The sequence below is a fragment of the Acinetobacter yuyunsongii genome, from assembly GCF_041021915.1.
Taxonomy (GTDB): domain Bacteria; phylum Pseudomonadota; class Gammaproteobacteria; order Pseudomonadales; family Moraxellaceae; genus Acinetobacter.
Genome location: NZ_CP157435.1, coordinates 1,384,114 through 1,441,784, shown reverse-complemented (window position 1 = coordinate 1,441,784; position 57,671 = coordinate 1,384,114). Strand labels below are relative to the sequence as shown.

At 38.4% G+C, this 57,671-nt stretch carries 56 protein-coding genes, 3 pseudogenes and 1 riboswitch (1 of these 60 running past the window's edge); of the genes and pseudogenes, 23 read left to right on the top strand and 36 right to left on the bottom strand.

Features of this window, described 5'->3' with window-relative positions; all coding sequences use genetic code 11:
- From bamA to rimO, 8 genes are all read right to left on the bottom strand, one after another.
- Positions 1-712: the start of an outer membrane protein assembly factor BamA gene (gene bamA / locus ABLB98_RS06905; RefSeq protein WP_348882955.1), read on the bottom strand. The gene continues 1,802 nt to the left of window position 1, outside the view; the window shows 712 of its 2,514 coding nt (coding positions 1-712); its start codon is at positions 710-712; its stop codon lies off the left edge, out of view.
- 35 nt (positions 713-747) lie between these two features.
- Positions 748-2,103, bottom strand: a complete 1,356-nt coding sequence (gene rseP, locus ABLB98_RS06900) for an RIP metalloprotease RseP (protein ID WP_046739595.1) — start codon at positions 2,101-2,103, stop codon at positions 748-750.
- Between the two features lie 5 nt (positions 2,104-2,108).
- Entirely contained in the window at positions 2,109-3,305 is a 1,197-nt protein-coding gene (ispC, locus tag ABLB98_RS06895; RefSeq protein WP_005160305.1) for a 1-deoxy-D-xylulose-5-phosphate reductoisomerase, read from the bottom strand.
- On the bottom strand, positions 3,306-4,133 hold the full coding sequence (locus ABLB98_RS06890; RefSeq protein WP_256414916.1) for a phosphatidate cytidylyltransferase: 828 nt from the start codon (positions 4,131-4,133) through the stop codon (positions 3,306-3,308).
- 2 nt (positions 4,134-4,135) lie between these two features.
- The gene (uppS, locus tag ABLB98_RS06885; protein ID WP_348882956.1) at positions 4,136-4,885 is read right to left on the bottom strand and encodes a polyprenyl diphosphate synthase; all 750 of its coding nucleotides are present in this window, start codon (positions 4,883-4,885) and stop codon (positions 4,136-4,138) included.
- A gap of 4 nt (positions 4,886-4,889) precedes the next feature.
- Complete coding sequence (gene frr / locus ABLB98_RS06880) at positions 4,890-5,444, bottom strand: ribosome recycling factor (protein ID WP_348882957.1); 555 nt, start codon at positions 5,442-5,444, stop codon at positions 4,890-4,892.
- Positions 5,445-5,520: 76 nt separating this feature from the next.
- A complete protein-coding gene (pyrH, locus tag ABLB98_RS06875) occupies positions 5,521-6,249 on the bottom strand; it encodes a UMP kinase (RefSeq protein ID WP_004662027.1) in 729 nt (242 codons plus the stop codon).
- 51 nt (positions 6,250-6,300) lie between these two features.
- Positions 6,301-7,644 carry a 30S ribosomal protein S12 methylthiotransferase RimO gene (gene rimO, locus ABLB98_RS06870; RefSeq protein ID WP_348882958.1) on the bottom strand — a complete coding sequence of 448 codons (1,344 nt, stop codon included), beginning with the start codon at positions 7,642-7,644 and terminating at the stop codon, positions 6,301-6,303.
- A gap of 328 nt (positions 7,645-7,972) precedes the next feature.
- Between rimO and glnL the strand changes: the two genes are divergently transcribed.
- The 5 genes from glnL (at position 7,973) to ABLB98_RS06845 (ending at position 13,321) form a co-directional block, all read left to right on the top strand.
- Positions 7,973-9,082, top strand: coding sequence for a nitrogen regulation protein NR(II) (gene glnL, locus ABLB98_RS06865; RefSeq protein ID WP_348882959.1), 1,110 nt, complete (start codon positions 7,973-7,975; stop codon positions 9,080-9,082).
- Positions 9,069-10,556 (top strand): nitrogen regulation protein NR(I), encoded by a 1,488-nt coding sequence (gene glnG, locus ABLB98_RS06860; protein ID WP_087545073.1) that lies wholly within the window; start codon positions 9,069-9,071, stop codon positions 10,554-10,556. The genes glnL and glnG overlap by 14 nt, the downstream gene beginning before the upstream one ends.
- 147 nt (positions 10,557-10,703) lie before the next feature.
- Positions 10,704-11,363, top strand: a complete 660-nt coding sequence (locus ABLB98_RS06855) for a TetR/AcrR family transcriptional regulator (protein ID WP_348882960.1) — start codon at positions 10,704-10,706, stop codon at positions 11,361-11,363.
- A gap of 361 nt (positions 11,364-11,724) precedes the next feature.
- Positions 11,725-12,645, top strand: a complete 921-nt coding sequence (gene argF, locus ABLB98_RS06850) for an ornithine carbamoyltransferase (RefSeq protein ID WP_004662017.1) — start codon at positions 11,725-11,727, stop codon at positions 12,643-12,645.
- Positions 12,646-12,796: 151 nt separating this feature from the next.
- A complete protein-coding gene (locus tag ABLB98_RS06845; protein ID WP_348882961.1) occupies positions 12,797-13,321 on the top strand; it encodes a protein tyrosine phosphatase family protein in 525 nt (174 codons plus the stop codon).
- Here ABLB98_RS06845 and ispF read toward each other — a convergent pair.
- Positions 13,309-13,800 (bottom strand): 2-C-methyl-D-erythritol 2,4-cyclodiphosphate synthase, encoded by a 492-nt coding sequence (ispF, locus tag ABLB98_RS06840; RefSeq protein WP_348882962.1) that lies wholly within the window; start codon positions 13,798-13,800, stop codon positions 13,309-13,311. The two genes, ABLB98_RS06845 and ispF, sit on opposite strands and share 13 nt — an antisense overlap.
- Positions 13,801-13,898: 98 nt before the next feature.
- Here ispF and ABLB98_RS06835 point away from each other — a divergent pair, with 98 nt between their 5' ends.
- Positions 13,899-14,546: a hypothetical protein gene (locus tag ABLB98_RS06835; protein ID WP_005160326.1), complete on the top strand. Its 648-nt coding sequence runs from the start codon at positions 13,899-13,901 to the stop codon at positions 14,544-14,546.
- Positions 14,547-14,593: 47 nt separating this feature from the next.
- Here ABLB98_RS06835 and ABLB98_RS06830 read toward each other — a convergent pair whose 3' ends face one another.
- From ABLB98_RS06830 to ABLB98_RS06815, 4 genes are all read right to left on the bottom strand, one after another.
- Positions 14,594-15,838 carry a D-amino acid dehydrogenase gene (locus ABLB98_RS06830; protein ID WP_348882963.1) on the bottom strand — a complete coding sequence of 415 codons (1,245 nt, stop codon included), beginning with the start codon at positions 15,836-15,838 and terminating at the stop codon, positions 14,594-14,596.
- A 180-nt stretch (positions 15,839-16,018) separates the two neighbouring features.
- A riboswitch (glycine riboswitch) is annotated at positions 16,019-16,108 on the bottom strand.
- Between the two features lie 136 nt (positions 16,109-16,244).
- The gene (locus ABLB98_RS06825; RefSeq protein ID WP_348882996.1) at positions 16,245-16,736 is read right to left on the bottom strand and encodes a hypothetical protein; all 492 of its coding nucleotides are present in this window, start codon (positions 16,734-16,736) and stop codon (positions 16,245-16,247) included.
- A gap of 116 nt (positions 16,737-16,852) precedes the next feature.
- On the bottom strand, positions 16,853-18,247 hold the full coding sequence (gene fumC, locus ABLB98_RS06820) for a class II fumarate hydratase (protein WP_348882964.1): 1,395 nt from the start codon (positions 18,245-18,247) through the stop codon (positions 16,853-16,855).
- Between the two features lie 152 nt (positions 18,248-18,399).
- A complete protein-coding gene (locus tag ABLB98_RS06815) occupies positions 18,400-19,407 on the bottom strand; it encodes an SDR family NAD(P)-dependent oxidoreductase (protein WP_348882965.1) in 1,008 nt (335 codons plus the stop codon).
- 63 nt (positions 19,408-19,470) lie between these two features.
- On the opposite strand from ABLB98_RS06815, the gene tusD reads away from it, so the two are divergent.
- The 4 genes from tusD to ABLB98_RS06795 are packed head-to-tail and all read left to right on the top strand — an operon-like array spanning position 19,471 to position 20,868.
- Complete coding sequence (tusD, locus tag ABLB98_RS06810; RefSeq protein ID WP_005160335.1) at positions 19,471-19,839, top strand: sulfurtransferase complex subunit TusD; 369 nt, start codon at positions 19,471-19,473, stop codon at positions 19,837-19,839.
- Between the two features lie 43 nt (positions 19,840-19,882).
- Positions 19,883-20,233: a hypothetical protein gene (locus tag ABLB98_RS06805; protein WP_348882966.1), complete on the top strand. Its 351-nt coding sequence runs from the start codon at positions 19,883-19,885 to the stop codon at positions 20,231-20,233.
- Between the two features lie 11 nt (positions 20,234-20,244).
- On the top strand, positions 20,245-20,529 hold the full coding sequence (locus ABLB98_RS06800) for a hypothetical protein (protein WP_348882967.1): 285 nt from the start codon (positions 20,245-20,247) through the stop codon (positions 20,527-20,529).
- 27 nt (positions 20,530-20,556) lie between these two features.
- Positions 20,557-20,868, top strand: a complete 312-nt coding sequence (locus ABLB98_RS06795; protein ID WP_005216019.1) for a TusE/DsrC/DsvC family sulfur relay protein — start codon at positions 20,557-20,559, stop codon at positions 20,866-20,868.
- Between the two features lie 18 nt (positions 20,869-20,886).
- On the opposite strand, the gene ABLB98_RS06790 is transcribed toward ABLB98_RS06795, so the two are convergent.
- The 11 genes from ABLB98_RS06790 to ABLB98_RS06740 form a co-directional block, all read right to left on the bottom strand.
- Positions 20,887-21,369, bottom strand: coding sequence for a helix-turn-helix domain-containing protein (locus ABLB98_RS06790; protein WP_348882968.1), 483 nt, complete (start codon positions 21,367-21,369; stop codon positions 20,887-20,889).
- A gap of 179 nt (positions 21,370-21,548) precedes the next feature.
- A complete protein-coding gene (locus ABLB98_RS06785) occupies positions 21,549-22,775 on the bottom strand; it encodes a molybdopterin molybdotransferase MoeA (RefSeq protein WP_348882969.1) in 1,227 nt (408 codons plus the stop codon).
- Positions 22,775-23,698, bottom strand: coding sequence for a bifunctional molybdenum cofactor biosynthesis protein MoaC/MoaB (gene moaCB, locus ABLB98_RS06780; RefSeq protein WP_348882970.1), 924 nt, complete (start codon positions 23,696-23,698; stop codon positions 22,775-22,777). Before moaCB ends, ABLB98_RS06785 begins: the two co-directional genes overlap by 1 nt.
- Before the next feature lie 17 nt (positions 23,699-23,715).
- Positions 23,716-24,237, bottom strand: a complete 522-nt coding sequence (locus ABLB98_RS06775) for a molybdenum cofactor biosynthesis protein MoaE (RefSeq protein WP_249570743.1) — start codon at positions 24,235-24,237, stop codon at positions 23,716-23,718.
- A 1-nt stretch (position 24,238) separates the two neighbouring features.
- Positions 24,239-24,490, bottom strand: coding sequence for a MoaD/ThiS family protein (locus ABLB98_RS06770; RefSeq protein ID WP_087536153.1), 252 nt, complete (start codon positions 24,488-24,490; stop codon positions 24,239-24,241).
- Positions 24,491-24,517: 27 nt separating this feature from the next.
- On the bottom strand, positions 24,518-25,546 hold the full coding sequence (gene moaA / locus ABLB98_RS06765) for a GTP 3',8-cyclase MoaA (RefSeq protein WP_249570744.1): 1,029 nt from the start codon (positions 25,544-25,546) through the stop codon (positions 24,518-24,520).
- Between the two features lie 280 nt (positions 25,547-25,826).
- The gene (locus ABLB98_RS06760) at positions 25,827-26,450 is read right to left on the bottom strand and encodes a molybdenum cofactor guanylyltransferase (protein ID WP_249570745.1); all 624 of its coding nucleotides are present in this window, start codon (positions 26,448-26,450) and stop codon (positions 25,827-25,829) included.
- Entirely contained in the window at positions 26,447-29,227 is a 2,781-nt protein-coding gene (locus ABLB98_RS06755) for a molybdopterin-dependent oxidoreductase (RefSeq protein WP_348882971.1), read from the bottom strand. Before ABLB98_RS06755 ends, ABLB98_RS06760 begins: the two co-directional genes overlap by 4 nt.
- Positions 29,228-29,419: 192 nt before the next feature.
- Entirely contained in the window at positions 29,420-31,039 is a 1,620-nt protein-coding gene (gene nirD, locus ABLB98_RS06750) for a nitrite reductase small subunit NirD (protein ID WP_348882972.1), read from the bottom strand.
- 11 nt (positions 31,040-31,050) lie between these two features.
- Complete coding sequence (gene nirB, locus ABLB98_RS06745) at positions 31,051-33,597, bottom strand: nitrite reductase large subunit NirB (RefSeq protein ID WP_348882973.1); 2,547 nt, start codon at positions 33,595-33,597, stop codon at positions 31,051-31,053.
- A 28-nt stretch (positions 33,598-33,625) separates the two neighbouring features.
- Entirely contained in the window at positions 33,626-34,984 is a 1,359-nt protein-coding gene (locus ABLB98_RS06740; RefSeq protein WP_348882974.1) for an MFS transporter, read from the bottom strand.
- Positions 34,985-35,504: 520 nt separating this feature from the next.
- Here ABLB98_RS06740 and ABLB98_RS06735 point away from each other — a divergent pair.
- From ABLB98_RS06735 to accC, 5 genes are all read left to right on the top strand, one after another.
- Positions 35,505-36,095: an ANTAR domain-containing protein gene (locus ABLB98_RS06735; RefSeq protein WP_348882975.1), complete on the top strand. Its 591-nt coding sequence runs from the start codon at positions 35,505-35,507 to the stop codon at positions 36,093-36,095.
- The gene (locus tag ABLB98_RS06730; RefSeq protein WP_348882976.1) at positions 36,096-37,106 is read left to right on the top strand and encodes an ABC transporter substrate-binding protein; all 1,011 of its coding nucleotides are present in this window, start codon (positions 36,096-36,098) and stop codon (positions 37,104-37,106) included. It abuts the gene before it with no gap.
- A 747-nt stretch (positions 37,107-37,853) separates the two neighbouring features.
- The gene (gene aroQ, locus ABLB98_RS06725) at positions 37,854-38,303 is read left to right on the top strand and encodes a type II 3-dehydroquinate dehydratase (RefSeq protein WP_348882977.1); all 450 of its coding nucleotides are present in this window, start codon (positions 37,854-37,856) and stop codon (positions 38,301-38,303) included.
- A gap of 26 nt (positions 38,304-38,329) precedes the next feature.
- A complete protein-coding gene (gene accB, locus ABLB98_RS06720; protein ID WP_005160413.1) occupies positions 38,330-38,752 on the top strand; it encodes an acetyl-CoA carboxylase biotin carboxyl carrier protein in 423 nt (140 codons plus the stop codon).
- Between the two features lie 17 nt (positions 38,753-38,769).
- Positions 38,770-40,134, top strand: a complete 1,365-nt coding sequence (gene accC / locus ABLB98_RS06715) for an acetyl-CoA carboxylase biotin carboxylase subunit (protein ID WP_348882978.1) — start codon at positions 38,770-38,772, stop codon at positions 40,132-40,134.
- A 46-nt stretch (positions 40,135-40,180) separates the two neighbouring features.
- Here the strand turns inward: accC and ABLB98_RS06710 are convergent, their stop codons facing one another.
- On the bottom strand, positions 40,181-40,657 hold the full coding sequence (locus tag ABLB98_RS06710) for a hypothetical protein (RefSeq protein WP_348882979.1): 477 nt from the start codon (positions 40,655-40,657) through the stop codon (positions 40,181-40,183).
- Positions 40,658-40,860: 203 nt separating this feature from the next.
- On the opposite strand from ABLB98_RS06710, the gene ABLB98_RS06705 reads away from it, so the two are divergent.
- Positions 40,861-42,351, top strand: coding sequence for an amidase family protein (locus ABLB98_RS06705; RefSeq protein WP_348882980.1), 1,491 nt, complete (start codon positions 40,861-40,863; stop codon positions 42,349-42,351).
- A 1-nt stretch (position 42,352) separates the two neighbouring features.
- On the opposite strand, the gene ABLB98_RS06700 is transcribed toward ABLB98_RS06705, so the two are convergent.
- The 5 genes from ABLB98_RS06700 to ABLB98_RS06680 form a co-directional block, all read right to left on the bottom strand.
- Complete coding sequence (locus ABLB98_RS06700) at positions 42,353-43,525, bottom strand: MFS transporter (protein ID WP_348882981.1); 1,173 nt, start codon at positions 43,523-43,525, stop codon at positions 42,353-42,355.
- A gap of 228 nt (positions 43,526-43,753) precedes the next feature.
- Positions 43,754-44,782, bottom strand: a complete 1,029-nt coding sequence (locus ABLB98_RS06695) for an alpha/beta hydrolase (protein WP_348882982.1) — start codon at positions 44,780-44,782, stop codon at positions 43,754-43,756.
- A gap of 1 nt (position 44,783) precedes the next feature.
- Positions 44,784-45,917: a YdcF family protein gene (locus tag ABLB98_RS06690; RefSeq protein ID WP_348882983.1), complete on the bottom strand. Its 1,134-nt coding sequence runs from the start codon at positions 45,915-45,917 to the stop codon at positions 44,784-44,786.
- Positions 45,918-45,925: 8 nt separating this feature from the next.
- Positions 45,926-46,960 carry a UDP-N-acetylmuramate dehydrogenase gene (murB, locus tag ABLB98_RS06685; RefSeq protein WP_087536163.1) on the bottom strand — a complete coding sequence of 345 codons (1,035 nt, stop codon included), beginning with the start codon at positions 46,958-46,960 and terminating at the stop codon, positions 45,926-45,928.
- 16 nt (positions 46,961-46,976) lie between these two features.
- A complete protein-coding gene (locus tag ABLB98_RS06680) occupies positions 46,977-47,489 on the bottom strand; it encodes a low molecular weight protein-tyrosine-phosphatase (RefSeq protein ID WP_005160449.1) in 513 nt (170 codons plus the stop codon).
- Between the two features lie 181 nt (positions 47,490-47,670).
- Here ABLB98_RS06680 and ABLB98_RS06675 point away from each other — a divergent pair, with 181 nt between their 5' ends.
- Both ABLB98_RS06675 and ABLB98_RS06670 read left to right on the top strand, forming a co-directional pair.
- On the top strand, positions 47,671-48,831 hold the full coding sequence (locus ABLB98_RS06675; protein ID WP_348882984.1) for an iron-containing alcohol dehydrogenase: 1,161 nt from the start codon (positions 47,671-47,673) through the stop codon (positions 48,829-48,831).
- Complete coding sequence (locus ABLB98_RS06670; RefSeq protein WP_348882985.1) at positions 48,828-49,271, top strand: thioesterase family protein; 444 nt, start codon at positions 48,828-48,830, stop codon at positions 49,269-49,271. Before ABLB98_RS06675 ends, ABLB98_RS06670 begins: the two co-directional genes overlap by 4 nt.
- A gap of 46 nt (positions 49,272-49,317) precedes the next feature.
- Here ABLB98_RS06670 and dnaX read toward each other — a convergent pair whose 3' ends face one another.
- Positions 49,318-51,312 (bottom strand): DNA polymerase III subunit gamma/tau, encoded by a 1,995-nt coding sequence (gene dnaX, locus ABLB98_RS06665; RefSeq protein WP_348882986.1) that lies wholly within the window; start codon positions 51,310-51,312, stop codon positions 49,318-49,320.
- 203 nt (positions 51,313-51,515) lie between these two features.
- On the opposite strand from dnaX, the gene ABLB98_RS06660 reads away from it, so the two are divergent.
- Positions 51,516-52,676, top strand: coding sequence for a cupin domain-containing protein (locus tag ABLB98_RS06660; RefSeq protein ID WP_348882987.1), 1,161 nt, complete (start codon positions 51,516-51,518; stop codon positions 52,674-52,676).
- Between the two features lie 109 nt (positions 52,677-52,785).
- Here the strand turns inward: ABLB98_RS06660 and ABLB98_RS06655 are convergent, their stop codons facing one another.
- Both ABLB98_RS06655 and ABLB98_RS06650 read right to left on the bottom strand, forming a co-directional pair.
- On the bottom strand, positions 52,786-53,814 hold the full coding sequence (locus ABLB98_RS06655; RefSeq protein ID WP_348882997.1) for a transposase: 1,029 nt from the start codon (positions 53,812-53,814) through the stop codon (positions 52,786-52,788).
- Between the two features lie 73 nt (positions 53,815-53,887).
- Positions 53,888-54,004: pseudogene (locus tag ABLB98_RS06650) on the bottom strand (IS5/IS1182 family transposase); the annotation flags it as partial.
- Between the two features lie 97 nt (positions 54,005-54,101).
- Between ABLB98_RS06650 and ABLB98_RS06645 the strand changes: the two are divergent.
- A complete protein-coding gene (locus ABLB98_RS06645; RefSeq protein WP_369028932.1) occupies positions 54,102-54,350 on the top strand; it encodes an IS630 transposase-related protein in 249 nt (82 codons plus the stop codon).
- A gap of 47 nt (positions 54,351-54,397) precedes the next feature.
- A complete protein-coding gene (locus ABLB98_RS06640) occupies positions 54,398-54,685 on the top strand; it encodes a transposase (protein WP_369028936.1) in 288 nt (95 codons plus the stop codon).
- Positions 54,686-54,707: 22 nt separating this feature from the next.
- Here the strand turns inward: ABLB98_RS06640 and ABLB98_RS06635 are convergent, their stop codons facing one another.
- A complete protein-coding gene (locus ABLB98_RS06635; protein ID WP_004645384.1) occupies positions 54,708-55,454 on the bottom strand; it encodes an IS5-like element ISAba31 family transposase in 747 nt (248 codons plus the stop codon).
- Between the two features lie 82 nt (positions 55,455-55,536).
- Here ABLB98_RS06635 and ABLB98_RS06630 point away from each other — a divergent pair.
- Positions 55,537-55,644: pseudogene (locus ABLB98_RS06630) on the top strand (transposase); the annotation flags it as partial.
- A 113-nt stretch (positions 55,645-55,757) separates the two neighbouring features.
- Here ABLB98_RS06630 and ABLB98_RS06625 read toward each other — a convergent pair.
- On the bottom strand, positions 55,758-56,021 hold the full coding sequence (locus tag ABLB98_RS06625) for a transposase (RefSeq protein ID WP_348883639.1): 264 nt from the start codon (positions 56,019-56,021) through the stop codon (positions 55,758-55,760).
- 163 nt (positions 56,022-56,184) lie between these two features.
- Positions 56,185-56,352 carry a transposase family protein gene (locus ABLB98_RS06620; RefSeq protein WP_369028935.1) on the bottom strand — a complete coding sequence of 56 codons (168 nt, stop codon included), beginning with the start codon at positions 56,350-56,352 and terminating at the stop codon, positions 56,185-56,187.
- Positions 56,353-56,809: 457 nt separating this feature from the next.
- On the opposite strand from ABLB98_RS06620, the pseudogene ABLB98_RS06615 reads away from it, so the two are divergent.
- Positions 56,810-57,374: pseudogene (locus ABLB98_RS06615) on the top strand (TetR/AcrR family transcriptional regulator).
- Positions 57,375-57,671 lie beyond the last annotated feature (297 nt).

Here is a 57,671-nt window from a genome sequence, read left to right as displayed (position 1 = left end):
TCAGATATAAAGCACGCAATGCTTCTAAGCTTGCTGCCATTTTTTCACGTGCATAACGATCATTACGTGTAACAATTGAAGCCCAACCACTTTCTTTGACTGCAAAAGCCTGCTTAATATCACTATCACTAAATACAGTATTACCAATGATATTAATATCAAATACTTTTGCAGCAGTACCTTCATTAAAATTAAGCTTGAGCTCAACACGGTTATTTGGTCTAGCAACAGTATCAATCGTTACATCTGCATCATAACGACCTTGCTGAGTATATTGCTGCTCAAGCTCAGTCTCAATAATCTGTAATGCAGATTTCTTGAACACTTCGCCTTCAGCAATACCCATTTTTTTTAAGCCCTGTTCTAAGGCTTCTTTAGGGATAAGTTTATTGCCTTTGAATTCCAATTTTGAAATGATTGGACGCTCTACAACTTTAAACACTAATACGTCTTTTTCTTTATAAGCTTTAATGTCATCAAATAAACCTGAAGCATATAAACTACGTATCGCCTCAGCAATCATTGGATCACTTACTCTATCGCCACTATTTATTGGTAACATAGAATAGATACTTGCAGGTGTTAAACGCACGAGGCCATCAATTCGTATATCTTGTGCAAGAAACTCATCTGCTGCGTATGCTTGTTGTACCACTGCCATCGCACTAACCAGTGCCAAAGGCATTAATAAATGTGTGTGACGCATGCCCATATATTTTCCAGTAAGTTAAATTCCGTTTGCGTTTTTTATAAACGCATGAAGTCGTTAAATAAAGCCAAAAGCATCATGCTACCGAGCAGTACCATACCAACTTTTAGACCAAACATCTGTATTTGTTCAGAAACAGGTTTACCACGTATTGCTTCAATAAAGTAATAAACTAAATGACCGCCATCAAGCATCGGTATTGGTAATAAATTTAAAATTCCTAAACTAACACTCATCAATGCCATAAAAGAAATAAAGGTTTGCCACCCCATTTCAGCACTCTGTCCTGCAACTTTAGCAATCGTAATAGGACCTGATAAGTTATCCAATCCAATTAGGCCACGTACCATTTTCGTAATCGAACTAAAAATCATACCTGACAATTGTGTTGTTTTTTCAACAGCAACCCCGAAAGCTTCTACAGGTGAATACTGAATAGTTTGTTTATATTCATTCGGAATTGTGATTTTACCTGCATCACTTTTTACTCCAAGAACACCACTCATATTACCCATATTGTCACGTTGGCCTTGAGGCATCACTTGTAAATGAACCAGTTTGCCTTGACGTAGCACATCAATATTTAAGAGTTTTTCAGGTGAATTTTGTACAACATCAACGACATCAAACCAATCTTTCATTGCAACGTTATTAATCGCAACAATTTTATCTCCGACTTTCATACCTTGACGTATTGCAGCACCATCAGTACTCAGTTCTTTTACGATCGCTGGAATCACAGGACGATAAGGTAAAAACCCTAACTCATCCAAAGGCGATTGGCTCTGATCTTTTAGAAAATCTTTAATCGGTAAACTAAACTGTTTTTCAGTTCCAGTACGCTCAACGACAATTGAAACCTGACCTGTCTCTCCAACACGATTAACTAAAGCGTAGTTTAGTTTTTCCCATGTCGGTGTCGTTTGACCATCAACCATGACTACTTTATCGCCAACATGTAAATTGACTTGAGCAGCAGGTGTATTTGGTACAATCTTACCAATACGTGTATTTAATTGTTCCTGAGCTGGTAAAAACAAAATCCAAAACAATAAAACAGCAAAAATAAGATTAATCAGCGGTCCAGCAGCAACAATTGCAATACGTTTCCAAGGTGACTGACGATTAAACGCATAAGGTAAATCTTGCTCAGCAACATTACCTTCACGCTCATCCAACATTTTGACATAACCACCAAGTGGCAATGCAGAAAGCTGGTATTGTATACCTGATTTTTTCGATTGCCATTTAAGCAAAGTGGGTCCAAAGCCAATAGAATAGACTAAAACTTTAACACCTAATTTACGTGCGACCCAATAATGACCAAACTCATGAATCGCGATCAGTGGGCCTAATAATAAAATCGCCGCAACAATCATAAATAGTGCGCTCATACGATTTAACCCCCTATACCCACGATGTACTTCTCTGCATTACCTCTTGCGATCATATCAGTCTGCAAAATGATGTCTATGCTTTCTGCTTTAGCATTTTGTACAGCTTGTAAAGTATGCTCGACCACTTGCGTAATTTCAGTGAATCGAATTTGCCGATTTAAAAATGCAGCGACCGCGATTTCATTGGCAGCATTCAGAATTGTAGGAGCCAACCCACCCTCACGCATTGCTTGACGAGCTAAATTTAAAGCTGGAAACTTAATATTATCAGGTGCCTGAAAATTTAATTGAGCTGTTTCAAACAGATTTAAAGCAGGAACATCCGTCTTTAATCGTTGCGGCCATGCCAATGCGTGCGCAATTGGCGTACACATGTCTGGGTTACCCATTTGTGCCAAAGTTGATCCATCCACATATTGCACCATGGAATGAATAATACTCTGTGGATGAACAACAACTGTAACAAAATGTTCTGATATTGAAAACAAATGACACGCTTCGATCAATTCCAAACCTTTATTCATTAAAGTCGCTGAATCTACCGAAATTTTTTGCCCCATCGACCAATTTGGATGCTTACACGCCTGTTGAGGCGTTACATCATGTAATTGTTCTAAAGAATGATTAAGAAATGGACCACCAGAAGCTGTTAATAAAACCTGAGACACTCCAAGTTGTGGCTCACCTGTTCTCTCAATCTGTAAATAATTATGTGGTAATGACTGAAAGATCGCATTATGCTCTGAATCGACAGGAAGCAATAAAGCATTATGATCACGTGCTGCCTGCATCATGATGTCACCTGACATCACTAAGGCTTCCTTGTTTGCAAGTAACACTCGTTTTCCCGCTTTGACTGCGGCAAGTGTTGGTAATAAACCAGCAGCACCGACAATTGCAGCCATAACAATATCAACTTCATCGTGTTCAGCAATCGCTATCAAACCCGCTTCATCTGTTAAAATTTCAATATTTTTTAGGTTTTCTTGATTTAAACGTTGCTCTAGTTCTAAAGCTTTTATTTTCGGAACAACCACTATTTTAGGGCTGTATTTTTTACATATTTCTACCAGTTCATCTAAACGACTATATGCAGAAACCGCATAAACAGAGTATTGGTCTGGGTGTCGTGCCAATACTTTTAAGGTACTTTGCCCAATAGAGCCCGTAACACCCAATATACAAACAGCCTGTGTCATTTATAGATCTACACCAATAAGTTTTACCAATACATACATACCAGTTGCAAAAATAGGCGATGCCGCAAGAAGTGAATCAATTCGATCTAATACTCCACCATGCCCAGGAAGTACACGACCTGAGTCTTTAATGCCTGCACGACGTTTGATCATTGACTCAAACAAGTCACCTAATACTGATGCAAAAACGGTAATAATAGAAAGAATCAGGAATAAGATAAGCTGTATTACAGTTAAGTCTAAATAAAAATGTTGTACAACCAACATAATCACAACTGTTGTTGCAATACCACCATACAATCCCTCAACCGATTTATTTGGGCTTACCGTAGGAGCAAGTTTTCTTTTACCCAATTTACGACCAACAAAATATGCACCACTATCTGCCCCCCAAACCAACAAGAACAAATACATCAGCCACCAAGGTGAGCTATGCCAAACTGCATAAAGCGCAGTCACTGCTGCAGAAATTAGAATAAAACCAATTACATATAATGATACATTGTACCAATTATCTGATTCTGGAAAGTTTTTAACCCAGTAAATACTACCTAGCCACGTAAGAATAGATGCTGCCCATAGCAACAATGCAACATCATCAAAAAATAATGCGAGTGTTGAAACCGATGCTACACATATACCATATATCCAAGCCTTAGGTTTTGAAACAATAGCTTCTTTATGAGGCATAAGCTTAAACCACTCATAGCCTGCAACCCCAGCTGCTAAAATCATAAGCACAAACATTGGATAATGTGATTGCGTCGCAAACATGCAACTTAAAACAACAGCAACTAACACCAATGCGGTAATAATCCGCTCTAACATTATTAATTCTCTATTTTCGCTTGTTGAATCTGTTCTGTCGTCTTACCGAAACGTCGTTCACGTCCTGAAAAAACACGAAATGCGTAATCCAATTCTTCGACCTTAAACTCTGGCCATAAAGTTTCTGTAAAATACAATTCTGCATATGCCGCTTGCCAAAGTAAGAAGTTAGATAAACGATAATCTCCACCTGTACGTATTAATAAATCTACGGCAGGTAAGTCATTTAGACTGACATATTTATCAAATAAATCAACATTTATATGATTTGTTTGAACTTTCCCAGCAAGAACATCTTGAGCAATACATTTTGCTGCATGGGCCATGTCCCACATACCACCATAGCTAATCGCAATAGTTAAGGTCATGGAATCAAAGGCGGATGTTTTTTGTTCTGCATATTCCATCAAATCACTTAAATGATCTGAGAGACGTGATCGGTCACCAATAAAGCGTAGAGCAATATTAAACTTTTCCATACGTGGCAATTGCTCATGGATGGTTTCTTCCAACAATTTCATGAGTAAATCGACTTCGTACTGCGGACGATTCCAGTTTTCACTTGAGAACGCAAAAACAGTTAAGGCTTTTACACCCACGTGTTTACAGTGCTCAACAATGGGGTCAAGGATATTTTTACCCTCACGGTGTCCATCGCCTTTTTGCATCTGATTTTTTTGGGCAAAACGATTGTTGCCATCCATAATGATGGCAACATGCTGAGGAAGAAGTTGTTCTTCTTGTGAGGTCATATAATCAGACCTTCATCAATTCTGCTTCTTTGACTGCAAGACGTTTGTCTACTTCCGCAACAAACTTATCTGTGATTTTCTGGATATCATCACCTGCACGGCGCTCATCATCTTCAGAAATTTCTTTTTCCTTCAACAAGGCCTTGATGTCACCCAACACATCACGGCGGATATTACGGATGGCAACCTTAGCATTTTCAGCTTCTGAACGTGCAACTTTCTGCATGTCACGGCGCGTTTCTTCAGTTAAGGCAGCCAATGGCACACGAATCGAGTCAGTGGTAATCGGGTTTAAACCCAAATCACTTTCACGAATGGCCTTATCAATCGCAGACACCATGTTACGTTCAAATGGCTGAACGATTAAGGTACGTGAATCTTCAACACCCACGTTCGCCACCTGATTCAGTGGAACATCCGAACCATAGTAAGGAACCATCACGCCATTTAAGATAGATGGGTGAGCACGTCCAGTACGAACTTTTGCAAAGCCCTGCTCCAAAGATTCAAGGGTTTTCTGCATGCGCTGTTCGCTGTCTTTTTTGAGATCGTTAATCATATGATCTTCCTTACTTATTCCTGATGTATTACAAAATATTAAACATTAGTATAGAGTGCTTTCTAAGGCACGTACATTAATTCGTAACGTGAGTGCCCTCTTTTTCACCCATGACCACAGAAAGTAAAGCACCCGATTTATTCATATCGAATACTTGTAATGGGACATTATGATCACGGCATAAGCAAATTGCTGTAAGATCCATTACACCCAACTTTTCATCAAGTACTTGATCGAAAGTTAAATTATCATACTTAACCGCATCATCATATTTACTTGGATCTTTATTATAAACACCATCAACTTTAGTTGCTTTTAAGATGAGGTTTGCTTCAATTTCAATACCACGTAAGCAAGCAGCTGTATCTGTGGTAAAGAATGGATTACCTGTACCCGCAACAAATACACAAACTTCACCTTGGCTTAGGTGGCGAATTGCATCACGACTTGAGTAAGATTCAACAACCGTGCCAATTGGAAGTGCTGACATTAAACGTGTTTTGATATTACGGCGCACTAATGCATCACGCATTGCCAAACCATTCATTACAGTTGCCAACATCCCCATTTGGTCACCTGTTACGCGACCTACAAGCCCATCTTTTTGCAACTGACTACCACGGTATAAGTTACCACCACCCACAACAATACCAACCTGCACACCCAAACCAACCAAGTGTGCAATTGAAAGTGACATCTGATCTAATACTTGGGCATCAATACCCATATCTTTATTGCCTGCTAAAGCTTCACCAGAAAGCTTTAGCAAGATTCGTGCATAACGTGGATTTTTAGAAGCTGACATACCTTTACTCCAAACCGACCAATCTCAAAATTTCTTCAATTTAATTCAATATCAAGCAGATTTAATCTGAATCAACTTAGCAAATAAATCATATTCATCTGCATCCGTGATTTCGACTTCGAGCAAATCACCCGCTTTAATCACACTCTTATCAATATCTTCAACAAATACGTTGCCATCGATTTCAGGTGCTTCTGCATATGAACGCGCAACAGCAACTGGAAATTCTTCTTCCAAGCTATCAACCAATACCGTCATCGTCTGACCAATACGTTTTTGTAGTTTTGCAGCAGAAATTGCTTGCTGAACTTCCATGAAACGCTCATAACGATCTTGCTTGATCTCTTCTGGCACATGATCAGGAAGATCATTCGCTGTCGCACCCTCTACTGGCGAATAAGTAAAACAGCCCACACGATCTAATTGAGCTTCTTTTAACCATTCTAATAGAATTTGGAAATCTTCTTCAGTTTCACCAGGGAAACCCACAACAAAAGTTGAGCGAATCACCAATTCAGGGCATTTTTCACGCCACAATTTCAGACGCTCTAATGTATTTTCGCTATGGGCTGGTCGCTTCATCAATTTTAAAATGCGCGGACTGGCATGCTGAAAAGGAATATCTAAATATGGCAGAATTTTCCCTTGTGCCATTAGGTTAATAACTGCATCGACATGTGGGTACGGATAAACATAATGTAAACGCACCCAAATACCAAGCTGACCAAGTGCTTCACACATATCATAGAACTTAGTTTTTACAGGTTGACCATTCCAAAAGTCCAACTTGTATTTGGTATCGACACCATAAGCAGAAGTATCTTGAGAAATAACCAATACTTCTTTTACACCAGCACGTTTTAATGCTGCTGCTTCATCTAACACACTACCCACAGGACGAGAAACTAAATCACCACGCATACTTGGGATAATGCAGAAAGTACAACGATGGTTACAGCCTTCTGATATTTTTAAATAAGCATAATGTTTTGGTGTTAGACGCACACCTTGTTCTGGGACTAGATCAATAAATGGGTTATGTTTTGGAGGAGCTGGTACATATTCATGTACAGCTTCCATTACATCTTGATAAGCTGCCGCCCCTGTAACTTTAAGCACATTTGGGTGCATTTGGCGGATTTTATCTTCATCTTTACCTAAGCAACCAGTAACGATCACACGACCGTTTTCGCTCATGGCCTCACCAATCGCATCGAGCGACTCTTGTACCGCAGACTCAATAAAACCACAGGTATTCACAACAACAAGGTCCGCACCGTCATAATCTGATGCCACTTGATAACCTTCAGTTTTTAACTGGGTTAAAATTCGTTCAGAATCTACCAATGCCTTAGGACAACCTAAAGATACAAAACCGACTTTGGGGGTCTTCATGAATCTGCGCTCCACTTGAATCGGCGTATTGTATGACTTTTCGCGCGATAAAAACAGGTGGGGATTGCACAGTTTAATCAATGCACCAAAATACAACCAATATTTTAAATAAAATCCCACACTGCACCAATTTAGAACATTATAGAATCCAGATAAAACTGCATCTGTGTGAAAAATACAGCATAAAAAGCAGATCTTTTAACTAAGTTGTTGAAATTTAGCCCATCAAAAGTTGGCTTATATTTTGCATTACATAAACCTTAGACATGAATGGCTATTCATTTATACATATATTTATTGCGCCATTTTAATACAGGACGATTCACAAATGGATCAACATAACACTATCGACTATCGACTGCTCGTAGATAATCTGACCACTGCCATATTATTGGTCGATAGTAGGCTTAATATTTTTTATTTAAATTCGGCTTGTGAAGCATTATTTGATGTCAGCCTGTTACGCGCATCAGGTCAACCTGTATTAAATTTACTGCATGCCCATGATGATACCTTTAATACCCACGAGGCTTTATTACATACACTAGAAAGTGGACAGCATTACACACGCCGTGAAGCGGTGATTAACGTAAACTTTAAAGCCATTCATGTGGATTATACGGTCTCACAACTAAATGCAGGTAAAAGTTATCACCCACTTTTATTAATCGAACTCAATCCAATTGATCGAATGTTGAAAATTTCTAAAGAAGAAAATTTAGTACAACAACATCAAGTCGCACGCCAACTAGTCCGTGGTGTGGCACATGAAATTAAAAATCCTTTAGCGGGTATTCGTGGTGCAACACAATTACTTGCTCGTAGCTTAAATGATGAAAGCTATCGTGAGTTTACCGACATTATTATTAGTGAAGTCGATCGCTTAACCAATCTCGCAGATACCATGCTTGGTTCACGTCAATTACCAAGCTATGAGCTGGTTAATGTACATGAACCTTTAGAGCGCGTTCGTTCACTTATTGTCAATCAAACGAAGAAAAAAATTAAGATTACTCGTGATTACGACCTGTCGTTACCTGATGTGATGGCTGACCGTGATCAACTGATTCAAGTCATGCTCAATATCAGCGTAAATGCTGTGCAAGCAATGACTGAAAATAAAGATTTTTTTGTCGATTCAGAACCAGAGCTGATTTTAAGAACGCGCATTCAACGCTTAGTCACAATTAACGGTGTTCTGAATCGCTCATCGATAAGAATTGATATTGAAGACAATGGACCAGGTGTTCCAGAAAGCATATTAGAGTCTGTATTTTACCCTCTTGTGACTGGGCGGGCAAAGGGAACAGGGCTTGGCCTCAGTATCGCGCAAAACATCATGCATCAACACAACGGAATGATCGAATGTCAGTCCGTTCCAGGAAAAACCATATTTAGCTTATATTTACCTTGGGAGTCAGACCGTGTCACGAAATAAAATTTGGGTAATTGATGATGATCGTGCCATGCGTTGGGTACTCGAAAAAACTTTTAAAGAAGAAGGTTTTGACGTCACCAACTTTGAAGAAGCACAAACAGCGCTCGAACGTTTGCATGATGCTGCACCCGATGTCATTTTGACAGATATTCGTATGCCTGGAATTGATGGCTTAACTTTCTTGTCTAAAGTTAAAAATACGCATCCAGATCTACCTGTCATCATCATGACAGCACATTCTGATTTAGAATCTGCCGTCTCAAGTTACCAAACTGGTGCATTTGAGTATTTACCAAAACCATTTGATATCGATGAAGCTTTAGCATTAGTGAATCGTGCTATTTTACATATCAATAAATTGCAACAACAAGAAGCAACCAAAGCAACGACACCTTTACAATCAACCGAAATTATTGGTGAATCACCTGCAATGCAGGAGGTGTTTCGTGCCATTGGACGTCTATCTCAATCCCATATCACGGTTCTTATAAATGGTGAATCAGGTACAGGTAAAGAACTTGTCGCACATGCATTACACAAGCATTCCCCTCGTCGTGCCAAACCATTTATTGCACTCAATATGGCTGCCATTCCAAAAGACTTGATCGAAACTGAGTTATTTGGGCATGAAAAAGGTGCATTTACAGGTGCAAATACTCAGCATCAAGGTCGCTTTGAGCAAGCCAACGGCGGTACATTATTTCTTGATGAAATTGGTGATATGCCTTTTGAAACACAAACACGCTTACTCCGTGTGCTTGCTGATGGCGAGTTCTACCGTGTTGGTGGACATATTCCAGTTAAAGTTGATGTCCGAATTGTAGCCGCAACTCACCAAGACTTAGAGAAGTTAGTGAATGAAGGTCGTTTCCGTGAGGACTTGTACCACCGCCTTAATGTGATTCGCATTCATATTCCGAAACTTGCTCATCGTAGTGAAGATATCCCTATGCTTGCGCAACATTTCTTGGCGCGTGCAGGTAAAGAATTAGGTGTTAGTCCTAAAATCTTACGTACAGAAACAACTGACTATATGCAGCAACTCCCTTGGCCAGGTAACGTTCGTCAATTAGAAAATACTTGTCGTTGGTTAACAGTCATGATTACTGGACGTGAAGTCTATCCAGAAGATCTACCTGCTGAGCTAAAACAAGTTGCTATACAGAAGTCGACAAATGATGCATCAGTTACAAGCCCAGCTTTAGTTGAAAGAATTGCTGTACATCATTGGGATGAGCTACTAGCTCAATGGGCGATTCAAAAGTTAAAAAATGGTGAAATGAAAATTTTAGATATCGCAACACCAATGTTTGAGCGCACTTTGATTAATGCAGCCCTACAACAAACACGTGGTCGCAAACGCCATGCAGCAGAGCTTTTAGGTTGGGGCCGTAACACGCTGACTCGCAAACTTAAAGAGCTTGGCATGGATTCAACAGACGATGATGAAGACGATGAAGTGCGTTCAGCATAAATCATAAACAGTCCATAAAAGCGAGTAATGATCACATTACTCGCTTTTTTACATTGAGATGTTTAGATACATGATCTAATGTCATAGCCATACAAGACATATGGTTTTTGCTATAATAAAATATTGCCTCAACACTCATTGAATATAATGACTGATATTTGTTATCCAAGTTGCGAACAACCTCAAACTCGTCGTGGTCAAGAACGTCGCCTTGCCTTATTACTATGTGCAACCGATTTATTTCTTGAAAAAGGTTATGATGCGGTTTCCTTGGATGATATTGTCAATCATGCAGGTGGCTCAAAAGCTTCTATTTATAAATATTTTGGCAACAAAGAAGGTCTCTTTACTGCGATTTGTGATTATCGTCGTGAAGTGTTTTTTAAAGGTGTTTGTTTTCCATACACTTCAGAACAAAATAATTTAAGAACATACCTTGTACAAACATTAAAACGCTTTTATCAACATATTATTCAACCTGAAAATATTGCCTTTATGCGCATGTTCACAGAACAAACTCAAAAAGACATACAATTAGCGCAATATTTTTATGACCAATGTGCTTTAAATATACAGAATACGATTGCATTTGCTTTAGGTCAGGCACACGACCTCAATGAAATATACTGCTCTAACCCTCATTTCTCTGCCATGATGTATTTCGGAATTTTACGTGATGTTGAGTGGCGACTTTTAATGGGTTTAGAAGTATCAGCAAATGACGCTGAAATAACTGATTATATTAATTATTCCGTTGATTTATTCTTAAAGGCTCATCAAAATCTAGGGCCTGTTGCCACTTTATAAATGAGTTGCGTTGTAGGCTAAAAATTCATCAGACAAGGCATGAAATGCAGGCAATGGCTATTCCCTTGCCAAGTTTCATAACGAAGTATGAGGGATTTTTAGCCACAACCCTTTGGGACAGGGACATTCTTTGCCGCTACTGCGTTATGTTTCTCTCATTTAGATCACTAAATTTCGCAAAACATGCCTTGTATCGTCTAAAAAACGTCCTCTGTCGCAACCATAGATAAAATGGCAACAGGCCCTTAATTCTTTTGCATTTTTTTTGGGGTGTAGTATAGTAGTCAATTCCTTTTTTATCACCACCCATTAAATAACAATTAATTATTGTTTTTATTCAATAATTATTGTGGGAGTAACTATGGCGCTTCGGCATTTCCTGACTTTACGAGACCTTTCAACTTTAGAGTTGCAACGTATTTTAGACCGTGCTCAAGAATTGAAACGCATGCAACATGCAAATACGGTTTTTCAACCATTTGTAGGTAAAGTCTTAGGAATGATTTTTGAGAAATCGAGTACACGTACACGTATTTCTTTTGAAGCAGGTATTTGCCAATTTGGTGGTAATGCAATTTTCCTTTCTCCACGAGATACTCAATTAGGTCGTGGTGAGCCAATTGAGGATTCAGCACGTGTCATTTCAAGCATGCTTGATATCGTGATGATTCGTACTTTTGGCCATGATATTGTTGAACGTTTTGCTTCTTATTCGAAAGTTCCTGTCATTAATGGATTAACGGATGACCACCATCCATGTCAATTACTTGCTGACTTGCAAACCTTTCAAGAACACCGTGGAAGCATTAAAGGTAAAACGGTTGCTTGGATTGGCGATGGCAATAATATGTGTAATTCATACATTGAAGCAGCACATATGATGGGTTTTAAACTCAAAATTGCTGCACCTGAAGGTTATGAACCAAAACCTGAGTTTTTGACTGAATTTGCCGATTGTGTGGAAGTGTTCAATAAAGCTGAGGATGCTGCGGTTAATGCTGACCTGATCGTAACTGATGTATGGGCAAGCATGGGGCAAGAAGAAGAACAAAAGCTTCGTGAAAAAGCATTTGCTGATTTCCAAGTGAATGAAAAATTAATGGATCTGGCTCATCCAGATTGTTTATTTATGCATTGCTTACCCGCACACCGTGGCGAAGAAATTTCTGAGCACATGCTGGATCATAAAAATGCTGTTGTTTGGGATGAAGCAGAGAATCGCTTACATGCTCAAAAAGCATTAATGGAATTCTTATTAAATGAGAATTTGAAGAAAGACTAAATAGCTAAAGAAAACAGCATCATCATGATGCTGTTTTTATTTATCCAATCTAAATTGAACACTGAAATAAAAACACTTATAGTAGAAAAATCTTTTATTAGAAGAAGTTTCTCCTCTTGGTTGAAACTTTGATAACTACAAAGCGAACATCATGACTTCACTCGAACAAGCACTTTCTGAAATTCCTAGTTTTTCTTTGGTGCACGAGCATTTATTTAGTTCTGCTCAGCCAAGCGCTGAACAATTACAGCAAATTAAAGAATATGGCTGTAGTACAGTAATCAATCTTGCGACAAGCAAATCAGAAAATCATTTAGCTAAACAAGACCAAATCTGCTTGGATTTAGGCTTAAACTACATTCATATTCCTATTGATTGGGATCTTCCTTGTGCAGAACAATGCTTATTCGTTTTAGATTTAATTGCTCATCTCGTTCAAAATGAAATTGTTTGGCTGCATTGTGCCAAAAACATGCGTGTAAGTAGTTTGATGTATTTATATCGTCAATTTTATATGGATATGGATATGCCCACAGCCCAAGCATTACTTCACGAAATTTGGGAACCGAATGAGACTTGGACAGGTTTAATTCATAGTATTACTTTACAACTGCAAGGTCGTAAAGCAACACTTGAACTTGAACAATCATTAACGAATGTACATCATCTTGTTTGATGTGAAATTAAGATAGTTGCGGTTGCTAAAATACCTTCTTGGCGACCTGTAAATCCTAGTTGTTCCGTTGTCGTTGCTTTGATACTAATTTGAGTGATATCGACTTCAAGTATATCAGCAATACTTTGGCGCATTTCTAAATTATGTTTTGCGAGCTTTGGACGTTCACACGCAACTGTGATATCAGCATTATTTAAATGATAACCACGATCCAGAATCAACTGATACACATGCTTAAGCAATACACGACTATCTGCACCCTTATATTCTGGGTCAGTGTCAGGAAAATGTTGTCCAATATCGCCTAAAGCCAATGCACCCAACAATGCATCACACAGCGCATGCAGCACCACATCACCATCAGAATGGGCTTTTAAACCATGCGTATGCGGAATTTTAATCCCAGCTAAAGTAACGAAATTGCCTTCTTCAAAAGCATGTACATCAATTCCTTGTCCAATACGAATTTGAGCAACCATATGATTTTCCTTTTACAATATACTGAACAAATCTTGTATTCAGGCTTTCTATTTCGCTATAGTACAGTGAGCAAATTAGGCTGAACATATAAGTGATTATGCTGCTGAACACCTTAATAAATCAATTAAAGAAATCTGGTTATATCATCACATTGAGTTGTTTTTGCTCATCATTTGTATTTGCCGCATCAATTAATTGTACAACACAGAATGCTGAGCAAAAAAAAATTTGTTCTAAGCAATATCAAGACCAACGAACTAAGCTGAATAATAAGTTTTTAACCGCTTATCTTGTGACTGATGCTCCAATTCAACTACTACATGACACACAAAAACTTTGGCTTAATCAAATCCAACAGTGCAAATCTAAAAATTGTTATCAGCAACAATTTGATGTTCGTTTAGATGATTTAAACTTTTATACTTCAATGAATCAGACGCTTACACAACACTATTTAAAATTTGAACATGGTGATTTAGCCAAACAACCTGTTCACATTCAGATTCATCAACTGGATAAAGATAAGTTAAAAATCGAAGGAATTGCTTATCGTAATCCCAATAATCGTGTGGAGACTCAAACTTTATCTCTACTTGCCTACACCACTCCCGAACAAAAGAATCTCATTATTGATAATGAAAAAAAGTGCCAGTACCAATTTGACTTTCAAAAAGCCTTATTAATTATAAAAAGTGAACAAAAAGGTTGTGAACGTTTTACAGGAATATATCGTTTGTATGATTAATTAATAAATGCAATATAAGCCGATGTTTTCACATCGGCTTTTTATATTTAACTTGGGAATTTTTGCGCAATTTCCTCGCTAATCAGTAGCGCTGTTGCGGCAGATAAAGTCCAGCCTAAATGCCCATGCCCAGTATTGTAAAATACTCGCGCATGTTTCCCCTGTTTCACCACAGGCAACATATTTGGCATCATCGGACGTAAGCCCGCCCATGGTACAGCGTGCTCAGTTGAAATATCAAAATTTTGGTTAACCCAATTAATCAAAGGTTGGATTCGATCTGCTCGAATATCCCGATTGTAACCATTAAACTCCGCTGTACCAGCTACACGGAAACGATCCACGCCTAATCTTGAGGTTACAATCTTTGCACTTTCATCTAGCAAGCTGACCCAAGGCGCATTTTTTACACTTCGCTCATCTTTAAGCTGAACTGTAATTGAATATCCTTTTACGGGATAGACATTGACAGTATCACCAAGCATATCGGCTAATTGGTAACTTCCAACGCCACCACACACAACGATTAAGTCTGCTTCCATTATGGTCTGCTCATCTGCTTTTGAGTTCATATTCTCAGAACTCTTTTTACAGCTAACAATCACTTTATCTTGCAAACATTTAACATCAACAACATCCAAACCAAAGCGATATTTCACGCCATACGCTTGCGTTCTTTCCGCCAAACCAACAGAGTACTTATGAATATCACCTGTTGCATCGCCTGCTGTGTAATATCCACCATAATAATCACCAGTTAAATTTGGCTCAATTGCCTTCATTTCTTCAGGTGTAATTGCATGACGTTCAAGTTTACCTTCCACTAAAACATCATTCACTTTTTTTGCGACATCAAAGTCTTCTTTGCTGTGGTACATATGCAAAATACCACGCTTTTCTAAATCAAAAGCAATATTCTCTTTTTCTGCAATTTCAAATAATCGTTGTCTTGCTAACAACGCCAAACGAACTGTTTCAATTGTATTTACTTTATAGTCCTTGATGTGAGTCAAAAACTCGACTAGCCAGCGATACTTATGCACACTAAAAGACGGATTGAGCAATAAAGGTGCATCTTTCTTACTCATCCATTTAATGCCTTTCAACACCGTTGCCTTCTGATTCCAGACCTCAGCGTTACAAGCAGACAACTGCCCACCATTGGCAAATGAAGTTTCCATGGCTGGAAATAAATGACGATCAATCACTGTGACTTCATAACCCAATTTAATTAATTCATAAGCAGACGTTACACCCGTAATCCCCGCACCAATAACAACAACATGTGGCATAGCAAACTCCTTGAAATGCATAACATTTCATAATGCTTAGCCCCATCTGTCATGGTACCTGAGAGTTTTGGCAGATGATTACCAATTAATCATTAAGCCTTCCCCTTCGGTGAGTGTTAATCGTAGAAGAAAAATTATCGTATGTTTCTACAAGTTGAGCACTGCTCTCCAGATTGTATTTCTATTATTACAGTCCTTCTGCCTGAGAGTTTCCGGGGTCGTTGCTCCTTCGGCGAGTTCATTGAAGAACTTCTCTCCCGCAATAATATTTATATCCATATAAGCAATATATATGCCGTTTAAAAATACAGACACTAAATTCTTGTAATTGTTTGTAGATTAAGATTTAAGCAATTTAAAATAAATCGAAGTATAAAAAAGCAGACTCGAAGTCTGCTTTTGAAAATTAAAATTTACATTGCAAAACTTTATCTGAAAACTGCCCTTTCCAGAGTTCTCGTAATGTTGGTAAATAGAATTTTTCACCAATCATCACTAATTCAGCATCAATCAGTGCATGAATCTCATGCATCAAAACATAATCCAATGCAATCAAGGAAAGCTGTGCTTGTTTCTGAGAAATCTGCTTACGTTTAACTTGCGCTTTTTTAACTAGCTCGTTGGCAAAGTTTTTATCTTTATAAGCGGTAATGGCGCTTAAACGCAATTCAATGATACCCCAACCTTCCAATAATTTCTTAAATACTTCGAAATCTTTAGACGTTGCTTCCCATGTGACATTTTCCAAATTATTGTCTTCTGGTAATACTGGCAACAATAAATCAGCGGTGCTCGGAAAAATTTTCTTTAAATTCAACAGAAACTTAACAGGATTTTCATTTGGAAGATCAGAAAACTGGATATTGGTTTTGGTATCTGTCAAATAAATATTGAGCATAATGAAGCAACAATCAGGTAAATCAAAAGCATATTGTACGCAGATCGATTTATAAAAACTACTCATAAAAAAATCCCCCTAGGTTAAAGAAGGATTTTTTAAACTACCAATACGATTTACTTACTATTCGGAGAAACCATATTTTCAGGTCTAACCACTTCATCAAATTGCTCAGCAGTCACTAAACCGAGTTCAACCGCAACTTGCTTTAAGGTTTTGTTTTCCTTATAAGCTGTTTTGGCAACTTTGGCAGAATTTTCGTAGCCAATCACTGGATTGAGTGCTGTGACTAACATTAAAGAGTTATGCAAGAAATAATCAATTTTCTCACGATTTGGTTCAATACCTACCGCACAATGATCATTAAAACTATTACAAGCATCGCCTAATAACTGAATTGATTGCAACAAGTTATAAGCAATCACAGGGATAAATACATTCAACTCAAAGTTACCAGAAGCACCCGCCACATTGATGGTAGTGTCATTGCCCAACACTTGAGCCACCACCATGGTCATGGCTTCACTTTGGGTCGGATTCACCTTGCCTGGCATAATACTTGAACCAGGTTCGTTCTCAGGAATACTGATTTCACCAAAACCACAACGTGGGCCACTTGCCAACCAGCGAATGTCATTGGCAATTTTATTTAAGCTCACCGCCAAAGTTTTTAACGCACCTGAAGCAAATACAGCCGCATCACGCCCTGCCAAGGCTTCGAACTTATTCGGTGCTGTCACAAATGGTAAACCTGTAAGTTCAGCCAGTTGTTCTGCTGCTTTCACCGCATAATCTGGATGTGCGTTTAAGCCAGTACCTACCGCCGTTCCCCCTAAAGGCAACTCATAAAGACCTGCAAGTGCTTGCTGCAAACGTTTTAGACCATGCTCTAGTTGCGAAACATAACCACTGAACTCTTGTCCCAAGGTTAAAGGAGTCGCATCTTGCAAATGGGTACGACCAATTTTGACAATATCATCAAATTCTTTGGATTTCAGCTCTAAAGTCGCTTTTAACTTTTCCACTGCAGGAATGAGTAATTCATTGATTTGAATACTTGCAGCCACATGGATTGCAGTTGGGAAAGAATCATTGGTTGATTGTGCACGATTGACATGATCATTTGGATGCACTGGTTTTTGTGCACCTAGTACTTGTCCTAATTTCTGATTGGCAATGTTTGCAATCACTTCATTACAATTCATATTACTTTGCGTACCAGAACCTGTTTGCCAAACGACAAGCGGAAATTGTGCGTCCCATTGACCAGCAATCACTTCTTCAGCAGCATCAACGATATATTGACTTAAATCTTCAGGTAGTTGTTTTAACTCGGCATTGGTGATTGCAGCTGCTTTTTTCACCAAACCCATGGCACGAATCATGGCACGCGGTAAACGTTCTTGACCGATTTTAAAGTTCTGTAAACTTCGTTGCGTTTGTGCACCCCATAAGGCGTCATTTGGAACTTCAACTTCGCCCATAGTGTCATGTTCAATTCGCATTTGCATAAACAACCTCTGCTTTATTTGGTTAAAATGTTCACGGGCTGAAGCAAACTGATGCTTTTGGCTAGCGAAGACTCATTTCATATTGATGTATATTTGATAAGTCTTAATTATCCTAAACAAAGCCATTAAAATTGTAAATAAGAATCATTATCTTAATTGCCTGTTAAGGTATTTCGATAAAAACGCCATTCGTCTTCAATCATTTGTGATAGAGAACGTTTAGGAACCCAATTTAATATTTTTTTTGCTTTATCAATATTTGCACCCAATTGCGCTAACTCTTGGTTTTGATATACAGCAGGTTGCACTTGAATTTCGGTCTGAGTGACTCTCGCAACTTCATCAATCAAATTTTGTATAGATGTAAGTTGATGATGTGCAATGTTGAATGCTTCCAAACAACTGGTTTGTGTTTTTAACCAATTTAATGCGATCAAAACTGCATCACAAGCATCCAAAACATGTAAAAAGCTTCTTTCAACCGTTCCATCTTCTGTCTGTGCTTGATTCTGCAATTCGATACAATCTCGCTGCATCGCTGCAACTTGTAAAGCTAAAGGCACAATATTTTTAGGGAGTTGAGTTATGTATTCTCCTAAAACTCCATGTTCAAAAGCACCAACAATAGTGGATAACCTGAGATTGATAATTTTCCATTCATGATCGACTTTATAAGTATCTGCAATAATATCTTCAACCATTTGCTGAGATCGAATATATGGATTTGGGTAGCGATAATTAAACTCAGTCTCTTCAACTACACTTGGATTAGATTGCCCATATACGGCCAAACTAGAAATATTGATTAACTCTCTAACACCCATCCGCTGCATTGCTCTCAATAAGCTCATAATGCTGCTGACATTATCATTGTAGTATTCAAGTGGCTTTAGAACAGATTCTTCAAGCGATTTAAAACTGGCTGTATGGATAACAGTATGAATTGAATATTGTTCAAATACTTTATTTAAGGCAGGTGTATTTCTCACATCTACTTTAACAAATGGAATATACATTCCTGAGATGTATTCTAAGCGCTCCAAGGTTTGTAAAGTCGAATTGGCCAAATTATCAACAATAACAACTTCTTGCCCACGTGCTAATAAACTCAAAGCAATATGTGAACCGATAAAGCCTAAACCACCTGTCACCAAAATCATTGTATACTTACCTTCTTTTTAATCTGTCCATCATTTTGCTTACGTGACCATAGTGAATGTTCAATGAGTACACTACTGTTAATAACTTCTGCACCTACTTCAATTATGGCTTGGCATGCTTTTGGTTTAGCTCAAGCATTAGGAAATAAGTCCGAAGATTTTCGTGTCTTCTTTTACCAAGATGGAGTTCAGGTTGCGAATGATTTACAGTGGTTTCCTGATGATCAACGCAATCTAAAACAAGAATGGCAAAAGCTTGGCATTCGACTCCCTGTCTGTGTCAGTGCTGCCCTTGCTCGGGGAATCACTGATGCAAGCAATGCCCAACGTCATTCACTTCAACAACACAACTTAGCGCAAGGTTTTGAGCTAGTTGGGCTTGGAGAGCTAGCTGATGCTGTGCAAAGCTGTTCTCGTTTAATTCAATTTTAGTTTAAGTTCATTAATAGAGTGTTGCTTTTAAAAGGTAAATTGTGTGAAATCTGTACTCGTCATCCTAACGCAATCCAATTTAACTAGTTTGCAGATCAACGAAAGCGTGTCTGCAACTATGGTTTTAGCAACCTTTGGTATTTCTGTCAAAGTATTATTAAAAGATGCTGCACTGAGTTTATTGAACAATCAATTAGCGTTCGACCAGTTCACTCAAGCCTTTAAAATTGCTGCCAATATGGTGGAAAGTTTTGAGTTCTATGATCTAACCCCGATTTTAGTTGAAACTAAAAATCAACACTTGGCGATTGCGCAAGATAGTGATCAAGAAATCGAGTTTGTTGAGATTCAGCCTGAATTTATTCAATCCTTCGATCATATTTTGTATTGGTAGAGCTCAGAAACATGGAAAATTCAACTTTATTTTTGATTCAATCCCCTTACTACAACACAGATAAAATCTGGATTGAGTTAGCTCAAATGGCACATCTGCATGATACGATTGTAGTCATGGGGGATGGGCTTTTACTGCTAACTAAAAAGATTGTAGATCTTTATCCAAATCTTTACTGCTTAAGTAATGAGCAAAACTTACTTGGAGATGAAATCAAATCTGAGGTCAAAATTATAGAATACGCTGAATTCGCTGATTTAGTTCTGCAATTCAAACGCTGTATTTCTTTAAAATAAATTATTTTTAGTTAATTAGGCTATTTCATGCAATTAGAGTTAGATCAAGACGGTCATTTGGTCGATTATACAATTTGGAATACTGAAGTTGCCCAGCAACTTGCTCAATCACTTGATCTAGAACTGACCGCGTGGCATTTCGAAATTCTCCACGCCGTACGTCAATTCTATCAACAATTTGGGCATTCCCCAGCAACTCGTCCACTGATTAAATTTTTGATGAAGACGGTTAGTCCTGAAATCAATAATGCTGAATTACAACAAAGATTTAATACAGGGTTGGTTGCACGACATTTAAGCCGTTTGGCTGGCGTGCCTAAACCTGCCAATTGTTTATAGATCATTGAAAATGATCTATCAGGCGCTATTTTGTTTTTGTTGCATAAACGCAAAATAACCTGGGCCAGCAGCGACCTTTACCTCTTTCACATCAATGGGTTCATTACATTCTGAACAAACAACCTTTGAGTTAAATTTATGACCACAGGTTTTATGAGTAAATTCAATCGGTTTTCCCAAACCCATGTCCATCCATTTATCGGCCCATTGCACCATTGCCAGAATAATCGGATACAAGTCCAAACCTTTATCGGTAAGCTGATATTCAAAACGTTCCTGACGTTCCACATAGGGAACTTTGGTTAAAATTCCATGCTCGACCAGACGCTTTAACCGTTCTGAAAGGACATGACGTGTAACTCCCAGACTACGCTGGAAGTCATCAAAACGACGTATTCCCATGAAAGCGTTACGTAAAATTAGCATTGTCCAACGATCACCGAGTACAGAAAGCGTTCTCGCAACTGAACATGGCTGATCGCCAATTTCTTCCCATTTCATTATTATCACCTGATCATTTTTTAGAACTTTGAAGACATCTCATCGATGCCTTGAACCGTCACGTTTAGAAACTAAACACTATAAAATATACACTAAACCACCTGATCAATCAGATGCAATATTGGCACTCAGTTAAATGTCAAAAAAACAGATCATTTCATCTAAATTCATTCGACAACTTAGCTATGAATAAAAACACCTGAAAGTTCTTGTCCAGCATCTAACTGAATATTTGCAGGAATACGCACTAAACAATTGGCCTGCATTAAATTACTCAACATATGTGATTGTTGTTTCGCAAGGCTTTGTAACTTGAGCTTTCCCTGATCAAAATAAGCATGCATTCTTAAAAATCGCTCACGTGCATCAGATTTCAGTCCATGGGTGAGTACTCCACTAAACCATTGCATAGGCTCACGTTGATTTTGCAAAGTATCTAATAAAGCGTTGCCATAAATCTGCATACACACATAAACAGCCGCTGGATTACCCGGTAAACCTAATAAGTAGCAATGATGGTCAGGATCTTCATATTTTGCAAAAAATAATGGCTTACCCGGTTTTTGTTTAACTTTCCAAAAGATCTGTTCAAATCCAGTCTCAAAAGCACATGGACGAACGAAGTCATAATCCCCTACAGAGACACCACCCGTGGTAATAATGACGTCATATAAAGATTTTAATCGCTCGAAACATGCTGTGACTTGTTCAGCAGCATCTGCAATATGTAGAATCTCGACATCGATACCATAAGCTTTGAACCAAGCCTTCAGTAACGGCCCATTGGCATCAAAAACTTTACCAACGTGTAAATCTTCAGGGTGCTCAGCAACCTCATCACCAGTAATAACCACAGCAACCTTAGGCTGTTGAAATACCTCGACAGTTTGCACACCTGCCATACTTAAAGCAGCAAGTGCACCGATATTGATATTCTGACCAACGTCCGCAAGCTGTTGACCTTGTTGTACTTCTTCGCCTGTAAATCGAATATCAGCCTGTGGTTTAAGCTGTTCAATCAGTCGAATCGTCTCCGACTCAACTTTAACAATTTCTTGTCGCGCAACATGTGTGGTGCCTTCAGGAATTTTACCACCTGTAAAAATACGAATGGCTTGCCCATCAAGCAATTGATATTCGAGTTCACTACCCGCTTTAATCTCACCGATTACATCAAAACAAACATCTTGAAGCTGTGTAAGTGAGCTATTAATCGCATAACCATCTACCGCACTTTGAGAAAAGCTAGGTAGATTGACCTCGGAATAGATTGCTTTAGCGAGATAACGATTCAAACCTTGAGCTAAAGCCAAGACCTCAGTCGTCAATGTTTTGGGCTGGGTTCGAATGAGTTCAAGTGCCTCATCAATACTGATTAAACCCTTTTCAGCACCACATCCAGACATTATTCATATCCTCCCGGATGTGGTAAATCTCGGCAAACATCAAAAATATGAACCAGCGCTGGCAGAATAGCTGCCATTGATTCACTCGCACCACCACGACTACCTGGCAAAGTCACCACCAATGAACGATCAATAAAGCCTGCTACACCACGAGACATAGCTGCATAAGGGCTACGTTTTTGGCCAAAAGAACGTGCTGCCTCCATCAAACCGTCCAGCTTTCTTTCCAATAACGGTTCCAATGTATCAACGGTAATATCTCGCTTGCCAATGCCTGTACCACCAACTGTCATGATACATGCATAAGATTTGGTTAGCTCTAAAACTAAATCTTTTAACTGCTCAGATTCATCGGGCAAAATTTGATAATGAATCGGATCAAAACCTGCTTCGGTTAAAGTCTCAACCACGGACTTGCCAGCGGTATCAGGTTTACGTCCTGCTGCAACAGTATCAGAAAGCACAATCACTGCCGCTGAAACAGGTTGACGCAGAGTCCGTTTAAAATGTGACTTACCTCCTTTTTTCTTAAGCAATTTACATTGGTCTAAACATAATTCATCAGGTTCACAATGCGGCTTCAACATGTCATAAATGGTTAATCCTGCCAAACTCGCAGCAGTCAAGGCTTCCATCTCAACCCCTGTAGGCCCAATGGTTTCTACAGTCGTCAGAATCACAACGTGATCATGTTGTAAATCGTATTCAACATCAGCACGATAAATCGGTAAAGGATGGCAAAGAGGAATCAATTCATCAGTCCGTTTTGCCGCCAAGATTCCTGCAATACGAGCTGTTTTTAAAGCATCGCCTTTTTCAGTATTTCCATCACGCAATAGCTGAATGCAATGCGGTGGGGCGTATAAAATCGCTTGTGCTTCTGCAACACGATAACTTTCGGGTTTCATCCCAACATTTTTCATTTTTACTTCCTAACGCTTTATTCGTGTGTATGCTCATGCGCACAATTTTCATGTTCTTGACGGTGGTGATGCTCATGTTTATGGACATGAGCATCAGTTTCCACCATATCTTTACGAATACAGCAACCTTCTACATATTGACTTGTGCCATCCATAAAGAACTCTTCTTTCCAAATTGGTACTTCGTGTTTTACACGTTCAACGGCTTCTTCACAGGCTTGAAATGCTTCATGGCGGTGAGCAGCATACGCAATTGCAATAATTGCTGTTTCACTGACATCTAAATAACCAATTCGATGCATCACACGCACATAAGAAACCTGATGCTTCTCTTTGATTTGCTGTTCGATTTCACGAATCATCTTTTCAGCAACAGGCGTGTACGAAGTATATTTTAATGCTTTAACTGCTTTACCTTCATGATGATTACGTACAGTTCCAATAAAAATATCAATACCACCACATTCAGGAAATGATTGTATAGGATCAAAACTGTCTAAGCTTAGAGCCTGATCTTGAACTCTTGAAAATTCGCGCATTTCATCCTCCTGCAACAGGTGATAACAATACCAAAGTACATGAAGTATTTAATGCTGTTTGGCGTAGCACAATATCTTCACCTATCGCACACGCACATTTATCCATCGCTTTTGTTGCTTCTGGGTAAAGCATTACAATATGACTTAGCACTTCTTCAACCGTTTGATTTTCTGCAAACTCAAATGCAAGCTCTTTTGGCAATAACCGTTCAATAGCACCAAAAGCTTCTATTTTTATGTCAATGGTTTGCATATTCTCTCCAGACCACTTTTTTCCAAACTAACCACCTAACATATGCATACTAATTTTGCGTACTTGTTGGTGTTTTATCGCATGATAACCTTTCGCTTTGTGCCAAATATAAGGTTTAATTTGCTGATCAAGCTCTTGATAATTGATATCTTGAGCTAGTTGTTTCTGTTTAATCACAGCTTGTAAATACGGCTTTATATTCAGACCCTGTTGTGCAAATAAACAATTATATAATTCACCTTGTGCTGTTAATCGAATTCGATCACAATCACTGCAAAATGAATGAGTTATCGTAGAAATAATACCAATACAATATTGCCCATCTAACTGATACTGACGTGCGGGCTCATGCTGCTGTTGCAAAACTTGAATCTGATAAAAAGGCTGAAGTTGCGCTAAAATTTCAGCTTCACTCACAACTGACTGATCTGTCCAATGCTGATCGCCATCTAGAGGCATAAATTCAATAAAACGTAATGGAATACTGTGTTGCTTCGCCCACTTTACCATTGGCAGAATCTGATCATCATTCTGACCTTTCATCAACACACAATTGATTTTGAAAGCAAGCCCCGCTTTTTTTGCCGCCTCTATCCCATTTAATACGGGTGTGAGTTCTTTTTTAGTCAGTTGCTTGAATTGATCTGGGTCTAAACTATCTAGGCTGATATTAAGATCATCTAATCCAGCTTGTTTTAGGGGTTCCGCATATTTAGCTAAATAATGTGCATTGGTAGTGATCGAGATTCGTTTTAAACCCAATACTCGTAAACTCTGTAAATCTCGAATAAAATGAACAACACCCTGACGCATTAAAGGTTCTCCCCCAGTAATGCGAATATTTTCAATCCCTTGCTTCACCATATATTGGCAAAATAGCAGCAACGCTTCAAAACTGAGTAAATCTTGTTTTTTCATCCATTCTGGATGTTCAGGCATACAATAGGTGCATTTGAAATTGCAACGATCTGTCACGGAAATCCGTAACTTACGCTTAATACGACCGTACTGATCTTGCAAGATCGGTAAAGTCGTTTCAGGGCTATCATGCTTCATCTTTTGCACTCATATTGTGAATTTGCTGAACACTTAAGCACAAGTTATGTGCGACGCGGCTTGTATATGTGCAGCATACTGCTCTACTTAAGCAATATTTATTCCAATATTTTACTCTAATCCACCTTGAGAGCATTTATTTATCTAACAAAACAATTTATCGCTTCACAACACACAACTGTTATAAATTTCAATATACAACCGAAAACCATTCGCACCAATTAAAAGCAATTTTGTATTTTTTGAAATATTTTGGTGCGATTAACTTAAAGCTAAAATTTTAAATAAACAATTGTTTAAAAAATTTCATCTGCTGGTACTGCTGCAATTCATCTAGCGAATTGATGCTATGACAAAACAGACTTTGCTTTTGCAAAATAACTTGCTGAGAATTTAGCTGTTTAAAACATTCACGTAGGCTCAACTTACCTGCTAGGATTTGTTGTTCTAGCACAGGCAAACTGTCTCTTTTTAACAAACAAAATGGATATAAAGCATCACCATTAATTGCAACATAAGCCACTAGTGCTTGTGGATTTTTTTGTAGTGCGCGATGCAACTTAATTAAAACTTGATTGGGTATATACGTAACATCGCACGGAATAAACAAAGCATAGTCCGATTGCAGATGGGACCACGCACTTTTCATCCCCATTAATGGACCTAAAAAACCTGTTTGATCATCTGAATAACAATAGATATTCGGTTCAATCTGCTTGTAAATCGAACTATCTCGATGACTGTTTACCCAAATGCTTTGCACTTCTGATTTAAATTTCTGACAAATTTTAGATAGTTGAATTTGATCATCAAATTGTTGAAGTAATTTATTCATGCCATTCATACGGCGTGCTTGTCCTCCCGCCAAGATCACGAGATCTGTAGCGGGAATTTGCATAGTCATGCTTCTGCCTCCAACTGACAAGTCTTAATCAAACCACGAATTTCTGGTAAACATGAACCACAGTTACCGCCCGCTTTTAAACATGCCGTGACTTGCTTTTCATGCGTGATATTTTGCGTTTTGATCGCTTCAATAATCTTGTTTTTTCCTACTTTGAAGCAACTACACACCAATGGCCCATCATTATTCGCCGCTGACATTGGCATACCAGCCAATAACGCTTTACGATGCAAGGCACTTAATCGCTCACGTTTAAATAAACTTGCAACCCAATCACGATCTGGTAATAACTCAGCAGGTGCAATATAAAGACTTGCGATTAAAATTCCATCTTTGAGTACAATACTATGACTGAGTTGCGATGAAATATCCTCAATACTTAACCATTCATATGTTTCATCGACAAAAGGCAAAAAGGTTTTTAAGTTTTTTTGAGTTTGATCAATACTGTGTCGATCGGCAAGCTCATAACGCATTGCTTTTGCAGTTTTGATTTTTGTCCACCAAGCACAAGTCTGTAAAGATGGTTTAATTTGATGTTCGAACCCTTCTCGAACATATAAAACACCCTGCCAAGTTGTATGGAAAGGCTGTATTGATACTGGCGTATGCTTAAACTCAGGTTCACCTGAAATTGCATCTACAACAGGGTTAACTACTTTACCAATCCGAGCATCTGAGGCAACTTGTTCTGTCCAATGAATCGGCGCAAAGATTTGTCCACGACGAACACCTTGAGCCAATGTCACGCGTAATACACAACTTCCCCATACCGAACGAATCTCGACCAATCCTTTATCGCGAATACCAAATTTAAGCGCATCGTTTGGATGAATCTCACAAAATGGTTCAGCACGATGTGTGGTCAAATTTGCTGATAAACCTGTACGTGTCATGGTATGCCATTGATCCCGAATACGCCCCGTATTCAGAATTAACGGATAATCTTCAGAAACTGAGTGTACGGGATCGATTGCGATCGTTGGAATAAGTTTTGCTTTACGAGAAGCATAACTAAACTCGCCTTGACCAAAAAGTTGCTTAACCGATGTCGTCTGACCTTTTTCCCACACAGGCCATTGCGTTGGTTTTAGCTCGTTATATTCTTCAAGGCTTAGATTGGTTAAACCTTTTAAATTAAAATAACGAAAATTTTCTACCTGATCACGTTCAGCTAAACTTGCATTTTGATATGCAGACAATGCAGCATGCTCATTAAAGATGTCACACGCATTGCTAAAATCAAAACCAGAAAAACCAAGTTTTTTTGCAACTTCAGCAACAGCCCACCAATCTGCTTTGGCTTGTTTTGGTGAAGCTAAAAATGCGCGTTGACGTGAAATTCGACGTTCTGAGTTAGTTACCGTTCCATCTTTTTCACCCCAACCTAATGCTGGTAGCAAAATATCAGCATAAGCCGTGGTATCGGTATCGGAACAAATATCTGAAACAACGACAAATTCACATTTATCCAATGCTCGTTTCACTTGATCAGCATCAGGAAGACTTACCACAGGATTGGTCGCCATAATCCAGATTGCTTTAATTTTTCCACTTTCAACCGCTTTAAACAAATCAACTGCTTTAAGTCCAGCTTGTGTCGCAATGGTCGGGCTATTCCAAAAACTTTGCACCAAATTTTGATGCGATGAATTATCGATATCCAAGTGCGCGGCTAACATATTGGCCAGTCCACCAACCTCACGACCACCCATCGCATTGGGTTGTCCAGTCATTGAAAATGGAGCAGCACCCAGTTTACCAATTTTACCCGTCAGTAAATGACAGTTGATAATACTATTGGCTTTATTCACCCCTTGAGATGATTGATTAACTCCCATTGAAAAAAGAGTCACTACTTTTTCAGTTGTGGCAAATTTATCAAAAAACAATTGTAATTTTTCTTCTGAAATACCTGTGCGCTTCACCAATGCATTGAAGTCGGCTTCTGTTTTACTCGCATCTAAAAGTGCGGCCAAACCTTCGGTATAGCTTTCAACAAAGTGATGATCTACACAATTATTTTTATATAAATACTGAAATAAGCCGTTAAACAAAGCGACATCTTGACCTGGCAAGATTGGCAAATGTAAATCTGCTTGCTCACAAGTGCTCGTAAATCGTGGATCGACGACAACCACAAATAAATTAGGATTTTGACTCTTCGCTTGCATAATCCGTTGATACAAAACTGGATGACACCATGCTGTATTTGAACCAACCAATACCACCATATCAGCATGTTCAAAGTCTTCATAACTTGCAGGTACAATATCTTCACCAAAGCTACGTTTATGCGCGGCAACTGCTGAAGACATGCACAGACGTGAATTGGTATCAATATTGGCTGTGCCTAAATAACCCTTTACGAATTTATTCACCACATAATAATCTTCAGTTAATAACTGCCCCGAAACATAAAATGCCACACTTTCGGGTCCATATTGCTCAATACATGCCTGAAATTGAGTTGCAATTTTGTCAATTGCAACATCCCATGTTGTCACATTACGGTGATTTTTGCGTCCCAACATCGGATTTAAAACACGGGTTTCCAACCCTAAGGTATCTGCTAAATTGCTCCCTTTAATACAGAGTCGTCCAAAATTTGCAGGGTGTTCTGTGTCTCCTGCAACTTTAATATTTGAACCTTGTGTTTTATGTTGAACTTCAACATTAACACCACATCCAACGCCACAATATGGACAAGTTGTTTTTGTAATGAGTGTTTGTGCATGATCGGAGCGACTGTGTTCTAAATTTTGAATACTGTTCATGACTGCTCCTTTACCTATTCCATCTTTGCCCTAACTAAAGTTTCGATCGCTTAAAATTGTATGATCCGTGATCAATAGCCAATTTATAATCTACGCCTTAACTTTTATTGTGAATCTTTGGTTGACTACCATAAAGTAGTTAAATGACTGAGTTTTTGGTTTAGGAGAAATTTCTCCTAAACCAAAGTAAGATTAACCTGCTTTTTTCAATGCAAAATCTTTACCAAATAACAATTTATTTCTAAATGTCGAAACAGGTGTTTGATCCGCAATTAACTCGGCATACCACATACCATCTTCGGTATCACCGAATAAAACAGCGCCAATCACTTTATCTTTTTGGATAATAATACGCTTGTAAATATGGCGTTTTTCGTCATTTAGAATGATGTCTTCATAATCTTCTTTAGGCTCAAAATTACCTGCTGAAAAGACATCGACACCACTGACTTTAAGCTGAGTTGGTACCGTTGGAGACTTAAACGTTAAGCTACCATGTTCAGCCAAATGGGTTGCGCAAATAAATGCTTGCCCCCAAAGTGGCTCCACCAATCCAAAGGTTTGGTTACGATGTTCAATACATTCACCCACAGCATAAATACTTGGGTCAAAGGTTTGCATGGTGTCATTCACTAAAATACCACGGTTACAACGTAATCCAGCACTTTGCGCCAAAGCAATATTTGGACGAATACCTACAGCAAATACGACAAGATCAGCATCCAACACTGTTCCATCTTTCAGACGTACTTGGTTAACATGACCATCTTTACCAATCAATGCTTCAGTATTTGCCTCAGTGATAATCTTGATGCCTTTTTCTTCAATGCTATGACGTAGCATACGACTCGCACGTCCATCAAGCTGACGCTCCATAATGCGATCCATCAAATGAAGAACAGTAACATTCATGCCACGTTGCTTGAGACCGTAAGCTGCTTCTAAGCCAAGCAGACCACCACCAATCACCACAGCATTTTTCTTCGTTTCGCAATATTTAATCATGGTATTGACATCATAAATATCACGGAAACTGATTACACCTTTCAAATCAACGCCTTGTACAGGTGGGATAAATGGAGATGAACCTGTTGCAATGATCAAACGATCGTAATCGACACTTTCGCCTTTTTGTGTATGCACTACTTTACGAGTACGATCGATTTTTATAGCAGGATCGTCAGCAATAAATTTGATGCCCTTATCGCTGTACCATGCATGTGGATGCAACATAATATCTTCGATCGTTTTCTCACCAGAAAGCACGGGTGAAAGCATGATACGGTTATAGTTACCCCAAGGCTCTTCACCAATCACCGTTACATCATAACGATCAGGTGCCATGTCGAGTAAATCCTCTAGACAGCGCATTCCAGCCAAACCATTACCGATCAAAACGAGCTTCAGTTTTTCTTGAGAAACACCATTATTGGTAATATAAGTTTTTTGCGGAACAGTACCTACCCAAACTCGACCATTTTCGATTTTGGTTGGAAAAACAGAAAGCTTTTTATCTTTATCTTCTAGGCATCGACCTGTTGCTAAACTGAAGTGTTGTTTGTAAATCGGTGAGGCAATAACACGCTCACCTTGCAAATCACCAATAATACCGCGCGCCATTACATTTGCTTGGCTAAACGGATCTTGATTACTTAATGCGTAAATACGTTTTTCGTTCCCTACGCGGAATAAAGCAACGGATTGACCCGCAATAAGTGCACCTACACCTGTATTTGGCGTGATGTCATCAAGATGACACACATCAATCCATTGATTTTCTGGAAGCATATTCATGTCTTTTAGATTTGTCATTTTGATTCTCCTTATGCTTCTACCATCGGGATACGATCAACTGAACGTTCAGCTTCATTTAATGGACGGATCTGATCACGCACTTCAGTAAATTGAATATATGGATCAGCTTGCTCTTCAGCGCTTGCGTTAATGTAAGTTTGGAAGCGTTTACGAATCTCAGGATTCTCTACCGCAGTACGCCATTCGTCTTGATATGTTCCAATGACATGCGCCATGCGGTTTTCAAGTTCTTCTGCAAGACCAAGCGAATCATCAACAATCACAGCTTTGAGATAATCTAAACCACCTTCCATATTGTCACGCCATACACTGGTACGTTGTAAACGATCAGCGGTTTGGATATAGAACATAAAGAAGCGGTCGATGTAACGAATCAACGTTTCGGTATCAAGATCAGAAGCTAAAAGCTCTGCATGGCGTGGCTTCATTCCGCCATTACCACATACATAGAGATTCCAGCCTTTTTCTGTCGCAATCACACCAACATCTTTACCTTGTGCTTCAGCACACTCACGCGTACAACCCGACACAGCCATTTTGAGTTTATGCGGTGAGCGTAAGCCTTTGTAGCGGTTTTCTAATTCGATTGCTAAACCAACAGAATCATCCACACCGTAGCGGCACCAAGTGCTACCCACACATGATTTCACTGTACGTAATGATTTACCGTAAGCATGCCCTGACTCGAAGCCTGCTGCATTCAACTCTTCCCAAATAAATGGTAGCTCGTGCAGTTGAGCACCAAATAAGTCAACACGTTGACCACCTGTAATTTTTGTATACAGATTATATTTTTTAGCAATTTGACCTACAGCAATCAAACCATCTGGAGTAACTTCACCACCTGCCATACGTGGAACAACCGAGTATGAACCATCTTTTTGGATATTTCCTAGATAGTAGTCATTACTGTCTTGTAGACCAGCGTGCGTTGGTTCCAATACGAAGTCATTCCAGCACGATGCTAAAATGTTTGCTGTCATTGGTTTACAGATATCACAACCTAAACCATGACCATGTTGTTGAATCAAATCATCAAATGTTTTGATTTCATTGACACGTACCAAGTGATAGATCTCTTGACGTGAGTATGGGAAGTGTTCACAGACATGGTTATTGACCGTTACACCTTGACGTTGTAACTCAGACTTTAAAACTTGAGTGACTAATGGTGCACAACCGCCACAAGCCGTTGCTGCTTTGGTACATTTCTTTAAAGCACCTAATGAAGTAGAACCATCACAGATCGCTTGGCAAATATCTGCTTTTGACACGTTATTACATGAACAGATGGTTGCGCTATCAGGCAGTAAATCAACACCACTTCCACCAGCCTTCGCACCTGAGTCAGCAAATCCTGGCATGATTAAACTTTCAGGTGTTTCTGGCAATGCGATACCATTTAACATCATTTGTAAAAGATCGTTATATTCTTTTGCATCACCAACCAGTACTGCACCCAGTAATTTGGTTTTATCTGCATCGACAACGATTTTCTTATAAACCAATGCATCTTCATCAGCATAGAAATAGCTAAGCGAATTCGGTGTCATGCCATGTGCGTCACCAACCGATGCAACATCCACACCCATCAACTTCAGCTTGGTACTCATATCAGCACCAGCAAAGCTATGTGTTTCTTCAACTAGAATATGTTTTGCTGCAATACGTGCCATGTCATAGCCCGGTGCAACTAGACCATAGATCTTATTGTCCCAAAGCGCACATTCACCAATCGCATAAATATCTTCATTTGAAGTTTGGCAATAATCATTAATCTTGATACCCCCACGCTCACCAAGTGCCAACCCGCTGCTGCGTGCAAGTTCATCACGTGGGCGAATACCTGCTGAGAATAGAATAATGTCTGTTTCAAGCTCGCTACCATCCGCAAACTTCATCACATGCGTTGCGCTTTCTCCCGCTTCAATAGATGAAGTTGCTTTTTGAGTATGAACTTTTACACCCAGATTTTCGATTTTACGGCGTAAAACTTTACCGCCTAAGTCATCAATTTGAACCGCCATTAAGCGTGGTGCAAATTCAACAACGTGCGTTTCTAGGTTTAAATCACGTAAAGCTTTTGCAGCCTCTAAGCCTAATAAACCACCACCAATCACTACACCTGACTTTGACTTTAAGCTTGCAGCACGAATCGCATCTAAATCTTCAATGGTTCGATAAACAAAACAGTTCTCACGGTCATTGCCTGAAATTGGTGGAACAAATGCATATGAGCCTGTTGCCAATACCAATTTGTCGTAGCTAATCACATCACCAAAACTTGTTGTCACTGTTTTTTCTACAGCATCGATTGCAATTGCTTTGGTATTCAAGCGTAAGTCAATACCATGTGCATCTGCGAAATCAAAACGTGCAAGTGATAAGTCTTTTGCTGATTTTCCTGAAAAATATTCAGTTAAATGTACACGATCATATGCAATGCGTGGTTCTTCAGCAAGAATCGTAATTTCTAATTCATCATCAGCTTTCTCTAAGATGGCTTCGATGAATTTATGACCCACCATACCGTGACCAATCATCACTAATTTCATTGTGTTTCTCCTAAAATCTAATCTGAGATTAAGCTGCGCTGTTTTGTTCTGAGCCGCGTTCTAAAATTGCTTGTTCAAATAAGCGTTGTTCTTTTTCTTTATGCTCTACTGAAAATCGGATGAGCATTACTGAGCTTGCTGCGATGACAACTAAACCACCTAGAACCATTAAGCAAGTTTGGATATCAACCATGCCTTTCAGTAAGAATCCCGCTGCAACTGCACCTACATTTCCACCTGCACCAATAATGCCCGCAACCCCACCAAGTGCTTCTCGATCGATAAAAGGAACCAATGCATAGGTTGCACCACACGCCATATGAGTAAATAATGCGAACACAGTCATTACTAAAATTGCGAACACAGGACCATTCATTTGTGAGAACAACATTAAGAAAAGCCCTTCGCCAAGAATTAAAGCAAATAGCACTTTAGTACGACCGTCTAAACCTTTTTTGAGTGCAACTTTGTCTGAAAGAATCCCACCCAATGCACGGGCAAATAATGCAAGCAAACCAAAGATACCTGCTGCTAAACCAGCTTCTTTTAATCCAAAACTGAAGTGCTCGACGTAGTACATCGCAATGATGTTATGCATGAAGATTTCGATACCAAAACATGCAGCGTAAGAGCAGAATAGAATCCAAACACGGTAGTTACGTGCAGCATGCATTAAAATTGCAATACCGCCTTTTTTATCACTACCCGCAGCAAAACCTTGTGCACGCAATTCTTTAAAATCACCTTGCGGACAATCTTGTGTGAATTTCCAATAAAGAAGACCAACAATCACCATCATTACACCAGGTACAATCAGTGCAATTCTCCACCCCATCGCTTGCTCTACACCAAACATCACCAATGCAGATAGAAGTAGCGGCATAAGGGCTTGCGTTGCTCCACCTCCTGCATTTCCCCAACCTGCTGAGGTTGCATTTGCTGTACCTACAACGTTAGGAGCAAACATAATGCTAGTGTGATATTGAGTAATTACAAAACTTGCACCTATTGCGCCAATCAGTAATCGAAAGAAAAGGAACGATTCATAACTATTTGCTGATGCAACACCAAATACAGGAATACTTCCTAATAGCAACAAAGTGGTATACGTCTTACGTGGACCGTATTTGTCGCACAATGGCCCTACAATCAGTCGAACCAGAATCGTGATGGCAACTGCGGCAATGTTAATATTTGCGATTTGATCTTTGGTTAAATGAAACTCACCTGCAATGACAGGCATCAATGGTGCGCAGGCAAACCAAGCAAAGAAGCAAACAAAGAAAGCAAGCCAACTCATGTGGAATGCTCGCATCGCTGGCGCTGAGAAGTTAAATAACTTAATTGATGTGGCTTTTTTCGCCGATAAATCTAAAGACATTGCCATCTCCTATACTGAACGTATACTGCTTTGTTGACACATATCGCTGTGTAAACAAACCGATCAGATCGGACATCGTTGGCCGTCTTACAATTTTTAAAAAAGTCTTCATTGACTCAATAAAGAAAATGCAAATGTTATGCCAATTAATAAATTAAAAATTAAAAATAACATTAACTATTGTTTAATAATGATTTTTTATAAAATAAATAGCGTTTTAAATATCTTTTAATTGATTGAATAAATGCCGAATACATCAATGAACTGTTTTAAAGCACAATTAAACATGCTTCAAAATAATTCTTTTTATGCACCAACAATGAACATTAATTATTTTTAACAAAGATCATATCCATTTTTTATTTGTTTCCCTTAGCTGCAACGATACAATAAAGCGCACAGAATCGAGGCTAAAGTAATGCCTGCACTGAATAGATCATTCCTCATGGCATTAATTTTGCTTCAAAAAAATACTTAAAGCGCATTATGCTAAATGTGCATTGACTTAGAATCTGACTTTATATTTATGCCGAAACTCAAAATCGCACTCATAGATGATGATCAGGCTCGAGCTGAATACATTAAAACATGTTTAATTCAACATGACTTTGATGTCGTTGCTAGTTTGACTTTAGATCACCTCAATGTTTTTAAATTAGAACATCTTCAAGCAGATGTTATTTTGCTTGATATGGATCACCCTCATCGTGATGTAATTGAGAGTTGCGTAAGCAATTTTGACTTGCCAACGGTATTATTCACCAAGAACACTGACCGAGATATGATTAAACAGGCGATTGATGCAGGGATTACCGCCTATATCGTTGATGGTATCGATCCAAGTCGTTTACATACCATTCTGGATATTTCGATTGAGCAATATAAAAAGCATAAAAAACTTGAATGTGATCTAAAAGATGCAAAGACCAAACTAGCAGATCGTAAGGATGTTGAGAAAGCTAAAGTCTTACTCATGCAATTACACGGATTAACCGAAGACAAAGCATTTCAACTGCTTAGAAAAAATGCCATGAGCCATCGTATGACCATTGGTGAAATGTCACGTCGCTTACTCGATGCACAACAGCTTTTGAACAATCAATTAAAGGATGAATAAATGAGCAGTTTAGAAAAAAGTGAATTGCAACTTGGCTACATCCCTTTGCTCGATTGTATTGCGCTATTATGGGCAAAACAGCGTGGTTTGTTTGAAGCAGTAGGTCTAAATGTTACCTTAACCAAAGAAGCTTCTTGGGCAAGCCTACGTGATCGACTGGCTTTTGGTCTTTTAGATGCTGCACATTGCTTATCTGCCATGTTACCTGCAGCCGCAATAGGTGCTGATCAAATCGGTATTCCATTACAAACACCGGTCGTTCTCAGTGAAAATCGAGCTTTCATAAGTTTAAGTCAAAAACTGTGTTATCAGTTAGATATAAAGAAATATGATGCTGTAGAGCTATCAGCTAAAAAATTAGTAGAACACATGAAAAAAAATCACGTGGTCTCTTTAGGACATGTTTTCCAGCATTCCATCCATCATTATTGCTTAAGAGAATGGCTAGCATTAGCAGATCTTGATCTTGCACATTCAATACAACTCAAAACTTTACCACCTCCATATATGGTAGAAGCGCTAAATAACCATTTAATTGATGGTTTTTGTGTTGGCGAGCCATGGAATACTCAGGCAGAATTGGCGGGATTAGGGCAAATTGTCGGTTCGAGTCAAGACATCATTCCAAATGTTGCAGATAAAGTTCTAGCTGTAACCCAAGAGTGGGCTCAACAGCATCCAAATACATTAATTGCCTTAACTCGCGCAATCTTGCAGGCTCAACAAGAGTTAGGTGTATTAGAAGATTTTGAACCTGCCTGGCAACTTTTAATTGATTTTGATGTCATCCAGTTTGAATGTTCGCCAAGCATTCATGTTGAAAAATACTATACGATCCAAGATATAATTCGGAACTTCGTTAAAAGTAGCGCTATACCTAAAAGTACAGATTTTGAATGGTTATTTCAGCAAATGCAAAAATGGAACAATTTGCCTGTAGGTTCTATAGATTACGAAAATAAAGCACAAAGTTTTCTACTATTAGATACTTATTTAGCAGCATCAAAATAAGAGAACTCGTGATAAAAAAAGCTGTCTTGTGAAAAGACAGCTTTGAAAAGACCCATAAGAGATTCTGCCAATCGAGAGCGATCTCTTATGTAATAGCTATACTATTATCTATATTCAATTTATCTTTTTCGGACATTTTCATGTCATTAGCAGCCATACAAAACTTCACAATTCATCTTTTTTGCCAATAAGCCACTTTCGTCGATTTAATCAACCCCCTACCCACGAGCTTGAACCGAATGTCAAATTGAAGCTAATGCTTATTATCAATCTAAACTAGCATATTTTTATAATTCAGTATCACGACGCTTCATCCACTGCTCTCTTTAGAAGTATGTTTATACTAATTTTAAAAAATCCATTAGAATTAAAACAAATATTTTTCAAAAGTTTAGAATAAAAAAATATTCATAGCTTGAAATAAACACATGAACTAATTAGAACTCAATATAAGTTTCAAAAAAGCAAATCAATGAATTACATGACTTTCGAGTTACACAAATTACATGAACGAAATAAGGTAATTCAGTTTAAAATAGTGAAAAATAAATAAGCCTGAAATTTGTCATATTTTAACATTGCCATTTCCTTGCAAAGTTTTCATTATATGCAGCATGCTTGGTATGCAATTTTCTTCATCCATTAAAAGAAATTATAAGAAAAAATGCAGAATTTTGTGCCATAATAAGCAAACTTTGCAGACATCTTGCAAAAAACATTTGCAGATTTAGAACTGGAGCAGGCTGAATGAGCTCAACCATTTTGGTAATTCACGGACCGAATTTGAACTTGCTAGGAAAACGCGAACCAGAGGTTTATGGTTATCTCACCTTAGATGATATTAACCAGCAACTCACCACTCAAGCTCAGCAAGCATCATTTACACTAGATACATTTCAAAGCAACTGGGAAGGTGCGATTGTCGATCGCATTCATCAAGCAAAAACTGAAGGGGTTAAATTTATCATTATTAACCCTGCAGCCTTGACTCATACTTCAGTTGCTCTACGCGATGCCCTTCTTGGCGTTGCGATTCCATTTATTGAGGTTCATTTGTCAAATGTTCACGCCCGTGAATCATTCCGTCATCACTCATATTTATCAGACAAAGCCATTGGTGTTATTTGTGGCTTAGGTGCAAAGGGTTACTCCTTTGCTCTCGATTTTGCAATCGAAAAAATTCAATCTTCTAACTAATTTATACATTTCAGGAATGCTCACTCATGGATATCCGTAAAATCAAGAAACTCATCGATTTGATGATTGAATCTGACTTACAAGCGATTGAAGTTAAGGAAGGTGACCAATCCATCTCATTAACTCGCCCTACTCCAGTTTACGCAGCGGCACCTTTGGCAGCAGCACCTAGTGCTTCTGCTCCTGCGGCTCCAGCAGCAAAAACACCTCGTGGCGCCGTAGAAACGTCACCGATGGTTGGTGTGTTCTATTCTGCACCAAGCCCAGGCGAAGGCCCATTCGTAAATGTAGGTCAAACAGTTTCTGCAGGTGAAACACTGGGTATCATCGAAGCGATGAAAATCATGAACCCAATTGAGGCGACTAAAAGCGGCGTGATTGAAGAAATCTTGGTAAAAAATGGTGAAGTGATCCAATTTGGTCAACCACTTTTCCGCTACCGCGCCTAATTAATTTGGGGATTCTAATGTTGCAAAAAGTATTAATTGCAAATCGCGGTGAAATCGCCTTACGAATTACGCGAGCTTGTAAAACGCTTGGCATTAAAACAGTTGGTATTTATTCTGATGCTGACAAAGACTTAATGCATTTACGCTTCGTTGATGAAGCTGTCTGTATTGGGCCGGGTACCACAAGTGAAAGTTATTTAAATATTCCTGCAATTATTACTGCTGCAGAAATTACAGGTGCGGATGCCATCCATCCTGGATACGGCTTTTTGTCTGAAAATGCTGAATTTGCTGAAATTGTAGAAAGCTCAGGTTTTATTTTTATTGGTCCTCGCCCTGAACACATTCGTCTTATGGGTAACAAGGTATCCGCGATTATTGCCATGAAAAAGGCTGGCGTACCCACCGTGCCTGGATGTGACCATGCTGTAACGATTAACAATGCACTTGCTGAAGCAAAAGAAATTGGCTTCCCGTTGATCGTCAAAGCAGCATCAGGCGGCGGCGGTCGTGGTATGCGTATCGTTGAACGTGTCGACACATTACTTGAATCAGTTCAAGCTGCACAACGTGATGCTGAGATGTGGTTTGGTGATGATACTGTATACATGGAGCGCTTCTTACAGAAACCTCGCCATGTAGAAGTTCAAGTGTTAGGTGATGGTAACGGTCATGCAATCCATTTATATGACCGAGACTGTTCTTTACAACGTCGTCATCAAAAGGTGTTAGAAGAAGCCCCTGCTCCAAATCTACCAGAACAAGCACGTGCTGATATTTTAGAAGCATGTGTCAATGCTTGTAAGTTGATGCAATACCGTGGTGCTGGAACTTTTGAGTTTTTATTTGAAGAAGGCGAATTCTTCTTTATCGAAATGAATACTCGTGTTCAAGTTGAGCATCCTGTAACTGAAATGGTTACTGGCATTGATATTATTGAACAACAACTGCGGATTGCAGCTGGTTTAGGTTTAAATATTGAACAGCATGAAGTCGAAGTAAAAGGTCATGCGATTGAATGCCGTATCAATGCTGAAGATCCGACCACCTTCCTACCTTCTCCTGGTAAAATAGAAAACTTCTATGCACCCGGCGGCGCAGGTATTCGTTTAGATTCTCATATTTATCAAGGCTATAGTATTCCGCCGTATTATGATTCGATGATTGCAAAACTCATTGCTCATGGTAAAGATCGTCAAACATCTTTAGCTCGTATGCGTCAAGCTTTAGATGAAATGATTCTGACTGGAATCAAAACCAACATTCCATTGCACAAAGATCTTATCTTGCAGGACAAAAACTTCTGTGAACAAGCTATGGATATTCACTATCTAGAAAAACATCTGCTAAAACAGCTTGAACAGAAAGCTGAAAAAGCATAAATAAAAAAGCCTCTAAGTTAAGAGGCTTTTTTATTATTCAATCTTTCTAAGGTAGAACACGGCGTAATGTCGCAAAACATTTTTCGCCTTTTTCATTGGCGCAAAAATTAATGGTGTAATCATTTTCCCACTTCACAAAATATTGCGAAACCTCACCAGTTTGGTCTAGTGTTTGACCAGAGCAATCCATCTGATTATTGTCATACTTAATCTGTAGAACTAATGCTGGTAAACGCTCTTTATGATCTTCTGAAGGTTGATAATCATATAAACCATAAGACCACTCTTGGTTACTCTTAATCACGACTTCATTCATTCCACGAAAATTATAGTATTCGACACACTTCTTATTATTAGGAATTTCCATTCCCCATAGCCCCATGATTTCAGGACGAGTTATCACCCGAATCGCATTTGCTTTAGCCAATTGTTGTGCTGTTACTGCTTTTTCATTTACGACCGTGTCTGCCATAGTCCATGTTGAGCAAGCCCATAATAATCCAATAATATAAATATTTTTCATAGATTTAATTAAGTCGTAATCTAAACGGTGCAAGGCTTTAAATTAGCATATTTTTTGAGAAAAACATGCATTCATAACCATATAAACACAATATTTTTAGCTTGAACTTTATTTGATTGTTATGGCATTTTTCAGGTATGCTAGCTCTAGATTTACAGTTATTTTATTTACATTATAAAGCTTTAGCTTTAAGGATAAAAGCCATGAAATTTTCTGAATACGTGCAATATGATGGTTTAGGATTAGCAGAACTGGTCAAAAGCAAACAAGTTCATCCTTCAGAATTATTAAAAATTGCATTAGAACGAACAGATAAAGTCAATCCAAAGTTAAACGCCATTATTATTCCAATGTATGAGCAAGCGAAGCAGCGCGCACAGCAAGAGTCCTCTGGGTTATTTGCAGGCGTTCCATTTCTAGTCAAAGATCTATTTCAAGAATATCAGGGTATTCCAACGTCCTATGGTAGCCAAGCGCTAAAAAAAATTAATTATACACCTGATTTTAATGCCGAAATCGTAAACCGCTGGGAACAAACAGGGATTATCACTTTTGGTCGTACGAACACGCCTGAGTTTGGTATCAAAGGAATTACTGAACCCGATGCTTGGGGGGCTTGCCAAAATCCGTGGAATTTAAAACACAATAGTGGTGGTTCTTCTGGTGGATCAGGCTCTGCAGTTGCAGGTGGAATCGTCCCGATTGCTGGCGCAGGTGACGGTGGTGGATCAATTCGTATCCCCGCTTCTTATTGTGGTTTATTTGGATTAAAGCCGAGTCGTGGCCGTACACCTTGGGGGCCACAATACAGTGAAGCAATGCATGGTGCTGCCATGCAACATGTTCTCTGCAAAACAGTTCGCGATAGTGCTGCCATGCTCGATGCAGTTCAAGGTCCAGAACAAACTTCACTTTTTAGAATAGAAGCGCCTGAAAAGAAATATTTAGATATCATTCAACAAGCTCCAAGAAAACTCAAAATTGCTTTTAATACTCAATCTCCGATTGGAACAAAAGTTTCTAAAGACGCGATTCAAGCTGTTCAACAAACCGCTAAGTTACTGGAGTCTTTAGGGCATATTGTTGTAGAAGATCGTCCAAAAATAGATGGTTTAGCATTAGGAAAAGACTTTATAACGACTTGGTTCAGCCAGTTCTCGTATATGCAGGCACAAATTAAACAAATGGCAGGTGCAACTGATCATGATTTCGAATTAGATTCTATTGCCCTCGCTGCTTTTGGGGCCAAGACAACCGCAACAGAATATATTCATACACTGAATAATTGGGGGCTTTATAGCACTCAAATGAACATTTTCTTTGAAAAATATGACCTTTATTTAACCCCAACAACAGCATCAGTCGCACCAAAAAATGGGGAAGTTGCGACACCTAATTGGCAAAAACCAATCTTGAAAGGACTGTTAAAAGTAGGAAAAGCGCACTATCTTGCACAAGGTAAATTAGTTGAAAAAATGGTACAGGATAATTTAAGTTGGGTACCTTTTACGCAGTTAGCAAATATTACGGGTTTACCTGCCATGTCAGTCCCATTATATTGGAACAAAAATGGCTTACCTTTAGGTAGCCAGTTTATTGCACCTTTTGGACGTGAAGATCGTTTATTGCAACTTGCAGCACAATTAGAACAAACACAACCATGGATGTCTCAATATCAGAATATTCAACTCTAATCTAAGTTTTAGCTGCCGTTTCCAATTGATTCGGCAGCCAAAATACTAAAAACAAACCGACGAGTACGATACCACTTGCATATAAGAAAATTGTTGCGCCTGAAAATACTTGCCAATAATGCCCAGCTAATAGACTTCCAGATGCGACCCCTAACCCCCACATTGTGCTGTAAAGTGCTTGTCCCCGCCCTTGTTGCTCAGCTGAAAAATTTTGAAAAATCACTTTCATTGCAATTAAGTGAAATAATCCAAAACTAAAGGCATGTAAACATTGAGCAAATAACTGACCCCAAAAATGTGTGTTTAATATACTAACCAAAAACCAGCGTAAACTGGTCAGAATCAAGCATACTGCAACTAGTGTCCGCCAAGAGAAACGAGTAAAGAAAACTTTTTGCGCTATGGCAAACATCATAATCTCTGCAATTACGCCTGTTGCCCACAGCGTTCCAATTTGTGTCGTGCTAAATCCTATCTCTTTTAAAAAATTACTATAAAAACTATAAAATGGCGCTTGTGAAAATAATAAGACAAATTCAATTGCAAAAAATGCAGCCACAGTAGGTCGTTTTAAAATAGGTAATATAGATTCTAGTTTTTTTTGCGAGCTAGGCGCATGTTCAGGTTCTTTAATGGTAAATGACCACAAAAAAGCTAAAAAAGAAACCGCTAAAAGTAAAATGGGTAGCATTGAAATTTGAATAATTTCTAATAAAGCTCCGATAATGAATACGCCTAATATGAAGCCAACAGATCCCCATTTTCTAACTTTCCCATAAAGCTCAGCGCGTTTATCCCCCAACCAGAATAAAGTAACGCCTTCAAATTGCGCCAGAATTGCATTTTGAAAGAAACTAAAGATTAGCATGAGTAGTGCAACAGATTGAAAGCTATTTGGAATAACAAAAATCGCAAACCAGATACAGGCTTCCATCCATGTTGCAATACGCACAAGCAACATTCGTTTGCCTGACTTATCTGCAATCCAGCCCCAAATCAGCGGTGCAAAGAAACGAGTAATAATCGCAATTGAAGACAAAATACCAATTTCTTGATAATTGAAACCTTGATCTTGTAGATACAGGTTCCAATAAGGCATGAATGTGCCCACTATGGAATAGTAGAACAGGTAGAAACCACCCAATCGGGTTTGGATATTCAGGGAATGCAACAAATTAAGAGCCTTATCAACAAATGTAGACTGAAAAAATCGGAAAATTTATCAAGATAGGTTGAAGTGAATTTTAGCTGATTTAAGAGAATAATTCTCAAGTCTAACAATTCATTACTTGTGGTAAATCACGGTTCTTGTCAAGGTTTCTCTATTGCTGAATAATAGGAATCTCCTGCCTATGGCTAGCCCTGCACAAGCTCATTGCCAGTAGATTATAAAAAATCACCACTAGTAATAGTGGTGATTTGGTTTTGCATGTAAAAATGCAGGAATCAATCCAGTCAAAGCAGCTCGAATATCTGCACGCTCATTAATCAATTGATGTGAACCCTCTTCCAACATCAACAAGGTCTGTAATCTAAATTTTCGGCGAATATATTCAATGTTATAACGCCAATCTACCGTTTGATCGAGTGCACCTTGAGCAAGCCATACAGGAATACGACATGCAGGTCGATGTTCCATTTCTAACATCCATTTGGACATTGCTAAAATCCAATCCATCCCCATCATTCGAGGCTGTAATGGATCAGTTAGGCGAATAAATCTTAAAAACTCAGGATTATGATTATTACGACGGAAATGTCGTGGTACTTGGCTCTTTATACGACGAATAATTCCTAAGCCAACAGAATTATGCCACCAAGCTGTTTTTGCAGGTCGAACCAATGGCGATAAGAGCAACACTCGATTAACGATCGGATCTTCTCTACGCTCAGCAAATTCAAGTAAATGATGCATCCAAATCGCACCACCAGTACTTTGCCCTATTCCTAACCATGGTTTTGGTAGTTGTTTAGCACTACGAACAACATCATAAACTGCATGCAATACTTGCTGGTAATGGTCAAAATTCTGAATACTTGCTGGTGAACCATTACTTAATCCATGACCGGGCAAATCGTATGTAATAACACTGAATCCTTGATCAAGAATTTCTTTTATAATGGGTTGATAAATACCACTATGTTCTAAATATCCATGTAATAAGCATACCGTACCTAAAATCTTTTCCCGTTGAGGTTGAAATACTTGTACATGTAAACGAAATAATGGCATTTCAACATAACCTTGCCAGTGTTCACATTCAAGTAAATCTAAACCATAAAGCTTTCTATAGGCTTGTAGTGCTTTTGAAGGTTCTATTATTTTTGATAAATCAAGCGACTCTAAAAGCTGAGGCGTTGTTTCTCTATTGGGGATAGGTAAATCCAATTGTTTGAGTATTGTCGGATTTAAAAATGGAATATTGGACATATTATGGTATCTCTCGACAATCACCTGAGCCAAAAAGCGTATCACGAATCGTAGCTAGCAATTCATAGTTAGCACGACGACTGTGATCATAATTTTGTTCACTTGGTCGCCAGTCTGTCAATGTTGTTGGCATCGGTGCGATCACAGGAACAGTTTCAATTCCATTGAGTGCAAATAAACGTCTTGTTCGTGGCATATGATATTCATCTGTGATGAGAATGACTGTCGGTGCGCCACCTTTCTTTTGCAGTAATAATGAACTAAATCTGGAGTTTTCACAGGTATTCATACTTCTATTTTCTAGAAGCTTCGCTTCTATACCGCGTTCTTTCAGCCAAGCTTGCATATAAGGTGCTTCAACACCACTTAAAACAATAGGAAGAGGATATTGCTTTTCGACTTGCAAAGTTTTTTCCAAACGAAGACGTGTATAGTTATTTACAACAATATCTTTACCATTTGCACCAAGTGTCAAGCCACCGCCTAAAACAACAATTGCATATGGCTGAGACAATCCTTGCGACTCGTTCATTCCATCCTTGTTCTTCTTCAGATCAACTAAATCTTTATTTGTCTCGTCTTTTTCATCTGAATAAACAGGTAACTCAACAGGATATGTTTCTAAAAAAGCAATATATTTTCCCATTAAAGCCTGATTATCAGGCGTATTCCACTGTAAAAAATCCATTGGCGTACTTGCTGCTACAGCAGAACTCTCTTGTTCCTGTTCTGATTTCTCCGCCATTAATGGAATATTGGTCTGCTGGTTTTCTTCTACATTTTCACGTTCTTGCTCTTCGGTAATCAGTTGTTGTAATAATTTATAACGTGCTTGAATTAATCTTAAATCTTCAGGTTTTTCAGACCGAAATGTTTTTTCCATTAACTTGAGATAAGCTTGGCGCGCAATCCACAAATTAGACCCCGGCTCCAAAGTTTCATGCTCGCTTAACGCAGCTGTTTTTTGACTTTGTGCAGCAACTTCATTCACATCAACAGGCACAAATCGGTTTAGCCCCTTTACAACCAATTGCGAATAAAATGGCGAATATAAAAAAAGTACAAAGCAGCCTAATAGCACGAAAAATATAGTTATGATTCGTACTAAGCCAATCATCCAATGTACTTTATCCATAAAATTCCTTATACATGATGCGCTTGGATTAAGCCTTGCTCACTATACAGCACTGGTTCAGGTTCTAATTGAATATTAAATTTCTGTTTTACATCACTTTGTACAGTTTGATAGGTATTTTTAACATCAGCTAATGTCGCATCTGCATAATTCACTAACACCAATGCCTGTTTATCAAACATTCCAACAGAACCAAGTTGTTTACCTTTCCAACCTGCTTGATCAATCAACCAACCCGCTGCAACTTTAACATTGCTATGTGTTTGAGGATAATGGGGAATATTTGGAAAATGTTGAGCAATTTTGCCAAATTCAGCTTCAGTCAAGATTGGATTCTTAAAAAAGCTTCCAACATTTGGAAATTCTTTTGGATCGGGCAATTTACTTTGACGAATATGAATCACCTGATTTTGTAAATTTTCAGCGGTGAATTCCTCTCCAACAGCTTGTTTAAGATCACCATAACTCAACTTCAAATCAGCTTTTTTTAATAGTTTGAAAGTAACACTGACGATGATGTAGCGGTTTGGATAATCTTTGAAAATACTATGGCGATAAGCAAAGTGACAGTCTAAACCTGAAATAGAATCAAATACTTTTAGTTGACGATCATAGACTTGAACAGAATCGATAAACTCGCCAACTTCAACACCATAGGCACCAATATTCTGCACAGGTGATGCACCCACTAAGCCGGGAATGAGTGCGAGGTTTTGCAAACCAAACCATTGTTGTTGAGTGCTGTACAACACAAAGTCATGCCATACTTGCCCAGCACCCACTTTTACTGTGATGGTATTTTCATCTTCAGCGAGAACATTTATCCCTTGTATATTTAAATGCAACACCAAAGCTTGAATCTGTTGGGGTAATAACACATTACTTCCACCAGATAAAATCAAAGCATTCAAATTGTGTTGCTCAGCAAAGTTTAATGCCTCGATCACATCATCAGGATGATTGATTTGAACATAATGCGAAGCAATAGCACTCAAATTTAATGTATTTAAGTTTTTAAGCTGAACTTGTGCTTGTACCTGCATATTAAATTAAATCCTATTACCCTACTTTCATTTGCTTTTTAAAAACGTTAACCCATGCTTGGCTGCTAGATTCACATTGATCAAGTACTCGATCAAATCCATCCGATCCACCGTAGTAAGGGTCAGGCACTGCCTGCTGGTTAAAATGAGGATCATGCTCACTCATCAATGCGATTTTGGCGCGGATCTGTTCCGCACCAAACTGGCGTACCGCTTTCGACATGAGGGACTGAATATCTTCAAAATTCTCATGGTCCATCGCCAGAATCAGATCAAACTCAATAAAATCCTCAAGACGAATTTGTCTGGCACGTAAGCCCGATAAATCATAGCCACGCTGTAGCGCATGTTTCTGGCTTCGCGCATCAGGTGCCTTGTTTGGGTGGTAATTGCTCGTACCCGCCGAATCGACAGATACATTTAAACCATGCGCATCACAATAATGTCTGAGAATTGCTTCCGCTGTGGGTGAACGGCATATATTTCCTAAACAGACACATAATACCTTGTACGGTATTGGGGATGGCATAATCACCTCAAAACTACACTTTTTAGAACATCTTATGGTAATTTATTTGGGCAGTGAAACCTATAGTTGCCTTATATAAAAATGTTGTATTTATTAGAATTTGTTGGCATTTTGTCTATGATTGCGACATAGGTCAGGTATGGACGATGATTTGTCAAAAGATAGAAATAAGGATGTACGTATGAACCAGTTTCAGTTCCAGACCGTTCCCAACATTATTGCAGGTTTAGGTTCAATACAGGAACTTAGAACCATCTTGTCACAACATGATTATCGAAAAGCGCTTCTGGTCACTGATGCTGGCATGATTCAGCACCAGCTTCATTTACCCATTCTAGACATTCTGGATCAGATAGGTCTTGAGACTATCATTTATTCCGATATTCAGGCCGACCCACCTGAACATATTGTTTTAGAAGCTGTTGATTTTGCGACACAAGAGCAAATTGATGTGATCATCGGTTTTGGTGGTGGTAGTTCCATGGACGTGGCTAAAATCATTGCCTTGCTCGCACACCCTAAACAACAGCAAAAACTGAGTGAAATCTATGGTGTAAACCAAGCCAAATCCCCTCGTTTGCCACTCATTCTTATTCCAACAACAGCGGGAACAGGTTCAGAAGTCACACCAATCTCAATTGTCACAACAGGTGCAACCACTAAAATGGGTGTGGTAGCACCAATTTTATATGCCGATGTGGCCATTTTAGATGCAACTTTTACACAAGGCTTACCTGCGCATATCACGGCTGCAACAGGTATTGACGCGATGGTACATGCAATTGAAGCCTATACTTCAAATGTTAAAAAAAACTTCTATGCAGATATGTTAGCCCAAAATGCACTGAAATTATTAAATCATAATTTAGCTAAAGTATTGAAAAATGGTGCTGATTTAGAAGCTCGCCAAAATATATTGGTCGGCTCAATGCTTGCTGGTCAAGCATTTGCTAATGCCCCAGTCGCGGCGGTCCATGCTCTCGCCTATCCATTGGGCGGACATTTCCATCTTTCACACGGACATACCAATGCCTTAGTTTTAATTGAAGTGCTTAAGTTTAATGCACCCAAAGCCAAGCAACACTATGCAGAGCTTATGCAACTGTTAGATCCACGTAGTACAGGTTGCACAGATGGTTTATGTGATCTATTTATTGATCATATGCAGAATCATTTGGACCAGAGTGGGTTAACATTGAAATTAAAAGATTTAGACATTCCTGAGGCGAAATTACCTCAGTTAGCAAAAGATGCAATGCTACAAACCAGATTGTTGCAGAACAATCCAAGGGAAATGACCGAGCAAGACGCATTACAGATTTATCAGGCGATTTATGCATGAGCAAACCGACTTTAAAACGACGCGAACAATTTAAATTCTTTTTTCCAATCCAAACCCGTTGGGCCGATAACGATATTTATGGTCATGTGAACAATGTGACCTACTATAGTTATTTTGATACCGCAGCTAATTCATTACTGATTCAAAAAACAGGCTTTGACATTCACAACAGTGAAGTTATTGGCTTAGTAGTTGATTCAGCTTGTAGCTTTCAACAGGAACTGTCGTTTCCAGAAATCATTGAAGTTGGTGTAGCGATTGGCAAAATTGGAAATTCATCACTTAGATATGAACTGGCGATCTTTAAACAAGGTCAGCACGAAGCTGCAGCTCAAGGGCATTTTGTCCATGTATTTGTAGACAGAGAAAGTCGAAAAAGCACAGCAATTCCAGATGCAATGCGCTCTACACTCTTCGAATATTTGCTGCTGACCGTATAAATGAATAGAGGCAAAACGTTTCCGTTTTGCATCTTACTTAGAATCGTTAAGATTTCAATTGAATGTTATGTAACTCTGCATCAAAAGTTTCCACTAGGCTTTTGATTGTGGATTCCTTGCTTAATAATTCGATCGCCCGATGATAAGCTCTTTCTTTACGCTCATTCTGCATAACTAAAGGCGTATTGGAATTAACAGCACCATATTGAACACTGAACAGCGTTTGTGGCCATTGTTCTTTTAATGCATCCTCCAAACCATGCTGCAATTGCGACAACATGCCTTCATATTCTTGAGGAATCAGGAAAATAGAAGTGCCGTTAATCTGTCCTTGCATCACACCATGTTGAGCTAACTCTTGAACAGCAGGTGAAAGCTGGCTGGTTCTAAACCAGTATTCCCACTTCTCCAAATTCCACTCACCTTCCAAAACCTGCTCACGCAATTTTAAAATATCTTGAGGCATCAAATCTGTTTGCCCAAAATCTTGCTGTTGTATTGGCGATCCAACAGGCTGATCTGCGACCACAATCGGTTCCGAAACAACAGCTTTAAGCACTGGCTCTGCGATGAGATCAAGTGCCCGTTCAGCTTGAGGCTGCTTCAGATGTACTTGAGGATTTTGCTCAACAGGAAAAACCAGCACATCATCCGCCTCAACGATATTCGACTGAATCGTTTGTTGTTGCGCTGATACATCCAATCCAATTAACTGCCCGTCCTCGGCATCAAACACCATGAGATGAGGATTTTGATTGCGCTGTTCAGGTTCAGGTTCAGGTTCAGGTTCAGGTTCAGGTTCAGGTTCAGGTTCAGGTTCAGGTTCAGGTTCAACGCTAACCGCTTCTTGCTGAACTGCAAACTGATTTTCTGTACTTGAATCCTGTACAGGCTGATGCGCTTCAGGCGCTGTAATTTGCGTAACAGGTGTTGCAGTTACGATAACTTCATTCAAATTCAACGGTCTAAACGCCAGTAAACGCAACACCGTCATTTCAAAGCCTTGCTCTTGCGTCACCGCAAGTTGCAACTCAGCTCGACCTTTACAGGCAATTTGATAATACAACTGCAAATCTTGGGCAGAAATGAGTTTCGACAATTGTAGAATCTTCTGGTTAATTTCTTCACTATATTTCAGTGCAAGATCAGGTAAATATTGCAACAATGCCAATTCATGCAAGGTAGAAACCAATTGGTCTAAAACCAAGGACACATCTAAAGCTTGCTGTCTAAATTGTAGAAGGAGCTGACTTACCCGTGCTTGCTGATTTTGATGGATTGCCAAAATCAAATCATAAATAATGGTTCGGTCAATCAAACCGAGCATATCTTTAACATCTTGATGATGGACTGCACCTTGACCATAGGCAATTGCTTGGTCTGTTAAAGACAAGGCATCACGTAATGAACCTTGTGCAGATTCTGCAATTTGCCAAATCGCATCTTGATCGGCTTCGATATGCTCTTTATTTAAAATTGCTGTCAAATGTTCCGTAATTTCATCAACAGCCAAAGGACGTAACGTAAATTGCAAACAGCGCGAGATGACGGTGATCGGCAATTTCTGTGGATCTGTCGTTGCAAAGAGGAACTTTACATGCTCTGGTGGTTCTTCCAGAGTTTTGAGCAAGGCATTAAATGAATGCGTTGAAAGCATATGCACTTCATCAATCAGGTAGACCTTGAAGCGACCCTGCGTCGGCGCATAAGGCACATTGTCGAGTAACTCGCGAGTATCTTCAACCTTGGTCCGTGATGCCGCATCGATTTCAATTAAATCAATAAAACGACCTTCATTTACGGCTTTACAGGTTGCACAGACTTCACACGGCGTTGACGTCACGCCTGTCTCGCAGTTCAAACACTTGGCTAAAATACGGGCAATCGTGGTTTTCCCGACACCGCGCGTTCCTGTAAACAAATAAGCATGATGCAAACGCCCACGTTCTAATGCGCTGGTTAAAGCACGAGAAACATGGTTTTGCCCAACTAACTCATTGAAATTACGAGGACGGTATTTTCTTGCCAGTACTTGATACATGTATGCTCCTTTCTGCATCTTAAGCATACTGTTTTTTTGAAAGGCTGTGAACGAGTCCACTTCTAATTGATCAAGATTAAATACTTTCTGAAGCTTTTAAACCGAATTTCTTATAGATTTACTTACAATCATCACAAGACTTGCACCGATATTCAACTCAATAGAGAATACACCATAATTTTTAAGTTGCTGGTCTCTTTGACATGTCTGAATCCTTAGCGGTACTCGGCGGTATTACCGCAGAACAATTCCTGAATGAATATTGGCAAAAAAAACCATTGTTAGTTCGCAATGCAATGCCTGAAATTATGGGTTTATTAGAACCCGAAGATGTCAAGGAACTAGCGCTAGAAGAAGATGTCAGTGCTCGCTTGATTCGTCAAAAAAATAAAAATCCAAATGAATGGCATGTAAAATCATCACCACTCACTAAAGGCGATTTCCAAAAGTTACCGAATCTTTGGACTATACTAGTTCAAGCGGTGGACCATTATTCTTTTGATATTGCTGAGCTCTGGAAAAAATTTCCATTTATTCCTCAATGGCGCCGCGATGACATCATGGTCTCTTATGCACCCAAAGGTGGCTCTGTTGGTAAGCACTTCGATTTCTATGATGTATTCCTTGTACAAGGGCATGGTCATCGCCGTTGGCAACTCGGTCAAATGTGTGATGAATCAACAGAGTTTGTTGCAGATCAACCATTAAAACTCCTTTCTCAAATGATTGTAAATTTTGATGAGGTACTCGCACCTGGCGATCTATTATATGTACCACCTGGTCTTGCTCATTATGGCGTTGCTGAAGATGATTGTTTGACTTTCTCATTTGGCTTCCGTATGCCAAATTTAGCTGAAATGACAGATCGACTCAGTGAACAATTCGCAAAAAACTCAGTCTTAACAAATCCTCTAGCGGATATTACTCGCATAAAAACGAATGCTATTGGAGAAATAAATAATACCGAGTTTTCTTATCTCAAGACTCAATTACTTGATTATCTCACTCAAGCACCAGAATTTGATGCTGCGATCATGGCATACATGAGTGAGTCTAAATATCCCAATAGCATTCCTGAGCCAGATGAAATTGTGGTAGATGATTTACTTGAAGTTATCAATGGCGGCTATCAACTTATTCTAGAACCTGCATCAAGATTGCTCTATAGACAACAAGATCAATTATTAGACTTTTGGGCAAATGGGGAAAATATCTGTATTTCTCAATCTTTCCAAGCACAACTGAAACAAATTGCAGATGGTGCAAGCTTAACATTTGATGAAGAATTTAATCATACGGATATTTTAGAAGATATCGTATTGTTGCTGAATCAAGCAGTTATTATGTTGCTACCACCTCATTAAGCCTGATACATCCTCTAATTAAAGTAGAAGTAGTTGCGACTATTTCTACTTTTATGATTTGACATAAATAATTAAAATTTTTTTATAATAGACTAGGACTTACGCACTATCATTTATAGATTCTCTGTGGTAGCAGATAATTTTTATCGACAATAAACTCATCAATGAAGTCTTTGATGATTGGTCTAAATAACTTCTTCTGCCAACGATATACATTTTCAAAGATCCGCTCAAACTGGTTCTTTTGTATCTCAACGTAGGCCATCAAGGCTGAAAAAATATGATTCAAAATCAGTTTAGATCGTCTTACTTGAAACTTTTCAATATGACAAACCTGTTTAATCACCCGGTGATATTGTTCTATTTTCCAATGACTTGAATGTAATTCATGAAAACCTTCAAAGGACAATAAATCATCTTCATCTTGATACACAATATAAAACGTCTGCTGTTCTTTTAACTGAGTCTTAAATAATTGTACAAAGCCAAAATCTTTGAGCCAGACCACTTGACCCTGATGGAAATCTGGCAATAAACGCAGTTGAAACCATTGTCCTTTTTCTGAGGAAACCTTACGGTTACAGTCGATACCAAACATAAATCGAATACCATATTTTCTTATGGTTTTTAGATTTCCAGTCGATGAATACCAACTATCACCTGTAATAAATTGAATCTTTGCACCCCAACTGAGTACTTCACTTAACATATCCATAAAGTAATCATTCTTGGTTTTACTTTCAGATTTGTCATAAATTCGGAAATTAATCGGAATATTTTGACCATTTTGATCTGTCGCATACAAGGTAATGAGATTAATACCCTTGACGGATCGGTGGTGTTTGCCTGACCAAAAATAGCTAACTAAGTCCATATGTTGACTATATGGTTTATCTAAAACAGTATCATCAATACTGACTATAAATTTATTATTATCAATATGTTGAATTGCTTCTTGATATAGGTCGTGAGGTGTGTAGTCTTCACGCTCTAGAAAGCGATTTACACTATCATACGAGATGTTATAAGTCTCGGCAAGTTGTGTGCAGCTAATAGAGTTCGGTTCTGTCATGAGAAAACCCATATAAATGGGTAGAGTACAAGTTGCTGTAGAAGCATGTTTAATTCGTCTGATCACAGATACTTTATAAAGCATTTTAATACTTTTTTGAATCTGTCAATGCGTAAGTCCTATAGACCTCTTTCATAAATCATTTTTTACTCAGCTCCAAGTTATAGATTCCAGCAATTAAATTGAATCTCAAACCGAGTCTTTTGCCTCTATTTCGATAACATTCGGCAAGGATCTTGAAGGTTTTCAGGCTGCCAAATATAGCCAAATCCTAAAAACTATAGAACAATAGAGATATGGGATATTCAAAAGATTTTAAAGACAAAGTCATAGAAATTATGATTCGAGATGAAATGTCTGTGCGAAAAGCAGCACAGCATTTTAACATCTGTATACAGACAATTCAGAACTGGAAAAAGTCCACTACAAACAAACCTATTCCTGACCGTCCAGCTAAAATTAGCAGAGAGCAAATATTGAAGGATGTTGAACAATATCCTGATGATTATCAGTATGAGCGAGCTGAACGTTTAGGAGTAAGTACTCATGCGGTATTTAATGCATTACATGCCGCAGGAATATCGCGTAAAAAAAGACGTTAAAGCATCCTAAAGCAGATCAAAATCAACGTCAGCAATTTCAAAATCTCATAGAGTGCTTAGAAGGGAAATTACCTCTGATTTACATAGATGAAAGTGGTTTTCAAAGTGAAAGTACCAGAACTCATAGTTATAGCCTCCAAGGAACACGTGCTGAAGGTAAATTTAACTGGCAGTTGAAGAATTGCAGTAATGTGATCGGTGCAATCATTGAAAATAGATTGCTGACAGTTGGTGTGTTTAATTGTTCAGTGAACACAGAAGTATTTGAATGTTGGATTGAACAGGATTTATTACCTAAGTTGAAAGAAAGCAGTGTTTTGATTAGGGTCTGTTGACATTTACTGTTCATAATTAACCCTATAAAGGTAGCCATAAAAATATACAGGCTAAAGCAACAGAACTTTGATAATTTCTTTTGAGCTTGTCATATCGAGTAGCTATTCCTCTAAATTGCTTTAGTCTACAAAACATATTTTCAACTAAATGCCTGATTTTATATAAATACCAGTCCATATGGTCATTGTTCGATTGGCTATTTGTTTTCTTTGGTATATTCGCTTTAGTCCCTGTTTTCCTGATCTGTTCACGCAGTGGTTCTGAATCATAGCCTTTATCTGCACATACCACTTTTGTCTCTTTTAAATCTAATGTTGATATTAAATCAGGTGCAACTTTAACATCATGTGTGGTTCCATCGGTAATCATGAAATCAATAGGATTGCCATGTGCATCAACAATCAAATGTATTTTTGAGGAGTTTCCTCCTACACTTTTAGAAATAGATTGATTCGCTATGCCGGCAGAATGTTGATGAGCACGTACATGAGAGCCATCAATAAAAATCCACTCCATATCGGGGCATGAGGCTAGTAATTTGAATAATCTAAGTAACTTACCGCTGCTTGACCAACGATTAAAACGTTTGAAAATAGAGTTTGAATGACCAAAACAACAAGGAATATCTCGCCACGGACAGCCTGTTCTAATTCTATAGAGAATAGCTTCAATAAAATTGCGTAAATTTGAGTTGTGGTGAATGGATAAATTACGCAGAATAACTTTCAACTTTTGCCAGTGTTGATCTGTCAGCATGGTACGAGGCATAGCGAATAGTAAAATTGGGTTTGGCGATTTGATTTTACTACTTCGCTATTTTTTTAAGCTAAAAGTGTCAACACACCCTATGGACAATGCGACCTTTCACAAAGGGAAAAGACTTCAGGAGTTGGTACGTTGTGCGGGCCATTACATTGTGTGGCTTCCTAGATATAGTCCAGATTTAAATCCAATAGATGAACGATATATCGTGCAAGGTGGTCGCGAGTCAAGGCGATTCGAAATAAGTTTAGAGTTAAAGATATTGATAAATTATTTAAAGATTACTGTAATGATTTATTTGGTATTTAGCTATACATGCTCAATACCCATTCTTCTTTTATTGATTGACTGATTATAGGTTTTTAGTTCAGAATTCAATTTACAGCGTCTTTTTGCTTTTAACGGCAATAGATTATTCGGATACAAAGTATAAATTCCCTGATAGCCTTTATCTGCAAGGATAAAAGCGCCAACAGGAATCTGGTTTAAATTCCGTTTGAACGACTCGAAATCATGCACTACACCGCGACTGGTATATAAACTCAGAATTTGCTGAGTTTTATCGTGAATCATGGCCTATACTTTGAAGGTATGGGTCTTTTTCTTACCGCTATAGCTTTTTTCTGTTTTTTAGGCCTTTGTATTGGAATTTCTGTGGCATCCACGATCACAACATTCCAGTCGATACCTTCGCCATCGGATAAATCTTTAGGTAAATTAAACAGATTGGACCCAATCAGGCAGTCTTCAACATGACGTAAATTCTTGATGCTGTGGGCTGTGAAACCCAGTAACTCGTAGCAACGTGAAATAAGGTTCGGTATTCCCGCCAATAGCTCAGACAGAGCAGAACCTGGTCTTCCAGGCTTAACTTGGGCGGTCTGCCTTTGGCAGGGACATGCATTTTCAATTGCTTAACCATTAAATAGAAGGTTGACTATGAGATGCCGGTGTATCGCTTGAACTGAGGATCAGAAAGCTTGTTTGAATCGATGTATTTCATCTGCAGATTATGCATGAATGCTAAAAAATCTGGGATGCAAATATTAACCAAGAAGAAGATCGTTTTTTGATTTATGAAAGAAGTCTATAATTTTAAATAAATGTGAATTAGTTTAAATTCATATTATAAAGTTATAAATCACCTTATAATTACTGTATTTTATTTAAATTAGTTTAATTAATTCATATATTTAACTAAAAAATAATGAATAAACTGTAAATTTAAAAATCAATTAAATAAATAATGTTATTTTTTCTATGATGTTTATTTTATACCATGTAAAATTCGTGCCAAAATTACATGATGGAATGCAAATAATACTCAGCTCATATTAGCAGAGAGCGAATGCGAGGCTTGTATGTCAAAAAAAGAAGATATTATTAACACAGCATTAAAACTTTTTAACTCGCATAGCTATAATTCGATTGGGGTTGATCGAATTATTAGTGAGTCAGGCGTTGCAAAAATGACATTCTATAAATATTTTCCATCGAAGGAAAAGCTTATTGAGGAATGTTTACTTCAACGTAATATTAACCTTCAAATCTCATTGAATGAAACATTAGCTCAATGTGATCAATCAAATTATTTAGAGCAAATTGAATCGATATTCAAATGGTACAATGCCTGGTTCCAAAGCGAAGACTTTAACGGCTGTATGTTCCAAAAAGCACTTGAAGAAGTGATTATAATTTACCCTTCAACTCTTGAACCTGCGACACAATATAAAATATGGCTAACAGCCTTGATCCAAAACTTACTGACTCATTTAGATATTCGAAGCCCGACACACTTAATTAATCGTAAGTATTTTAGATGGAATCACCATCCAAGCGCATGTAAATAAAAACTCTGTTGAAATGAGTGAGTATTGGACTCGCGTAGAACATTTAATTAATTTTGAAAAGCAAATAACATCATAAAATTCTCAGAAAGCTGAGTTAAAAAAATAATATGAAATTGAAAGTGTAAAAAATAAAGCGTGATTTATAGTTATTATTGTGGCTCACGCTTGCGTCTGAGTTGTAAAAAGAATAATAAAAATATTACCCTCTGGCGGTCGTACAAATTGCACATCCCGATCCTTCTTATTAAGACAGATCTTTCTGTCTTGTTCTTTATTATATACATTTTTCCTGAAAGTACAAATAAAATTTTAAAAATTTTTATATTTATTAATTAAATTAATTACATAATTTTATTTTTTATAAAATTTTAAC

What these genes read in the sequence shown, in the direction of transcription:
- tusD (WP_005160335.1), top strand. Translation starts at nt 19,471, where the DNA reads ATGAGTACACTACTGTTAATAACTTCTGCACCTACTTCAATTATGGCT.
- accC (WP_348882978.1), top strand. Translation starts at nt 38,770, where the DNA reads ATGTTGCAAAAAGTATTAATTGCAAATCGCGGTGAAATCGCCTTACGA.
- aroQ (WP_348882977.1), top strand. Translation starts at nt 37,854, where the DNA reads ATGAGCTCAACCATTTTGGTAATTCACGGACCGAATTTGAACTTGCTA.
- ABLB98_RS06710 (WP_348882979.1), bottom strand. Translation starts at nt 40,657, where the DNA reads ATGAAAAATATTTATATTATTGGATTATTATGGGCTTGCTCAACATGG.
- ABLB98_RS06890 (WP_256414916.1), bottom strand. Translation starts at nt 4,133, where the DNA reads ATGTTAGAGCGGATTATTACCGCATTGGTGTTAGTTGCTGTTGTTTTA.
- ABLB98_RS06705 (WP_348882980.1), top strand. Translation starts at nt 40,861, where the DNA reads ATGAAATTTTCTGAATACGTGCAATATGATGGTTTAGGATTAGCAGAA.
- fumC (WP_348882964.1), bottom strand. Translation starts at nt 18,247, where the DNA reads ATGCAAATGCGAATTGAACATGACACTATGGGCGAAGTTGAAGTTCCA.
- dnaX (WP_348882986.1), bottom strand. Translation starts at nt 51,312, where the DNA reads ATGTATCAAGTACTGGCAAGAAAATACCGTCCTCGTAATTTCAATGAG.
- ABLB98_RS06670 (WP_348882985.1), top strand. Translation starts at nt 48,828, where the DNA reads ATGAGCAAACCGACTTTAAAACGACGCGAACAATTTAAATTCTTTTTT.
- ABLB98_RS06790 (WP_348882968.1), bottom strand. Translation starts at nt 21,369, where the DNA reads ATGAAATGGGAAGAAATTGGCGATCAGCCATGTTCAGTTGCGAGAACG.
- uppS (WP_348882956.1), bottom strand. Translation starts at nt 4,885, where the DNA reads ATGACCTCACAAGAAGAACAACTTCTTCCTCAGCATGTTGCCATCATT.
- rimO (WP_348882958.1), bottom strand. Translation starts at nt 7,644, where the DNA reads ATGAAGACCCCCAAAGTCGGTTTTGTATCTTTAGGTTGTCCTAAGGCA.
- ABLB98_RS06760 (WP_249570745.1), bottom strand. Translation starts at nt 26,450, where the DNA reads ATGACTATGCAAATTCCCGCTACAGATCTCGTGATCTTGGCGGGAGGA.
- rseP (WP_046739595.1), bottom strand. Translation starts at nt 2,103, where the DNA reads ATGAGCGCACTATTTATGATTGTTGCGGCGATTTTATTATTAGGCCCA.
- ABLB98_RS06740 (WP_348882974.1), bottom strand. Translation starts at nt 34,984, where the DNA reads ATGGCAATGTCTTTAGATTTATCGGCGAAAAAAGCCACATCAATTAAG.
- ABLB98_RS06770 (WP_087536153.1), bottom strand. Translation starts at nt 24,490, where the DNA reads ATGCAAACCATTGACATAAAAATAGAAGCTTTTGGTGCTATTGAACGG.
- glnL (WP_348882959.1), top strand. Translation starts at nt 7,973, where the DNA reads ATGGATCAACATAACACTATCGACTATCGACTGCTCGTAGATAATCTG.
- ABLB98_RS06695 (WP_348882982.1), bottom strand. Translation starts at nt 44,782, where the DNA reads ATGTCCAATATTCCATTTTTAAATCCGACAATACTCAAACAATTGGAT.
- ABLB98_RS06825 (WP_348882996.1), bottom strand. Translation starts at nt 16,736, where the DNA reads ATGCTCAATATTTATTTGACAGATACCAAAACCAATATCCAGTTTTCT.
- accB (WP_005160413.1), top strand. Translation starts at nt 38,330, where the DNA reads ATGGATATCCGTAAAATCAAGAAACTCATCGATTTGATGATTGAATCT.
- nirB (WP_348882973.1), bottom strand. Translation starts at nt 33,597, where the DNA reads ATGAAATTAGTGATGATTGGTCACGGTATGGTGGGTCATAAATTCATC.
- ABLB98_RS06815 (WP_348882965.1), bottom strand. Translation starts at nt 19,407, where the DNA reads ATGATTTTGGTGACAGGTGGTTTAGGCTTTATCGGTTCACATATTGCT.
- moaA (WP_249570744.1), bottom strand. Translation starts at nt 25,546, where the DNA reads ATGAAGCATGATAGCCCTGAAACGACTTTACCGATCTTGCAAGATCAG.
- nirD (WP_348882972.1), bottom strand. Translation starts at nt 31,039, where the DNA reads ATGACAAATCTAAAAGACATGAATATGCTTCCAGAAAATCAATGGATT.
- ABLB98_RS06660 (WP_348882987.1), top strand. Translation starts at nt 51,516, where the DNA reads ATGTCTGAATCCTTAGCGGTACTCGGCGGTATTACCGCAGAACAATTC.
- ABLB98_RS06835 (WP_005160326.1), top strand. Translation starts at nt 13,899, where the DNA reads ATGCTGCTGAACACCTTAATAAATCAATTAAAGAAATCTGGTTATATC.
- pyrH (WP_004662027.1), bottom strand. Translation starts at nt 6,249, where the DNA reads ATGTCAGCTTCTAAAAATCCACGTTATGCACGAATCTTGCTAAAGCTT.
- ispC (WP_005160305.1), bottom strand. Translation starts at nt 3,305, where the DNA reads ATGACACAGGCTGTTTGTATATTGGGTGTTACGGGCTCTATTGGGCAA.
- ABLB98_RS06755 (WP_348882971.1), bottom strand. Translation starts at nt 29,227, where the DNA reads ATGAACAGTATTCAAAATTTAGAACACAGTCGCTCCGATCATGCACAA.
- ABLB98_RS06675 (WP_348882984.1), top strand. Translation starts at nt 47,671, where the DNA reads ATGAACCAGTTTCAGTTCCAGACCGTTCCCAACATTATTGCAGGTTTA.
- ABLB98_RS06830 (WP_348882963.1), bottom strand. Translation starts at nt 15,838, where the DNA reads ATGCCACATGTTGTTGTTATTGGTGCGGGGATTACGGGTGTAACGTCT.
- ABLB98_RS06680 (WP_005160449.1), bottom strand. Translation starts at nt 47,489, where the DNA reads ATGCCATCCCCAATACCGTACAAGGTATTATGTGTCTGTTTAGGAAAT.
- ABLB98_RS06635 (WP_004645384.1), bottom strand. Translation starts at nt 55,454, where the DNA reads ATGCCTCGTACCATGCTGACAGATCAACACTGGCAAAAGTTGAAAGTT.
- murB (WP_087536163.1), bottom strand. Translation starts at nt 46,960, where the DNA reads ATGCAGGTACAAGCACAAGTTCAGCTTAAAAACTTAAATACATTAAAT.
- ABLB98_RS06775 (WP_249570743.1), bottom strand. Translation starts at nt 24,237, where the DNA reads ATGCGCGAATTTTCAAGAGTTCAAGATCAGGCTCTAAGCTTAGACAGT.
- ABLB98_RS06690 (WP_348882983.1), bottom strand. Translation starts at nt 45,917, where the DNA reads ATGGATAAAGTACATTGGATGATTGGCTTAGTACGAATCATAACTATA.
- ABLB98_RS06625 (WP_348883639.1), bottom strand. Translation starts at nt 56,021, where the DNA reads ATGATTCACGATAAAACTCAGCAAATTCTGAGTTTATATACCAGTCGC.
- ABLB98_RS06620 (WP_369028935.1), bottom strand. Translation starts at nt 56,352, where the DNA reads ATGCATGTCCCTGCCAAAGGCAGACCGCCCAAGTTAAGCCTGGAAGAC.
- ABLB98_RS06645 (WP_369028932.1), top strand. Translation starts at nt 54,102, where the DNA reads ATGTCTGTGCGAAAAGCAGCACAGCATTTTAACATCTGTATACAGACA.
- ABLB98_RS06845 (WP_348882961.1), top strand. Translation starts at nt 12,797, where the DNA reads ATGACTTCACTCGAACAAGCACTTTCTGAAATTCCTAGTTTTTCTTTG.
- ispF (WP_348882962.1), bottom strand. Translation starts at nt 13,800, where the DNA reads ATGGTTGCTCAAATTCGTATTGGACAAGGAATTGATGTACATGCTTTT.
- argF (WP_004662017.1), top strand. Translation starts at nt 11,725, where the DNA reads ATGGCGCTTCGGCATTTCCTGACTTTACGAGACCTTTCAACTTTAGAG.
- ABLB98_RS06855 (WP_348882960.1), top strand. Translation starts at nt 10,704, where the DNA reads ATGACTGATATTTGTTATCCAAGTTGCGAACAACCTCAAACTCGTCGT.
- ABLB98_RS06735 (WP_348882975.1), top strand. Translation starts at nt 35,505, where the DNA reads ATGCCGAAACTCAAAATCGCACTCATAGATGATGATCAGGCTCGAGCT.
- ABLB98_RS06795 (WP_005216019.1), top strand. Translation starts at nt 20,557, where the DNA reads ATGCAATTAGAGTTAGATCAAGACGGTCATTTGGTCGATTATACAATT.
- ABLB98_RS06800 (WP_348882967.1), top strand. Translation starts at nt 20,245, where the DNA reads ATGGAAAATTCAACTTTATTTTTGATTCAATCCCCTTACTACAACACA.
- ABLB98_RS06785 (WP_348882969.1), bottom strand. Translation starts at nt 22,775, where the DNA reads ATGTCTGGATGTGGTGCTGAAAAGGGTTTAATCAGTATTGATGAGGCA.
- moaCB (WP_348882970.1), bottom strand. Translation starts at nt 23,698, where the DNA reads ATGAAAAATGTTGGGATGAAACCCGAAAGTTATCGTGTTGCAGAAGCA.
- frr (WP_348882957.1), bottom strand. Translation starts at nt 5,444, where the DNA reads ATGATTAACGATCTCAAAAAAGACAGCGAACAGCGCATGCAGAAAACC.
- ABLB98_RS06730 (WP_348882976.1), top strand. Translation starts at nt 36,096, where the DNA reads ATGAGCAGTTTAGAAAAAAGTGAATTGCAACTTGGCTACATCCCTTTG.